The sequence below is a fragment of the Streptomyces sp. NPDC001750 genome (assembly GCF_042892615.1).
Classification (GTDB): domain Bacteria; phylum Actinomycetota; class Actinomycetes; order Streptomycetales; family Streptomycetaceae; genus Streptomyces.
Genome location: NZ_JBIAUE010000021.1, coordinates 1 through 52,786 on the forward strand (window position 1 = coordinate 1; position 52,786 = coordinate 52,786).

At 70.5% G+C, this 52,786-nt stretch carries 70 protein-coding genes and 3 tRNA genes (1 of these 73 cut by a window edge); 59 read left to right on the plus strand and 14 right to left on the minus strand.

The window, feature by feature from the left end; genetic code table 11:
* Window positions 1-731 precede the first annotated feature (731 nt).
* The 3 genes from ACFYY6_RS27660 (at window position 732) to ACFYY6_RS27670 (ending at window position 3,300) form a co-directional block, all read left to right on the plus strand.
* On the plus strand, window positions 732-1,706 hold the full coding sequence (locus ACFYY6_RS27660) for an ArsR/SmtB family transcription factor (protein ID WP_386607321.1): 975 nt from the start codon (window positions 732-734) through the stop codon (window positions 1,704-1,706).
* 196 nt (window positions 1,707-1,902) lie between these two features.
* Window positions 1,903-2,316 (plus strand): VOC family protein, encoded by a 414-nt coding sequence (locus tag ACFYY6_RS27665; RefSeq protein WP_351525014.1) that lies wholly within the window; start codon window positions 1,903-1,905, stop codon window positions 2,314-2,316.
* Window positions 2,317-2,508: 192 nt separating this feature from the next.
* Complete coding sequence (locus tag ACFYY6_RS27670) at window positions 2,509-3,300, plus strand: TSUP family transporter (RefSeq protein ID WP_351525013.1); 792 nt, start codon at window positions 2,509-2,511, stop codon at window positions 3,298-3,300.
* 78 nt (window positions 3,301-3,378) lie between these two features.
* Here the strand turns inward: ACFYY6_RS27670 and ACFYY6_RS27675 are convergent, their stop codons facing one another.
* The 3 genes from ACFYY6_RS27675 to ACFYY6_RS27685 all read right to left on the minus strand — a co-directional run bounded on the left by ACFYY6_RS27675 (window position 3,379) and on the right by ACFYY6_RS27685 (window position 6,349).
* The gene (locus ACFYY6_RS27675; protein ID WP_388650925.1) at window positions 3,379-4,002 is read right to left on the minus strand and encodes a class F sortase; all 624 of its coding nucleotides are present in this window, start codon (window positions 4,000-4,002) and stop codon (window positions 3,379-3,381) included.
* A gap of 284 nt (window positions 4,003-4,286) precedes the next feature.
* Entirely contained in the window at window positions 4,287-4,991 is a 705-nt protein-coding gene (locus tag ACFYY6_RS27680) for a hypothetical protein (RefSeq protein ID WP_389195951.1), read from the minus strand.
* Window positions 4,992-5,512: 521 nt separating this feature from the next.
* Entirely contained in the window at window positions 5,513-6,349 is an 837-nt protein-coding gene (locus ACFYY6_RS27685; protein WP_389195954.1) for an aminotransferase class IV family protein, read from the minus strand.
* A 189-nt stretch (window positions 6,350-6,538) separates the two neighbouring features.
* On the opposite strand from ACFYY6_RS27685, the gene ACFYY6_RS27690 reads away from it, so the two are divergent.
* Window positions 6,539-7,165 (plus strand): NADPH-dependent FMN reductase, encoded by a 627-nt coding sequence (locus ACFYY6_RS27690; protein WP_389195958.1) that lies wholly within the window; start codon window positions 6,539-6,541, stop codon window positions 7,163-7,165.
* A gap of 4 nt (window positions 7,166-7,169) precedes the next feature.
* On the opposite strand, the gene ACFYY6_RS27695 is transcribed toward ACFYY6_RS27690, so the two are convergent.
* Window positions 7,170-7,928, minus strand: a complete 759-nt coding sequence (locus tag ACFYY6_RS27695) for a vancomycin high temperature exclusion protein (RefSeq protein WP_386607318.1) — start codon at window positions 7,926-7,928, stop codon at window positions 7,170-7,172.
* Between the two features lie 144 nt (window positions 7,929-8,072).
* On the opposite strand from ACFYY6_RS27695, the gene ACFYY6_RS27700 reads away from it, so the two are divergent.
* The 4 genes from ACFYY6_RS27700 (at window position 8,073) to ACFYY6_RS27715 (ending at window position 14,509) form a co-directional block, all read left to right on the plus strand.
* Entirely contained in the window at window positions 8,073-9,608 is a 1,536-nt protein-coding gene (locus ACFYY6_RS27700) for a deoxyguanosinetriphosphate triphosphohydrolase (protein WP_386607317.1), read from the plus strand.
* A 144-nt stretch (window positions 9,609-9,752) separates the two neighbouring features.
* A complete protein-coding gene (locus tag ACFYY6_RS27705; protein ID WP_351525006.1) occupies window positions 9,753-11,012 on the plus strand; it encodes an FAD-dependent oxidoreductase in 1,260 nt (419 codons plus the stop codon).
* A 150-nt stretch (window positions 11,013-11,162) separates the two neighbouring features.
* On the plus strand, window positions 11,163-13,088 hold the full coding sequence (dnaG, locus tag ACFYY6_RS27710) for a DNA primase (protein ID WP_351525005.1): 1,926 nt from the start codon (window positions 11,163-11,165) through the stop codon (window positions 13,086-13,088).
* Window positions 13,089-13,339: 251 nt separating this feature from the next.
* Window positions 13,340-14,509 (plus strand): sigma-70 family RNA polymerase sigma factor, encoded by a 1,170-nt coding sequence (locus ACFYY6_RS27715; protein WP_389195963.1) that lies wholly within the window; start codon window positions 13,340-13,342, stop codon window positions 14,507-14,509.
* A gap of 160 nt (window positions 14,510-14,669) precedes the next feature.
* Here the strand turns inward: ACFYY6_RS27715 and ACFYY6_RS27720 are convergent, their stop codons facing one another.
* The 4 genes from ACFYY6_RS27720 to ACFYY6_RS27735 form a co-directional block, all read right to left on the minus strand.
* Entirely contained in the window at window positions 14,670-16,601 is a 1,932-nt protein-coding gene (locus tag ACFYY6_RS27720) for an ABC transporter ATP-binding protein (RefSeq protein WP_351524054.1), read from the minus strand.
* Window positions 16,601-18,334, minus strand: a complete 1,734-nt coding sequence (locus ACFYY6_RS27725; RefSeq protein ID WP_351634687.1) for an ABC transporter ATP-binding protein — start codon at window positions 18,332-18,334, stop codon at window positions 16,601-16,603. The genes ACFYY6_RS27720 and ACFYY6_RS27725 overlap by 1 nt, the downstream gene beginning before the upstream one ends.
* Window positions 18,335-18,598: 264 nt before the next feature.
* The gene (locus ACFYY6_RS27730; RefSeq protein WP_351634685.1) at window positions 18,599-20,044 is read right to left on the minus strand and encodes an FGGY family carbohydrate kinase; all 1,446 of its coding nucleotides are present in this window, start codon (window positions 20,042-20,044) and stop codon (window positions 18,599-18,601) included.
* A 214-nt stretch (window positions 20,045-20,258) separates the two neighbouring features.
* Window positions 20,259-20,564: a YtxH domain-containing protein gene (locus tag ACFYY6_RS27735; RefSeq protein ID WP_351524049.1), complete on the minus strand. Its 306-nt coding sequence runs from the start codon at window positions 20,562-20,564 to the stop codon at window positions 20,259-20,261.
* A 193-nt stretch (window positions 20,565-20,757) separates the two neighbouring features.
* Here ACFYY6_RS27735 and ACFYY6_RS27740 point away from each other — a divergent pair.
* The 3 genes from ACFYY6_RS27740 (at window position 20,758) to ACFYY6_RS27750 (ending at window position 21,339) form a co-directional block, all read left to right on the plus strand.
* Window positions 20,758-20,830 (plus strand) — tRNA-Asn (locus ACFYY6_RS27740).
* Window positions 20,831-20,835: 5 nt separating this feature from the next.
* Window positions 20,836-20,908 (plus strand) — tRNA-Asn (locus tag ACFYY6_RS27745).
* Between the two features lie 357 nt (window positions 20,909-21,265).
* A tRNA-Ile gene (locus ACFYY6_RS27750) sits at window positions 21,266-21,339 on the plus strand.
* Between the two features lie 132 nt (window positions 21,340-21,471).
* Here the strand turns inward: ACFYY6_RS27750 and ACFYY6_RS27755 are convergent.
* From ACFYY6_RS27755 to ACFYY6_RS27765, 3 genes are all read right to left on the minus strand, one after another.
* Complete coding sequence (locus ACFYY6_RS27755) at window positions 21,472-21,969, minus strand: hypothetical protein (RefSeq protein ID WP_389195968.1); 498 nt, start codon at window positions 21,967-21,969, stop codon at window positions 21,472-21,474.
* A gap of 341 nt (window positions 21,970-22,310) precedes the next feature.
* Entirely contained in the window at window positions 22,311-23,393 is a 1,083-nt protein-coding gene (locus ACFYY6_RS27760) for a hypothetical protein (protein WP_389195971.1), read from the minus strand.
* A 118-nt stretch (window positions 23,394-23,511) separates the two neighbouring features.
* Window positions 23,512-23,988 (minus strand): helix-turn-helix domain-containing protein, encoded by a 477-nt coding sequence (locus ACFYY6_RS27765; RefSeq protein ID WP_389195974.1) that lies wholly within the window; start codon window positions 23,986-23,988, stop codon window positions 23,512-23,514.
* A gap of 149 nt (window positions 23,989-24,137) precedes the next feature.
* On the opposite strand from ACFYY6_RS27765, the gene ACFYY6_RS27770 reads away from it, so the two are divergent.
* The 26 genes from ACFYY6_RS27770 to ACFYY6_RS27895 all read left to right on the plus strand — a co-directional run bounded on the left by ACFYY6_RS27770 (window position 24,138) and on the right by ACFYY6_RS27895 (window position 38,408).
* On the plus strand, window positions 24,138-24,431 hold the full coding sequence (locus ACFYY6_RS27770; RefSeq protein WP_389195977.1) for a helix-turn-helix transcriptional regulator: 294 nt from the start codon (window positions 24,138-24,140) through the stop codon (window positions 24,429-24,431).
* A 97-nt stretch (window positions 24,432-24,528) separates the two neighbouring features.
* On the plus strand, window positions 24,529-25,620 hold the full coding sequence (locus tag ACFYY6_RS27775) for a YqaJ viral recombinase family protein (RefSeq protein WP_389195980.1): 1,092 nt from the start codon (window positions 24,529-24,531) through the stop codon (window positions 25,618-25,620).
* Window positions 25,621-25,623: 3 nt separating this feature from the next.
* The gene (locus tag ACFYY6_RS27780; protein ID WP_389195983.1) at window positions 25,624-26,595 is read left to right on the plus strand and encodes a recombinase RecT; all 972 of its coding nucleotides are present in this window, start codon (window positions 25,624-25,626) and stop codon (window positions 26,593-26,595) included.
* A gap of 6 nt (window positions 26,596-26,601) precedes the next feature.
* On the plus strand, window positions 26,602-27,522 hold the full coding sequence (locus ACFYY6_RS27785) for a hypothetical protein (RefSeq protein ID WP_389195986.1): 921 nt from the start codon (window positions 26,602-26,604) through the stop codon (window positions 27,520-27,522).
* A complete protein-coding gene (locus ACFYY6_RS27790) occupies window positions 27,519-28,058 on the plus strand; it encodes a Holliday junction endonuclease (protein ID WP_389195989.1) in 540 nt (179 codons plus the stop codon). The genes ACFYY6_RS27785 and ACFYY6_RS27790 overlap by 4 nt, the downstream gene beginning before the upstream one ends.
* Window positions 28,055-28,498 carry a hypothetical protein gene (locus ACFYY6_RS27795; RefSeq protein WP_389195991.1) on the plus strand — a complete coding sequence of 148 codons (444 nt, stop codon included), beginning with the start codon at window positions 28,055-28,057 and terminating at the stop codon, window positions 28,496-28,498. The genes ACFYY6_RS27790 and ACFYY6_RS27795 overlap by 4 nt, the downstream gene beginning before the upstream one ends.
* Window positions 28,492-28,698 carry a hypothetical protein gene (locus tag ACFYY6_RS27800; protein ID WP_389195994.1) on the plus strand — a complete coding sequence of 69 codons (207 nt, stop codon included), beginning with the start codon at window positions 28,492-28,494 and terminating at the stop codon, window positions 28,696-28,698. The genes ACFYY6_RS27795 and ACFYY6_RS27800 overlap by 7 nt, the downstream gene beginning before the upstream one ends.
* Window positions 28,695-28,961, plus strand: a complete 267-nt coding sequence (locus ACFYY6_RS27805; RefSeq protein ID WP_389195997.1) for a hypothetical protein — start codon at window positions 28,695-28,697, stop codon at window positions 28,959-28,961. Before ACFYY6_RS27800 ends, ACFYY6_RS27805 begins: the two co-directional genes overlap by 4 nt.
* The gene (locus ACFYY6_RS27810; protein WP_389196000.1) at window positions 28,961-29,320 is read left to right on the plus strand and encodes a WhiB family transcriptional regulator; all 360 of its coding nucleotides are present in this window, start codon (window positions 28,961-28,963) and stop codon (window positions 29,318-29,320) included. The genes ACFYY6_RS27805 and ACFYY6_RS27810 overlap by 1 nt, the downstream gene beginning before the upstream one ends.
* A gap of 331 nt (window positions 29,321-29,651) precedes the next feature.
* The gene (locus ACFYY6_RS27815; RefSeq protein WP_389196003.1) at window positions 29,652-29,783 is read left to right on the plus strand and encodes a hypothetical protein; all 132 of its coding nucleotides are present in this window, start codon (window positions 29,652-29,654) and stop codon (window positions 29,781-29,783) included.
* A 36-nt stretch (window positions 29,784-29,819) separates the two neighbouring features.
* Entirely contained in the window at window positions 29,820-30,137 is a 318-nt protein-coding gene (locus ACFYY6_RS27820) for a helix-turn-helix domain-containing protein (RefSeq protein WP_389196007.1), read from the plus strand.
* 168 nt (window positions 30,138-30,305) lie between these two features.
* Entirely contained in the window at window positions 30,306-31,352 is a 1,047-nt protein-coding gene (locus ACFYY6_RS27825) for a hypothetical protein (RefSeq protein ID WP_389196010.1), read from the plus strand.
* The gene (locus tag ACFYY6_RS27830) at window positions 31,349-31,756 is read left to right on the plus strand and encodes a hypothetical protein (protein ID WP_389196013.1); all 408 of its coding nucleotides are present in this window, start codon (window positions 31,349-31,351) and stop codon (window positions 31,754-31,756) included. The genes ACFYY6_RS27825 and ACFYY6_RS27830 overlap by 4 nt, the downstream gene beginning before the upstream one ends.
* Window positions 31,753-31,971 carry a hypothetical protein gene (locus ACFYY6_RS27835; protein WP_389196016.1) on the plus strand — a complete coding sequence of 73 codons (219 nt, stop codon included), beginning with the start codon at window positions 31,753-31,755 and terminating at the stop codon, window positions 31,969-31,971. The genes ACFYY6_RS27830 and ACFYY6_RS27835 overlap by 4 nt, the downstream gene beginning before the upstream one ends.
* A 35-nt stretch (window positions 31,972-32,006) precedes the next feature.
* Window positions 32,007-32,873, plus strand: a complete 867-nt coding sequence (locus ACFYY6_RS27840) for a hypothetical protein (RefSeq protein WP_389196019.1) — start codon at window positions 32,007-32,009, stop codon at window positions 32,871-32,873.
* 88 nt (window positions 32,874-32,961) lie between these two features.
* A complete protein-coding gene (locus ACFYY6_RS27845) occupies window positions 32,962-33,324 on the plus strand; it encodes a hypothetical protein (RefSeq protein WP_389196022.1) in 363 nt (120 codons plus the stop codon).
* 13 nt (window positions 33,325-33,337) lie between these two features.
* Window positions 33,338-33,544, plus strand: a complete 207-nt coding sequence (locus tag ACFYY6_RS27850; RefSeq protein ID WP_389196025.1) for a hypothetical protein — start codon at window positions 33,338-33,340, stop codon at window positions 33,542-33,544.
* 65 nt (window positions 33,545-33,609) lie between these two features.
* Entirely contained in the window at window positions 33,610-33,939 is a 330-nt protein-coding gene (locus tag ACFYY6_RS27855; RefSeq protein WP_389196028.1) for a hypothetical protein, read from the plus strand.
* Window positions 33,936-34,292: a hypothetical protein gene (locus ACFYY6_RS27860; protein WP_389196031.1), complete on the plus strand. Its 357-nt coding sequence runs from the start codon at window positions 33,936-33,938 to the stop codon at window positions 34,290-34,292. The genes ACFYY6_RS27855 and ACFYY6_RS27860 overlap by 4 nt, the downstream gene beginning before the upstream one ends.
* Window positions 34,289-34,828: a histone-like nucleoid-structuring protein Lsr2 gene (locus ACFYY6_RS27865; protein ID WP_389196034.1), complete on the plus strand. Its 540-nt coding sequence runs from the start codon at window positions 34,289-34,291 to the stop codon at window positions 34,826-34,828. The genes ACFYY6_RS27860 and ACFYY6_RS27865 overlap by 4 nt, the downstream gene beginning before the upstream one ends.
* Window positions 34,829-35,186: 358 nt before the next feature.
* Window positions 35,187-36,404, plus strand: coding sequence for a hypothetical protein (locus tag ACFYY6_RS27870; protein WP_389196037.1), 1,218 nt, complete (start codon window positions 35,187-35,189; stop codon window positions 36,402-36,404).
* A complete protein-coding gene (locus ACFYY6_RS27875) occupies window positions 36,401-36,946 on the plus strand; it encodes a hypothetical protein (protein ID WP_389196040.1) in 546 nt (181 codons plus the stop codon). The genes ACFYY6_RS27870 and ACFYY6_RS27875 overlap by 4 nt, the downstream gene beginning before the upstream one ends.
* Before the next feature lie 76 nt (window positions 36,947-37,022).
* Window positions 37,023-37,223, plus strand: coding sequence for a hypothetical protein (locus tag ACFYY6_RS27880; protein WP_389196043.1), 201 nt, complete (start codon window positions 37,023-37,025; stop codon window positions 37,221-37,223).
* The gene (locus ACFYY6_RS27885) at window positions 37,220-37,510 is read left to right on the plus strand and encodes a hypothetical protein (protein WP_389196046.1); all 291 of its coding nucleotides are present in this window, start codon (window positions 37,220-37,222) and stop codon (window positions 37,508-37,510) included. The genes ACFYY6_RS27880 and ACFYY6_RS27885 overlap by 4 nt, the downstream gene beginning before the upstream one ends.
* On the plus strand, window positions 37,507-37,788 hold the full coding sequence (locus tag ACFYY6_RS27890) for a hypothetical protein (RefSeq protein ID WP_389196048.1): 282 nt from the start codon (window positions 37,507-37,509) through the stop codon (window positions 37,786-37,788). The genes ACFYY6_RS27885 and ACFYY6_RS27890 overlap by 4 nt, the downstream gene beginning before the upstream one ends.
* A 26-nt stretch (window positions 37,789-37,814) precedes the next feature.
* Window positions 37,815-38,408, plus strand: a complete 594-nt coding sequence (locus ACFYY6_RS27895) for a hypothetical protein (RefSeq protein WP_389196050.1) — start codon at window positions 37,815-37,817, stop codon at window positions 38,406-38,408.
* Between the two features lie 143 nt (window positions 38,409-38,551).
* Here the strand turns inward: ACFYY6_RS27895 and ACFYY6_RS27900 are convergent, their stop codons facing one another.
* A complete protein-coding gene (locus ACFYY6_RS27900) occupies window positions 38,552-39,025 on the minus strand; it encodes a hypothetical protein (protein ID WP_389196052.1) in 474 nt (157 codons plus the stop codon).
* A gap of 172 nt (window positions 39,026-39,197) precedes the next feature.
* Between ACFYY6_RS27900 and ACFYY6_RS27905 the strand changes: the two genes are divergently transcribed.
* Window positions 39,198-39,539 (plus strand): hypothetical protein, encoded by a 342-nt coding sequence (locus ACFYY6_RS27905; protein WP_389196055.1) that lies wholly within the window; start codon window positions 39,198-39,200, stop codon window positions 39,537-39,539.
* A gap of 28 nt (window positions 39,540-39,567) precedes the next feature.
* Here ACFYY6_RS27905 and ACFYY6_RS27910 read toward each other — a convergent pair whose 3' ends face one another.
* A complete protein-coding gene (locus tag ACFYY6_RS27910) occupies window positions 39,568-39,918 on the minus strand; it encodes a hypothetical protein (protein WP_389196057.1) in 351 nt (116 codons plus the stop codon).
* A gap of 157 nt (window positions 39,919-40,075) precedes the next feature.
* Here ACFYY6_RS27910 and ACFYY6_RS27915 point away from each other — a divergent pair, with 157 nt between their 5' ends.
* The 8 genes from ACFYY6_RS27915 (at window position 40,076) to ACFYY6_RS27950 (ending at window position 44,843) form a co-directional block, all read left to right on the plus strand.
* Complete coding sequence (locus tag ACFYY6_RS27915) at window positions 40,076-40,489, plus strand: hypothetical protein (protein ID WP_389196059.1); 414 nt, start codon at window positions 40,076-40,078, stop codon at window positions 40,487-40,489.
* A complete protein-coding gene (locus ACFYY6_RS27920; RefSeq protein ID WP_389196062.1) occupies window positions 40,486-40,674 on the plus strand; it encodes a hypothetical protein in 189 nt (62 codons plus the stop codon). The genes ACFYY6_RS27915 and ACFYY6_RS27920 overlap by 4 nt, the downstream gene beginning before the upstream one ends.
* A 257-nt stretch (window positions 40,675-40,931) precedes the next feature.
* A complete protein-coding gene (locus ACFYY6_RS27925) occupies window positions 40,932-42,344 on the plus strand; it encodes a hypothetical protein (RefSeq protein ID WP_389196065.1) in 1,413 nt (470 codons plus the stop codon).
* Window positions 42,341-42,586 carry a hypothetical protein gene (locus tag ACFYY6_RS27930; protein WP_389196068.1) on the plus strand — a complete coding sequence of 82 codons (246 nt, stop codon included), beginning with the start codon at window positions 42,341-42,343 and terminating at the stop codon, window positions 42,584-42,586. Before ACFYY6_RS27925 ends, ACFYY6_RS27930 begins: the two co-directional genes overlap by 4 nt.
* On the plus strand, window positions 42,583-43,188 hold the full coding sequence (locus tag ACFYY6_RS27935) for a hypothetical protein (RefSeq protein WP_389196071.1): 606 nt from the start codon (window positions 42,583-42,585) through the stop codon (window positions 43,186-43,188). Before ACFYY6_RS27930 ends, ACFYY6_RS27935 begins: the two co-directional genes overlap by 4 nt.
* Complete coding sequence (locus ACFYY6_RS27940; protein ID WP_389196074.1) at window positions 43,185-43,694, plus strand: hypothetical protein; 510 nt, start codon at window positions 43,185-43,187, stop codon at window positions 43,692-43,694. Before ACFYY6_RS27935 ends, ACFYY6_RS27940 begins: the two co-directional genes overlap by 4 nt.
* On the plus strand, window positions 43,691-44,656 hold the full coding sequence (locus ACFYY6_RS27945; RefSeq protein WP_389196077.1) for a hypothetical protein: 966 nt from the start codon (window positions 43,691-43,693) through the stop codon (window positions 44,654-44,656). Before ACFYY6_RS27940 ends, ACFYY6_RS27945 begins: the two co-directional genes overlap by 4 nt.
* 13 nt (window positions 44,657-44,669) lie before the next feature.
* On the plus strand, window positions 44,670-44,843 hold the full coding sequence (locus tag ACFYY6_RS27950) for a hypothetical protein (protein WP_389196080.1): 174 nt from the start codon (window positions 44,670-44,672) through the stop codon (window positions 44,841-44,843).
* A 92-nt stretch (window positions 44,844-44,935) separates the two neighbouring features.
* Here ACFYY6_RS27950 and ACFYY6_RS27955 read toward each other — a convergent pair whose 3' ends face one another.
* Window positions 44,936-45,217: a hypothetical protein gene (locus ACFYY6_RS27955; protein ID WP_389196083.1), complete on the minus strand. Its 282-nt coding sequence runs from the start codon at window positions 45,215-45,217 to the stop codon at window positions 44,936-44,938.
* A gap of 186 nt (window positions 45,218-45,403) precedes the next feature.
* On the opposite strand from ACFYY6_RS27955, the gene ACFYY6_RS27960 reads away from it, so the two are divergent.
* The 13 genes from ACFYY6_RS27960 to ACFYY6_RS28020 form a co-directional block, all read left to right on the plus strand.
* Window positions 45,404-45,715: a hypothetical protein gene (locus tag ACFYY6_RS27960; protein WP_389196085.1), complete on the plus strand. Its 312-nt coding sequence runs from the start codon at window positions 45,404-45,406 to the stop codon at window positions 45,713-45,715.
* Window positions 45,716-45,752: 37 nt separating this feature from the next.
* Complete coding sequence (locus tag ACFYY6_RS27965; RefSeq protein WP_389196088.1) at window positions 45,753-45,935, plus strand: hypothetical protein; 183 nt, start codon at window positions 45,753-45,755, stop codon at window positions 45,933-45,935.
* Between the two features lie 19 nt (window positions 45,936-45,954).
* Window positions 45,955-46,152, plus strand: a complete 198-nt coding sequence (locus ACFYY6_RS27970) for a hypothetical protein (RefSeq protein ID WP_389196090.1) — start codon at window positions 45,955-45,957, stop codon at window positions 46,150-46,152.
* Window positions 46,153-46,308: 156 nt separating this feature from the next.
* Window positions 46,309-46,575, plus strand: a complete 267-nt coding sequence (locus ACFYY6_RS27975; protein WP_389196093.1) for a hypothetical protein — start codon at window positions 46,309-46,311, stop codon at window positions 46,573-46,575.
* A gap of 107 nt (window positions 46,576-46,682) precedes the next feature.
* Window positions 46,683-47,021, plus strand: a complete 339-nt coding sequence (locus tag ACFYY6_RS27980; RefSeq protein ID WP_389196096.1) for a hypothetical protein — start codon at window positions 46,683-46,685, stop codon at window positions 47,019-47,021.
* Window positions 47,022-47,039: 18 nt separating this feature from the next.
* Window positions 47,040-47,567 (plus strand): hypothetical protein, encoded by a 528-nt coding sequence (locus tag ACFYY6_RS27985; protein ID WP_389196099.1) that lies wholly within the window; start codon window positions 47,040-47,042, stop codon window positions 47,565-47,567.
* 66 nt (window positions 47,568-47,633) lie between these two features.
* Window positions 47,634-48,014, plus strand: a complete 381-nt coding sequence (locus ACFYY6_RS27990; protein WP_389196102.1) for a hypothetical protein — start codon at window positions 47,634-47,636, stop codon at window positions 48,012-48,014.
* A gap of 32 nt (window positions 48,015-48,046) precedes the next feature.
* Window positions 48,047-48,934, plus strand: coding sequence for a hypothetical protein (locus tag ACFYY6_RS27995; RefSeq protein WP_389196105.1), 888 nt, complete (start codon window positions 48,047-48,049; stop codon window positions 48,932-48,934).
* 29 nt (window positions 48,935-48,963) lie between these two features.
* Window positions 48,964-49,416, plus strand: coding sequence for a hypothetical protein (locus ACFYY6_RS28000; RefSeq protein ID WP_389196108.1), 453 nt, complete (start codon window positions 48,964-48,966; stop codon window positions 49,414-49,416).
* Between the two features lie 231 nt (window positions 49,417-49,647).
* Window positions 49,648-49,839: a hypothetical protein gene (locus ACFYY6_RS28005; protein ID WP_389196111.1), complete on the plus strand. Its 192-nt coding sequence runs from the start codon at window positions 49,648-49,650 to the stop codon at window positions 49,837-49,839.
* A gap of 128 nt (window positions 49,840-49,967) precedes the next feature.
* Window positions 49,968-50,405 (plus strand): hypothetical protein, encoded by a 438-nt coding sequence (locus ACFYY6_RS28010; RefSeq protein ID WP_389196114.1) that lies wholly within the window; start codon window positions 49,968-49,970, stop codon window positions 50,403-50,405.
* A 93-nt stretch (window positions 50,406-50,498) separates the two neighbouring features.
* Window positions 50,499-51,536, plus strand: a complete 1,038-nt coding sequence (locus ACFYY6_RS28015) for an N-6 DNA methylase (RefSeq protein WP_389196117.1) — start codon at window positions 50,499-50,501, stop codon at window positions 51,534-51,536.
* Window positions 51,537-51,656: 120 nt separating this feature from the next.
* Window positions 51,657-52,786, plus strand: the 5' portion of a protein-coding gene (locus ACFYY6_RS28020) for a ParB/RepB/Spo0J family partition protein (protein ID WP_389196121.1). Its footprint extends 46 nt past the window's final position; only the first 1,130 of its 1,176 coding nucleotides appear in the window; the start codon lies at window positions 51,657-51,659; the stop codon falls past the right edge of the window.

Genomic DNA, 52,786 nt, shown 5'->3' on the forward strand with positions numbered 1-52,786 from the left:
CGCTCCCGGCCCCCCGGTTGTTTAACCTCGGGTTCGGGTTATTCCCGCCCCCGCACCCCCACCCCGGGCCGCGCCCGGGGGGTTTAACCCCGGGGGGGGGGCCCGGGGGGGGGGCCCCCCGCCTCGATCTGCCTCGGCCGCGTGCTGCCTTCCGGCTGTGCGCGGCCGTTCCGGCTGCTTCCATCCGGGTGCCGGCGTGGCCGTGCCCCAGCCCGCCTGCGTGTCTGCCTGCCTTGGTGCTCGCGCGCCTGTGCGGCCGTTCCGGCTGGGGCGGCGAAATGGCTGTGCGATTCTGTGCCATTTCTTTGTTCTTCAATGCAAGAAGTTTGTTCAGATCAGAAAGATAGGGGCCGGTAACGGATCGGGATCCCGTAACCGATGCGGTAAACGCGGTGGTAGGGCCGAAAGGGCCACGGTGCCGCGGCGAGCGGGGCACCCGTAACGGACCGGGACACGGCCCGTGGATCCCCACCCACGGGCCGCACCCCGGCTTACCCCCGTCGGGTGCGGAGCCGCACCGTCGCCGACCGCCGCCGAACGAGCAAAACCCCCCACGGCCTTCACTCGCTCTTCCGGTGGCTCCGGATACGCACCCGACGCCGTACAGCTTTCCGGTGGCGACGTGCGGAGGCGAGACGTTTCACCTCTGGCCGAAACCCCGTGGTGACGTGCTGTTATGGGTCGCATACCCTTGAGTGGGGGTAATTGCACGTGCAACAGGTGGGGGCCCGGTGCTGCGTATCCACATGTCCGGAGTGGACCTGTCCAAGGTTCGGATGGCCACTCGGCCGGACGCACTGTGGGAAACCATTTTGAGTTTCCACCGGCTGCGGGACCGGCGCGGTTCGACGGTGTTCGGGGAATGGCGTAAAGAAACCCGGCCACGGTTGAACAATGAAGTACGCCTGTTGGCCGCCGTGATTCCACCGCGTGGCTATTTCCCGGACTTCCTGACACCTTCTCAGGAAAGCGGCGATCCGTACACCATCGACACCGGAATAGAGGCGTTACGCGACACCCCGCCCGGCCGGATACGCGACGAACTGGCTCTGCTGGACGCCGGACGCCGCATGCCGGGCCGGGTCCCGGACGGGCGGGTCGAGCCGCTCGGCCGACTCGCCGACGCCCTGCGCGCCTATCACCGCGCCGCGATCGAACCCTACTGGCCGCACATCCGATCCAGCGTCGAGGCCGACCGCGCCGTCCGTGGCCGCGCCCTCCTGGACGGCGGGACCGAGGAATTGCTCGCCTCCCTCCCGCCCATGATCCGCTGGCGCCCGCCCGTGCTGGAGGCCGACTATCCCTTCGACCGCGAGATCCGTCTGAACGACAGGGGACTGCTGCTCCAGCCGTCCTATTTCTGCCGGGTCACCCCGGTCGTCTACCGGGACCAGCGACTCCCGCCCGTCCTCGTCTACCCGGTCACGCACTCCCGCGCCCCGGTCTTCGCCGAACCGGGCCCCTGGCTCGGCCGGCTCCTCGGGAACACCCGCTCGACCGTGCTGCGGGCCATCGGCAACGGCTGCACGACCAGCGAACTCGCCCTCCGCGCGGGCATATCGCTTGCCTCCGCGAGCCAGCACGCCTGTGTGCTGCGCGAGGCCGGTCTGATCCACACACTGCGGCACGGCAGCTCGGTCCTGCACACGCTGACCCCGCTGGGCGGGTCGCTGCTCCGGGGCGGCGCGCCGCTCGCCATGTCCTGACCGCCGCCTCGCCCCCTCACCCGCCTGCCCAGCCGCGCCACGGCTCCGGTGGCGGCTCGCCGAGCCTTGCGGGGGGAACCGTTCATCGGGCCTCGCGACGGGGAAAGAACTTTTTTCGCGGACACCGATGAGTTCCGCGCGGGCGCACGGTCTACCTGTCGTAAAGCGTTCGAACATCAGATGGAGCGGAACGAACATGTCTCAGATGATCTTCGTGAACCTGCCGGTCAAGAACCTCGAAGCGGCCAAGACGTTCTTCGGTGAGCTCGGCTACTCCTGCAACCCGCAGTTCAGCGACGAGAACGCCGCCTGCCTCGTCATCAGCGACACCATTTTCGCCATGCTCCTTACGGAGTCCCGGTTCAAGGACTTCACCAAGAAGGAGATCGCGGACACCTCCAGGACCACCGAGGTGATCCTCGCGCTGAGCGCGGAGAGCCGTGAGAAGGTCGACGAGATGGCCGACACCGCTCTCGCCTCCGGCGGATCGCCCGCCGGCGAGACGATGGACTTCGGCCACATGTACGGACGTTCCTTCCAGGACCCGGACGGTCACATCTGGGAGGTCATCTGGATGGACCCGGCCGCCGTCGCCGAGCAGCAGGGCTGAGCCCCGGCCGCCCGCGGGGAAGCCGGGGCCCGGGACCGGAGACCGGAGACCGGGAAGTCCGCGGGGAAGCCCCCGGGCCGGGAGCCGCGGCCCGGGGCCCGGGGGCGGGGAAGCTCAGATCCTGCTCAGCTTTTCCGCGAACCGGCCCCAGCGGTTGGACGGGTGCGTGATCACGTCCTTAGTGTCGTGGCCATGCCCGACATAGCACTCACCACACTGGTCGTCCTCTGTCTCGCCGCAGCCGCTGCGGGCTGGATCGACGCGGTGGTCGGCGGCGGCGGACTGCTCCTGCTGCCCGCCCTGTTGCTGGGGCTCCCGCAGGTCCCCGCCGCGCAGGTCCTCGGCACCAACAAGGCGGTCGCGATCGTCGGTACGACGGGTGCCGCCGTGACCTACCTGCGCAAGGCGCCGGTCAGGCTCTGGACGGCCCTGCGGATCGGGCTCGCGGCCCTGGCCGGATCGATGGCCGGCGCGTTCTTCGCCGCGGGCATCAGCAGCGATGTGCTGCGCCCCGTGATCATGGTGGTGCTGCTGGCGGTCGCGGCGTTCGTGATGCTGCGGCCCTCGTTCGGAAGGGCGGCGGAGGACGACGGCGCGCGGCCGGACGTCACCCGCGCCCGTATAGTCGCCGCGATCCTGCTGGTCGGCGGTGGTATCGGCTTCTACGACGGACTGTTCGGTCCCGGCACCGGAACGTTTCTGGTGCTGGCCCTGACCGCGGTGCTCCACCTCGACCTCGTGACGGCGTCCGCCAACGCCAAGATCGTCAACGTCTGCACCAACGGCGGGGCACTGGCGATGTTCGCGTACCAGGGCAACGTCCTGTGGCAACTGGGTGCGCTGATGGCGGTGTTCAACCTGGTGGGCGGCCTCGTCGGCGCGCGGATGGCGCTCAGCAGGGGCAGCGGCTTCGTCCGCGGAGTGCTGCTGGTCGTCGTGTTCTCGCTGGTCGCGAAGCTGGCGTTCGACCAGTGGGTGGCGTGAGCGCTCGATCATGGGCGGTCGTTCCCGGGCGACCGGACGTGAACGACCGTTGGCGGGCGGCCTTTCGTGAGAGTGCTCTCAGCGCACCTCGGTGAGGTGCGCGTACGCCACCACGTTGCCCTGATAGCCGGTCTTCTTCGAGAACCCGCCGCCGCAGGTGATCAGCCGGAGCGAGGCGTAGGGCGAGTCGCCGTACACCCTTTCGTCGGGGAAGTCGTCACTGCCGTAGACCTCGATCGCGTCGAGCGAGAAGACGGCGGTGCGGCCGTCCCGGCGGACCACCTCCACCGTGCTTCCCCTCTGCAGGGCTCCCAGGTCGTAGAAGACCGAGCGGCCCTGCGCGTTGTCGACATGACCGGCGACGATCGCGCTGCCCTTGGAGCCCGGGGGAGTGCCGTCCCGGTACCAGCCCACGACGTTGCGGTCCTCGGCCGGTGGTACGTCGAGACTTCCGTCGGCGCCGAGCCCGAGCCGCATCATCGGGGCGTCGACGCGGATGCTCGGGATCCGGATGCGTACGGGGGGCGACGGCTTCAACGGTTCGGCGACGGGTGATCCGGGCAGCGGCGCCGGGGCGTCGGCGAATGCCTGCGCGGTGGTCGGCTGGGGTGGCATCAGCTGTGCGTCGGCGCCATGGCGGATCAGCCAGACACCTGCCAGCGCGGCGATGGCCAGCAGCCAGCCCTTGCCCTTCTGGGACACGGTCGTCCTCCGGGTGACGGAACGAAGACGGGTACGGGGACGGGGGAGGGGCGCCGGTACGGATACGGGTATCGGCACGGATACGGAGACCGGCGCGGATACGGACTCCGGCACGAACATGGGCTCCGGTACGGATGCGGGACCCGTACGGATCCGGGCCCGGCGCGGACACCGGTTCCGGCGTGTCCAGGGGACGGGCGCGGAAACAGGTACGGTCCCGTCCCGGTGGCGCGCGACCACCGGGACGGGAACCAGGCGGGTACGGAGACGTGAATCCGTCTCCGTCAGCCGGCTCCCTGCGTGCCGCTCGCCCGACGACGCAGGAGCCAGGCTCCGCCGGCGGCGGCTCCGGCGAGTACGCCGGCTCCCGCCGCGATCTGGGTGGTGTCGGAACGGACACTGCCGCCGACACCAGTCCTGACGCGTCCGCGCGGAGAATCGGACTCCGACGAGTCACCGCGTCCGGACCCGTTGTCGCGCCCCGAGGAGTCGTCGTGACCGGACGACGAGCCGTCGCGTCCGGACGAGTCCTCGCGGCGGGACGAGCCGCCGCCCTCGGAAGAGTCCCGGTTGCCGCCCTCGTTCGAGCCCTCGTTCTTCCTGGCGGTCCCGAGCCCGGAGACGGCGTTGCGCCCGCCGACGGAGTCGAGCAGCGAGGGGACGTTGAGGCCCCCGAAGGGGGTGTCGCGTCCGGTCCCCGTCGATCCGTCCCCGCCGCCCTGTTCCCGGGGGACGCCGCCTTCCTGGAGGACGCCGCCCTCTCGAGGCGTGCCGCCTTCCAGGAGGACACCGTGCCCTTGGGGGATCCCGCGTTCCAGGAGGACCCCGCGCTCCCGCAGGGCACCGTCGACGGGCGCCGTGGCGGCCGAGCCGGTCCGTGCCGTACCGGTGGCACCCGCGTACGCGGGCTGTGCTGTGGCGAAGAGGGCGAGCGCGGCTATGGGAATGGTGACGGTGGCGGCAGCGGTCACTGGGCGAGCAGGACGCATGGGGGTTCCTCCGGCGATGTGCGCGAGCGGCCGTCCCGCGAACGGCCGAACAGCCGGGCGGCTGAGCAGCTGTTTCGCGAGCAGCTGTGTTCCGACTCCGAGCTAACGAGTGGCACGGCTCCCATGCCTGCTGACACCAAGTCAGCTTCCACCCGAACGGCACGGCGTGGCCCTCTTGCCAAACCGCATCCGCGCAGGTCGCGAGGGTGATCGGGCAGGGTGGCGGCGGTTTCGCGGGAATCGGTGCCGAATGGGTGACGCCGCAGTCGGGAAAGTGGCGCACATCACACGCATGACCTCGTGGGTGCCGGGCACACGTCAGTCACCCCCCACGGGACGGCGCATACGACCGCCCCCCGCCCCGCCGGTCCACCGGGCTCGTCCTTCCGGGCAGGCGGGGCGGTTCCGTGTCCGCGCCGAGCCGGGAACGGGGCCGGGGCCCCGCGCCAGACCCCCGGCCCGGGACCGGGCCGGCGCAGCGGGCCGGGCCCGTACCCGTCCGGTCTCAGACGTCTCGGATCTCAGGCGCCTCGGATCTCGGACGTCTCGGAATCTCGGACGTCTCGGACGCTGTCCCAGGGCACGGCGTCGTACACCCGCCCGATCCGTTCCATCAGGTCCTCGTCCACCGTGAACTCGATGTCGTCGATGCGCCGGACCGGTGCGATGCCCTGCGAGTTGGTGAGGAACGCGGACCGGAACGCGCCCAGCCCGCCCAGCGTCACCGGACGTCGTACGGACTCCAGCCCCGCGCCGGGCAGGTCCCGTTCCAGCAGGGCCATGGTGATGCCGAGCAGGGCGGGGGCGTCGGGCCAGACGACCGAAGTCCCGTCCCAGAAGCCGATGTTGTGTATCGCCGCCTCCGTCACCGTGCCGTCCGGCGTGGTCAGCAGCGCCTCGTCGCAACCGGAGCGTGCGGCGAGCCTCGCGTAGTACATCTGGCCGAACTCGCCGGGCCGCTTGATGTGCGGCACGGTCCGGGCGTACGGAACGGACATCAGGCGGTGCGGTTCCGTCGGCTTCCGGGCCGGTCCGCGCACCGTGACCATGACGGTCGTCTCCTCGCCCTCCGTCGGCAGGAAGCCCTGCACCCGGACCGAAGCGTCCCGTACCCCGGCGCCGTCCAGCGCGTGCCGGATCAGCCCGCGGACCCGGTCCCCGTTCAGCGGGCGCTCGAACAGCTCCCGGTTGGCGGAGTCCAGCCTGGCCAGGTGCAGCGCGAGACCGCGTACCTTCCCGTCCCTCACCTGCATGGCCGTGAAGTGCCCGTAGTTCAGGAAAGCCGGAATCCGCAGATCCGCCTCGGTCGCCGGATGCCCGTCGAACTCGGCGTAGGGGAAGGGAGCGGGAGTCGTCATGCGTTCACCGTATGCCGAGGGGGGTGACGAAGAGCCGCCGGGAAGTCGCCGAATGACCACCGAAAGGTCGCCGAAAGACCGCTGAAAAGCGTCGAGAATCCGTCGAAGAAGAACCACTGTCGAGCCGCCGAGGACCGACGAGGTCGCGCGGCTTGACCTCAACCTTGGTTGATCTACGAGCCTCGTCGCATGGATCTCACCACAGCTCCCTCGCCCACGGCGTCCGCGACCACCGCCACCGAGCAGCTCAAGGCCGCAGTCCTGCTCGCAAGCAACCGGGAGGGACGGTTCGCCCCCGTCGTCGCCGACTGGTTCCTCTCACGCGCCGCCGGGCATCCGGACATCGGGACGGACCTGATCGACGTCGCGGAACTCGACCTCCCCATCGCCCTCTCGTACCGGCCCGACGCCGATGCGCAGGCCCGTCTGGCGGCCGTTTCCGCCAGGCTCGCGGCGGCCGACGCCTTCGTCGTCATCACCCCCGAGTACAACCACTCGTACCCGGCTCCGCTGAAGAACCTCATCGACTGGTACCGCGACGAGTGGCAGGCCAAGCCCGTCGGATTCGTCTCGTACGGCGGGGTGTCCGGCGGACTGCGGGCCGTCGAGCACCTGCGGCAGGTCTTCGCGGAGCTGCACGCCGTCGGCATCCGCGAGACGGTGTCGTTGGCCTACGCGGGCGCCCAGTTCGACGACGAGGGCAGGCACCGGGACCCCGCCGGCGTCGACGCCGCGGCCACGGCGCTGCTCGATCAGCTCGTCTGGTGGGGGCGCGCCCTGCGCGACGCCAGGACCGTTCGCCCGTACGGGACCTGACGTCCTACCAGTCGTCCGCCGCCAGCGCCCGCGCGACCCCGGGCTCCTGCGGGCCCAGGAAGCGCGGGTGCGGCTTGAAGGTGGCTTCCAGCGCCGCCTTCCCCGCCGCGAACACCTCTCGTGCGCCGCCGTAGTACCAGGTCGCGTCGTGCACGGCGTCGACGCCGACCCCGTACGCGTCGATGCCGGCGCTCCGGCACAGCGTGATCGCCCGGCGGATGTGGAACCCCTGGGTCACCAGCACCGCACGGTCGACCCCGAAGATCTTCTTGGCCCGTACGCACGAGTCCCAGGTGTCGAAACCGGCGAAGTCGCTCACGATCCGCCCGTCCGGCACCCCGTGCGCGCGGAGGTACGTGCGCATGGCGTCCGGCTCGTCGTACTCCTCGCGGCTGTTGTCGCCGGTCACGAGCACGACCTTCACCTTCCCGGCCCGGTACAGCTCGACGGCGGCGTCCAGCCGGTGCGCCAGGTACGGCGTCGGTCTGCCCTCCCACAGCCCGGCCCCGAAGACCACGGCGACCTGCCGCGCGGGCACGTCCGCGGTGGTCCTCACCCGGTCGTCGGCGGCGGTGTGCATCCAGGTCGCGGGGGCCAGCGCGGCCACGCACGTGAGCATCGCCGCCTGGACGAGGCGCCGCTGCCCCCGCCGGGTGCGCGGCCACGGCCGCCCGAGCCGCCCGCGCCGCCCGCGCCGCCCGAGCCGGACGGGGCGCACGCGCCCGAGCCACCGTGCCGGCCGTCCCGGTCGTCGTTCCCCCATCGGTGTCTCCTCAAGTCCGTGCCCCGTCGTTGATGTCTCGCATGATCGGACGAGAGACGAGGGGAAACGGTTCAGCGCTGCCCGGTTCAGCCGACTTCGTCACTGTTTCCGAACGTGTCGGCCCGGCCGTCTACTGTCGGACACATGGACGGCATGGACGGCATGGACCGTACGGAGAGCACGCCCGGCACGGACGGCACGGACCGTGAAGACGGCCCGGACCGCGCGGACGCCCCGGACCGTACGGACGCGGACCAGACGGACGCCTCGGACCGTGCGGACGCCTCGGACCGTGCGGACGCCGAGAACCGTGCGGAGCGCGAGGCCGGCGCGGACTGCCCCGACTGCCCGGAAAGCACGTGGGAGTCCCCGGGCACCGGCACGGGCGCACACGGCCGGAGCCCGACCCCGTACCGCGCGGCCGACGCCGAGCGCTGGGACGCCGAGTCGGACAAACGTCCCGGCCGCACCGCCTTCCAGCGCGACCGTGCTCGGGTGCTGCACTCCGCCGCACTGCGCAGGCTCGCCGGGAAGACGCAGGTCGTCACCCCCGGCACCCGCAGCCGGGCCTGGGACGCCAGCCCCCGGACCCGGCTCACGCACTCCCTGGAATGCGCCCAGGTCGGCCGCGAGCTCGGGGCAGCCCTCGGCTGCGACCCCGATCTGGTCGAGACGGCCTGTCTCGCCCATGACCTCGGCCACCCGCCGTTCGGCCACAACGGCGAGCAGGCGCTCAACGACTTCGCCTCGGACTGCGGCGGCTTCGAGGGCAACGCCCAGTCGCTGCGCCTGCTCACCAGGCTGGAACCGAAGCGGTTCGTGCCCGACACCCGGACCGGGGCGCTGGTCAGCGTCGGACTCAATCTGACCCGTGCCTCCCTGGACGCCGCCACCAAGTACCCGTGGCCGCGCGGCGGCCGGCCCGGCGACCCCGACACGCCGAAGTTCGGGGTGTACGCGGACGACCTGCCGGTCTTCGAGTGGGTGCGCCGTGACGCCCCGGCGAACCGCACCTGCTTCGAGGCCCAGGTCATGGACTGGTCCGACGACGTCGCGTACTCGGTGCACGACTTCGAGGACGGGCTGCACGCCGGGCACATCGACCCCAACTGCCTGTACGCCGAGCCCGAGCGCGACGAGATCTGGGCGGTCGCCATCGGCCGCTACGTCCCGGCGGACACCCCTCCGGACGAACTGGCCGAGGCTCTGGACCGGCTCATCGCCCAGGACTGGTGGCCGCACGGCTACGACGGGTCCGCCGTCGCCCAGGCCCGGCTGAAGGACGCGACGAGCCAGCTGATCGGCCGGTTCTGCCTGGCCGCCGAGAGCGCCACCCGGCGGGCGTACGGCACCGGCCGGCTCGGCCGGTACGCGGCCGCGCTCGTCGTCCCCCGCGAGGCGCGCAACGAGTGCGCCGTGCTCAAGGCGGTCGCGGACCGTTACGTCATGCAGCGCGCCGAGCAGGAGGCGATCCGCGCCGACCAGCGCATCGTCATCGCCGAACTGGCCGCCGCGCTCACCGCGCGCGCCCCCGAGGGGCTGGAGCCGCAGTTCCGGGCCCTGTTCGACGCCGCACCCGACGACCGGGCCCGCAAGCGGGTCCTCGTCGACCAGATCGCCGCCCTGACCGACGCCTCGGCGCGCTCCCTGCACGCGGCGCTCACCGCACCGGGCCGCTGACCGGCCCCGCCCGCGCGCCCCGTCCGTATGCGCCCTGGTCCGACAGGGGCATTACCTGATCGGGGTACACCCCCTTTCGCCATCACGCTGCGTGCGGGACGCTCGCAGTCGGGCCCCGCGCAGCGAGCATCGAGGAGGCAACAAGTGGTCGACGCACATCAGACCTTCGTCATCGTCGGCGGAGGACTGGCAGGAGCGAAGGCGGCCGAGACGCTCCGGGCGGAGGGTTTCAGCGGCCGGGTGATCCTTCTCGGCGACGAACGCGACCATCCCTACGAACGGCCTCCGCTGTCCAAGGGCTATCTGTCCGGCAAGGAGGAGCGGGACAGCGTCTTCGTCCATGAGACCGCCTGGTACGCGGGTGCCGAGATCGAACTCCACCTGGGCCAGCCCGTCACCGCCCTCGACCGGGTGGACCGCTCCGTACGGCTCGGCGACGGCACCGTCGTGCACTACGACCAGCTGCTGCTCGCCACCGGGGCCGAGCCGCGCCGCCTGCCCGTCCCGGGCACGGACCTGGCCGGCGTCCACCACCTGCGCCGCCTCGCCCACGCCGACCGGCTGCGCAAGGTGCTGACCTCCCTCGGCCGCGAGAACGGCCATCTGGTGATCGCCGGGGCCGGCTGGATCGGTCTGGAGGTCGCGGCGGCGGCACGCGGATACGGGGCCGAGGTCACCATCATCGAGCCGGAACCGACGCCGTTGCACCATGTGGTCGGCCCCGAGCTCGGGCAGATCTTCACCCAGCTGCACCAGGACCACGGGGTGCGTTTTCACTTCGGCGTCCGTCTCACCGAGATCGTCGGCCAGGACGGCGTCGTCCTCGCCGTGCGCACCGACGACGGCGAGGAGCACCCCGCCCACGACGTGCTCGCCGCGATCGGCGCCGCCCCCCGCACCGCCCTCGCCGAGACCGCCGGGCTCGCCATGGCCGCGCGCAAGGACGGCGGCGGCATCGCCGTCGACGCCTCCCTGCGCACCAGCGACCCGCACATCTTCGCGGCGGGGGACGTGGCCAACGTGGCCCATCCGCTGCTCGGCGCCCGGCTGCGCGTGGAGCACTGGGCGAACGCGCTGAACAGCGGCCCGGCCGCGGCCCGGGCCATGCTCGGCCAGGACGTGAGCTACGACCGGGTGCCGTACTTCTTCTCCGACCAGTACGACCTCGGCCTCGAATACTCGGGGTGGGCGCCCCCTGGCAGCTACGACCAGGTGGTCATCCGGGGCGACGCCGGCAAACGCGAGTTCATCTCCTTCTGGTTGAAGGACCAGCGGGTGCTGGCCGGGATGAACGTCAACGTGTGGGACGTCACCGAGAGTGTGCAGGAGCTGGTCCGGTCCGGCCGGCAGATCGACCCGGACGCACTGGCCGATCCGTCGGTGCCGCTGACCTCGCTGAGCTGAGGCGGGGACGCCCCCGAGCCGCGCGAGCGCCTTTTCGGGCCGGGACGGCCGGGGTGTCCGGCCGGGGGCACGAGCGGGGCACGGCCCGGGTACCCGGGATCACAGTGGCGGGTCGACAGGGGTGTCGTACCCCGCCCGTAGAATTCACCCGTGGCAGGCAGGATCAATGACGAGGACGTGAAGGCGGTACGGGACGCGGTCCCGATCGACGCCGTCGTTTCCGAGTATCTCCAGCTGCGCAACGCGGGCGGCGGCAACCTCAAGGGTCTCTGCCCGTTCCACGACGAGAAGTCCCCCTCCTTCCAGGTCAGCCCGAGCAAGGGCCTGTTCCACTGCTTCGGCTGCCAGGAGGGCGGCGACACGATCGCCTTCGTGATGAAGATCGACCATCTCTCGTTCTCCGAGACGGTCGAACGGCTCGCCGCCAAGGCGGGCATCACCCTGCGGTACGAGGAGGGCGGGTACAACCCCTCCCACCAGCGCGGTGAGCGCATCCGGCTGGTCGAGGCGCACAAGGTGGCCGCCGACTTCTACCGCGAGCAGTTGAACGGCCCCGAGGCCGAGATCGGCCGCAAGTTCCTCGCCGAGCGCGGCTTCGACCAGGACGCCGCCGTCCACTTCGGCATCGGTTACAGCCCGGCGGGCTGGGACCACCTCACCCGCTATCTGCGCGGCAAGGGCTTCAGCGACAGGGAGCTGATCGCCTCCGGCCTCTCCCAGGACGGCAGGCGCGGCCCCATCGACCGCTTCCGCGGCCGGCTCATGTGGCCGATCAGCGACACCTCCGGCGACGTCGTCGGCTTCGGCGCCCGCAAGCTGCGCGACGACGACAACGGACCGAAGTACCTCAACACCCCCGAGACCGCGATCTACAAGAAGTCCCAGGTGCTCTACGGCATCGACCTGGCGAAGAAGGAGATCGCGAAGAGCAGCCGCGCCGTCGTCGTCGAGGGCTACACCGACGTCATGGCCTGCCATCTCGCCGGTGTCACCACCGCCATCGCCACCTGCGGCACGGCCTTCGGCGGGGACCACATCAAGATCCTGCGCCGCCTGCTGATGGACAACGGCAGCGCCCGGGTGATCTTCACCTTCGACGGCGACGCCGCCGGGCAGAAGGCCGCGCTGCGCGCCTTCGAGGACGACCAGAAGTTCGCCGCCGAGACGTACATCGCGATCGCGCCGGACAACATGGACCCCTGCGATCTGCGCCTGGCCAAGGGCGACGAGGCCGTCCGCGACCTGGTCGACCCGCGCACCCCGCTCTTCGAGTTCGCGCTGCGCCAGATCGTGGGGCGGTACGACCTGGAGACCCCGGCGGGGCGCGGCGCCGCGCTCGACGAGGCGGCCCCCGTCGTCGCCCGGATCAAGAACAGCTCCTCGCAGCACGAGGTCGCCGTCCAGCTGGCCGGGATGCTCGGCATCCTGGACACCCAGTTCGTGGTCAAGCGGGTCGCCCAGCTCGCCCGCTGGGCCCGCGAGCGGGGTGACCGGCGCGGTCCCGCCCCGGCCTCCTCCCGCGGCGGCCCCGGTGCTCCCGGCGGCTCCCGGCACGAGCAGGTCCGGGCACCCGCCGCCCCCTCGGGCCCCGCCCTCCACCTGCGCAGCCCCGCCCACCGCACCGAACGCGAACTGCTGAAGCTCGCCCTCCAGAAGCCCGCCCTGGTCTCACCGGCCTTCGACGCCTACGGGGTCGACGAGTTCACCGCCCCGCCGTACGCCGCGGTCCGGCAGTGCGTCGCGGACGCGGGCGGTGCCGAGACGGGCCTCCCGGAGCCTCGCGACTACCTGGCCCGGGTGCTGGACGCGGCCCCCGACGACACGGTGCGCAACCTCGTGACCGAGCTGGCGGTGGAGGTCTTCCACGGCAAGACCATCGACGAGACCTATGCCGGGGTGCAGCTCGTCCAGGTCCGGCTGCGCGCCGTCGACCGCCGGATCGGCGAGGTCCAGGGCAGCCTGGCCCGCCTCGGCAGCCATGTCCCCCCGGAGCAGCTGGCGGCGGCGCAGAACGAGGTCTGGGTCCTCCAGCAGTACGCCGAGTCCCTGCGCAACCACGGCGCCGACGCGCTCTGACTCGGGCCGGCCGCTCCCGCGGCGGCGCCGGGGCGCGCGCGGTTCACGCGGGCGCGCATCCGCTCGGACTCGTCCATCCGCGTAACCGGCCGGTCACGGAACGGACTCAGAAAGTCCTCGCACGCCCCTCGTGGCAGTGATGTGTCTTCCCCCACACTGGGGGCGGTGCCTGAGTCATCGGAGCGCGGCCGGTCCACCCTGTGGTGGTTCCGTCCCCGCGGTCCGGCAGCGATCACCTGGAGGTCGCCCCCGTGCAGACCCGGACCGTGACCCAACCCGAGCCCGTCTCGGCCATTCCCGCGCAGAACCGGGCCGTGCGCCACCCCGAGGGTGCGGTGGAGCCGCAGATTCCGCCCGAGGCGCCCGGCTCGCGCGAACCCCCCGGCACGGCCGGGCCACCTGAGGGGCCCGGGGCGGCCGAGGCAGCCAGCCTGTCCGAGGGGACCGTGGAGGAGCTGTCGCGGGCGGCTCCCGAGACCCCGGAGCCGCGCGGCCGTCCGGAGGCCGGCGGACCGTCCGCCGACCTCTTCCGCCAGTACCTGCGGGAGATCGGCCGCATCCCGCTGCTCACCGCCGCCGACGAGGTGGAGCTGGCCCGCCGGATCGAGGCCGGGCTCTTCGCGGAGGAACGGCTCGCGAGCACCCCGGATCCGGACACCCGGCTGGCCGTCGACCTCGACCGGCTGGTGGTCATGGGGCGGATGGCGAAGCGCCGCCTCATCGAGGCCAACCTCCGCCTCGTCGTCTCCGTCGCCAAGCGCTACATCGGTCGCGGGCTGACCATGCTCGACCTGGTCCAGGAGGGGAACCTCGGACTGATCAGGGCGGTCGAGAAGTTCGACTACACCCGGGGCTACAAGTTCTCCACGTACGCCACCTGGTGGATCCGCCAGGCCATGTCCCGCGCCCTCGCCGACCAGGCGCGGACCATCCGGGTCCCGGTCCACGTCGTCGAACTGATCAACCGGGTCGTACGCGTCCAGCGGCGGATGCTCCAGGAGCACGGTCAGGAGCCGACGCCCGAGGAGGTCGCCGACCAGCTCGACCTCACCCCGGAACGGGTCGGCGAGATCCTGCGGCTGGCCCAGGAACCCGTCTCGCTGCACGCCCCCGTCGGCGAGGAGGAGGACCTAGCCCTCGGCGACCTGATCGAGGACGGGGACGCCGCGTCCCCCGTCGAGTCCGCCGCCTTCCTGCTGCTGCGTGAGCACCTGGAGGCGGTGCTGTCCACGCTCGGGGAGCGCGAGCGGAAAGTGGTCCAGCTGCGCTACGGGCTGGTCGACGGGCGGCCCCGCACGCTCGAGGAGATCGGCAGGATCTTCGGCGTGACGCGCGAACGCATCCGGCAGATCGAGTCCAAGACCCTCGGCAAACTGCGCGACCACACCTTCGCCGACCAGCTCCGCGGCTATCTCGACTGACCGACGGCACCGGCGAGGAACGGCGGAGCCGGTCGGTCCCCCCGCGGACCGACCGGCTCCATCACCTGCCCAGGGCGTGTTGCGAAAGTGGCGCCGTCCGCCCTAAGGGCGGAGCGCCGTGCCAGACGCCGCGGGCCGGACGGGACTTTCGCAACACGCTCTAGTCGACCTCGGCCACCGCCTGCGCGAACTGCGCCGAGTACAGCCGGGCGTACGCTCCACCGGCCGCCAACAGCTCCTCGTGCGTGCCCTGTTCGACGATCGAGCCGTTCTCCATCACCAGGATGACGTCGGCGTCCCGGATGGTGGAGAGCCGGTGCGCGATCACGAAGCTGGTGCGCCCGTGCGCCAGGCGGGCCATCGCCTTCTGGATCAGCACCTCGGTACGGGTGTCGACGGAGCTCGTCGCCTCGTCGAGCACCAGGATCACCGGGTCGGACAGGAACGCCCGCGCGATGGTGATCAGCTGCTTCTCGCCCGCGCTGACGCCGGAGCCCTCGTCGTCGATCACCGTGTCGTAACCATCCGGCAGGGTACGGATGAAGCGGTCGGCGTGGGCCGCCCGGGCCGCCTCCTCGATCTCCTCCCGGGTGACCTCGCGCGAAGCGCCGTACGCGATGTTGTCCGCGATCGTGCCGCCGAACAGCCAGGTGTCCTGGAGAACCATGCCGATGCCCGCGCGCAGCTGGTCGCGCGACATCTTCGCCACGTCGACGCCGTCGAGAGTGATCCGTCCGCCGGTCACCTCGTAGAACCGCATCAGCAGATTGACGAGGGTGGTCTTGCCGGCGCCGGTGGGGCCGACGATGGCGACCGTGTGCCCCGGCTCGACGTTCAGCGACAGTTCCTCGATGAGCGGCTTGTCCGGGTCGTAGCGGAACGACACCTTCTCCAGCGCGACGCTGCCCCGCAGCTCCTCGGGCCGCTCGGCCTCGCCGGGCGCCGGATCGGCGCTCTGTTCCTCGGCGTCCAGCAGCTCGAAGATCCGCTCGGCCGACGCGACGCCCGACTGCACCAGGTTCGCCATCGAGGCGACCTGGGTCAGCGGCATCGAGAACTGCCGCGAGTACTGGATGAACGCCTGCACGTCACCGATCGACAGCGAACCCGAGGCGACCCGCAGACCGCCGACGACGGCGATCAGCACGTAGTTCAGGTTCGACACGAACATCATCAGCGGCTGCATGATCCCGCTGTTGAACTGCGCCTTGAACCCCGCCTCGTACAGGGCCTCGTTCTGCTCGGCGAAGTCCTTCGCGGACTCCTCCTGCCGCCCGAAGACCTTCACCAGGGTGTGCCCGGTGTACATCTCCTCGATGTGCGCGTTGAGCTTGCCGGTCACCTTCCACTGCTGGACGAACTGCGGTTGCGAGCGCTTGCCGACCTTCGTCGCCACGACCACCGAGAGCGGCACCGTCACCAGCGCGACCAGTGCCAGCAGCGGCGAGATCCAGAACATCATGATCAGTACGCCGACGATGGTGAGCAGGGAGTTGACGAGCTGGCCCATCGTCTGCTGCATCGTCTGCGAGATGTTGTCGATGTCGTTCGTCGCCCGGCTGAGCACTTCGCCACGCTTGGCCTGGTCGAAGTACGACAACGGCAGCCGGGACAGCTTCGCCTGGATGTCCTCGCGCAGCCGGAACACGACTCGGTTGATGATCCGGATCGACAGCCGGGACGACACGAGCATCAGCAGTCCGGCCGCGACATAGACCGCCAGCGCGAGCAGCAGTACGTCGCCGACGGCGCCGAAGTCGATGCCGCGACCGGGGACGAAGTCCACCCCGGACAGCATGTCGGCCAGCCCGCTGTCGGACTTGTGCAGGTTCTCGACGACCTGCTCCTTCGTGGCGCCCTCGGGCATCCGCCGGCCGACGACCCCGGCGAACACCAGGTCCGTCGCGCGGCCGAGGATCTTCGGTCCGACCACCGACAGGCCGACGCTCAGCGCCCCGGCCGCCAGCATCGCGTACAGCGAGGACTTCTCCGTCCCGAAGCGCTTCAGCAGTCGCTTCGACGACCCCTTGAAGTCCATGGACCGGTCGGTCGGCGCGCCGCCCGCCATCATCCGTCCGCCAGGCCCGGCCATTACGCGGCCTCCGCTTCCGTCAGCTGGGAGAGCACGATCTCCCGGTACGTCTCATTGCCGTCCATCAGTTCGTGGTGGGTGCCGCGGCCCACGACCCGGCCCTCGTCGAGCACCAGGATCCGGTCCGCGTCGCGGATGGTGGACACCCGCTGCGCCACGATCACCACGGTCGCCCCGGCCGTCTCCCGCGTCAGCGCCGCGCGCAGGGCGGCGTCGGTGGCGTAGTCGAGAGCCGAGAACGAGTCGTCGAACAGGTAGATCTCCGGCTGTCGCACCAGCGTCCTGGCGATCGCCAGCCGCTGCCGCTGCCCGCCCGAGACATTGGTGCCGCCCTGCGCGATCGGGGCCTCCAGGCCGTGCTCCAGCGCCTCGACGAACTCCTTGGCCTGCGCGACCTCCAGCGCGTGCCAGAGCTCCTCGTCCGTCGCGTCCGGGTTCCCGTACCTCAGGTTGCTCGCGACCGTCCCGGAGAACAGGTACGGCTTCTGCGGGACCAGACTCACGGTCCTCGCCAGCAGCTCGGGGTCCAGTGTCCGCACGTCCGTGCCGTCGACCAGCACCTGGCCGTCCGTCACGTCGAACAGGCGCGGTACGAGTCCGAGCAGCGTCGACTTCCCGCTGCCCGTCGACCCGATGATCGCGGTGGTTTCGCCGGGGCGGGCCACCAGGTCCACCGACCGCAGCACCGGTTCCTCGGCGCCCGGGTAGCGGAAGTCCGCGCCCCGGATCTCCAGATGGCCTTGGGTGCGCAGCTCCCGGACCGGGGCTACGGGCGGGACCACGCTGGACTCGGTCTCCAGGACCTCCTGGATGCGCTCGGCGCACACCTCGGCGCGCGGCACCATCATGAACATGAAGGTGGCCATCATCACCGACATGACGATCTGCATGAGGTAGGCGAGGAACGCGGTCAGCGCACCGATCTCCATGCCGCCGCTGTCGATGCGGTGGGCACCGAACCAGACCACGGCGATCGACGACACGTTCACCACCGTCATCACGGTCGGGAACATCAGCGCCATCAGTCGCCCGGTGGACAGCGAGACGTCGGTCAGCTCGTCGTTGGCGACGCCGAAGCGTTTCGTCTCGTAGCCGTCGCGGACGAACGCGCGGATGACCCGGTTGCCGGTGATCTGCTCCCGCAGCACCCGGTTCACGGTGTCGACCCGCTCCTGCATGGTGCGGAACAGCGGGCGCATCCGCTTCACGATCAGGCCCACCGCGATGCCGAGGACCGGCACCACCGCGAGCAGCACCGACGACAGCGGGACGTCCTGGCCGAGCGCCAGGACGATGCCGCCGACGCACATGATCGGCGCCGACACCATCAGCGTGAACGTCATCAGCACCAGCATCTGGATCTGCTGGACGTCATTGGTCGTGCGCGTGATCAGCGAGGGCGCGCCGAACCGCCCGACCTCCCGCGCGGAGAACGACTGGACCCGGTCGAAGACCGCCGCCCGGACGTCGCGGCCGAGCGCGGACGCGGTGCGTGAACCGTGATGGACGGCACCGATGTTGCAGGCGACCTGGGCGATGCTGACGGCGATCATGATGCCGCCGAACTCCAGGATGTAGCCCGTGTCCCCCTTCACCACACCTTTGTCGATGATGTCGGCGTTCAGGGTCGGCAGATAGAGGGTGGCGCAGGTCTGCAGGAACTGGAGCAGGACCAGCAGCAGGATGGGTTTCTTGTACGGACCGAGATGGGCCCGCAGGAGTTTTATGAGCACGCGTGTCTCTCGGAGTCGGCGGAGGTCGGGAGGCGACCCATTTTCCGGTACCCCGTGCGAGGGCCGCGAACGTTTTTATTCAAGACCGGGTAAAAAAACAGACCGAGTACATGTGGCGGAGGGTTGTCCTCCGTCGCATGTACTCGGCCGCGCCGTTCCGTCCCCGACCGCGCGCCGTAGTGCGCCGCGTGGACCGGCAGAGCGCCGTATGCCGCACGGACCGGGTCGGAGGGCGGCGTGCTGTTGTGCGCGGCGCGGACCGGATCAGGGCGCCGGGGTGAACGCCCCCGGGTGGATCTGGTCCCGCGTCGCCACGTACTGCTGGCGGATCGCCTGACCCACCGCCAGCTCCTCGCCGGGCTCCAGCACCTGCGCCGCCGCGCCCTGCCAGGCCGGAGGAGTGTGCGGATCGGCCGTCCCCTGCGAGACGCCGAGCGCCCAGGCCGCCTGCCGGGCCGCGCCCAGGGCCGCGTACTCGGCCGGCTGCGGGACGACCACCTGCGTGCCGAACAGCGCGGGCGCGATCGCCTGCACGGCCGGCAGCTCGGCCGCCGCACCCAGCAGGAACACCCGGCGCACCTCGACGCCCCGGCCGCGCAGCACGTCGAGCGCGTCGGCCAGCGAGCACAGCATCCCCTCGAACGCGGCCCGTGCCAGGTGCTCCGGCTTCATCGACTCGCGCCGCAGCCCGCACAGCGTCCCCGCCGTGTGCGGCAGGTGCGGGGTGCGCTCGCCCTCCAGGTACGGCAGGAGCACCAGCCCGGAGGCGCCCGGCGTCGACTTCAGCGCCAGTGCGGACAGCTCCTCCAGGTTCTCCGCGGCCAGCATCTCGGCGGTCCCGCGCAAGGCCCGCACCGCGTTCGACGTGTACACCACCGGCAGATGCATGCCGGTCGCGTCCGCGAGCGACGTGATCGTCCCGCTCGGGTCGGACAGCGCCTCGTGGTGCACCGCCATCACCGAACCCGAGGCGCCCAGCGACACCACCGCGTCACCGGCGCCGAGCCCGAGCCCGAACGCCGCAGCCATCGTCTCGCCCGTCCCCGCGGAGATCAGCAGCCCCTCGGGCGTCGCCCCGGCAGTGTCGCAGGGGCCGAGCACCTCGGGCAGCGCCACCGGATGCCCCAGCGCGAGCTCCACCAGATCGGGCCGGTACGCACCGGTGCCCGCCGACCAGTAGCCGGTGCCGGACGCGGCGCCCCGGTCGGTGGTCCGTCGGGCCGGCCGGCCCAGCAGCTGCCACACCAGCCAGTCGTGCGGCTGGAGCACCTCGGCCACCCGCTGGGCCGCCTCCGGCTCGTTGCGGGCCAGCCAGCGCAGCTTCGCCACCGGCTGCGCGGCCTGCGGGACCGCCCCGACCGCCTCGGCCCATGCCTGGCGCCCGCCCAGCCCGTCGATCAGGTCGGCCGCGGCGGCCTGCGCCCGCTTGTCGTTGCCGAGCAGCGCCGGGCGTACGACGCCGCCCTGGTGGTCCAGCGGTACCAGCCCGTGCTGCTGCGCGGAGACGCCGATGGCCTGTACGCCTTCGAGCAGGCCCCCGCCGGCCGCCTCGCCCAGCGAGAGCAGCCATGCCTGCGGGTCGACCTCGGTGGCCTTCGGTTCGACGGGGTGAGCGGCGTAACCCCGGCGCAGCACGGCGCCCGTGTCCGTGTCGCAGACGACGATGTGAGTGAAGGCGGAAGAGCTGTCCAAGCCGGCGACTATCCCCATGCCCAAGATTCTGCCGCACCGCCGGAGCGTTTCCGTACCGTACGGCGCGGCGGCACACGGGCGGCCCGGCCGCGCGGAGCGGGCCGGGTTACGGGGTGCCGGGCAGGCGCGCGAGGGGCGCCGGGCGGGCCCGGCCGCGCGCCGCCGACGGCGGTCACGTGTCGACGGGCCCGATCACGTGTCGACGGGCCCGATCACGTGTCGACGGGCCCGATCACGTGTTGGAGGTGCCCCAGTCGTCCTCGCCGTTCCGTTCCCCGTTCCGGCCCCGCAGCGAGCGGACCCGGGCGGTCACCGAGGCGGGTACCTTCTCGCCGACCTTGTCGCTCACCGAGTGGTAGGCCCGGCCCGCCAGATCGCGGCCGGTCTGGGCCGCGGACTCGGCGGTATTGCGTACGGCGGGGTTCTGGGCGAACTGGCGTGCGGACTTCTTCATCTGCTCGTAACGCTCGCGCCCGGCCCGTGTCCCGATCACGTATCCGATGGCGAGTCCGGCGATGAACGTGAGCCGGTACCGCATGGCTGCCACCCTTCCTGGCTCAGTGCGCCGCTCGGCGCGACGTGTGCTGCCCGCCTACCCGTAGGCACCCGAGATCACCCCGGGCGATACCGATTGGCAAAGCACCCCCCTGCTTGCGCTAATGTATGTGTCGCAGCGAGCACGCGCCGCCCGGCAGCAGCCAGGCGGGCAGGGCTCGGTGCAGACGCAGCAATCCCCTGTAGCTCAATTGGCAGAGCAGCCGGCTGTTAACCGGCAGGTTACTGGTTCGAGTCCAGTCGGGGGAGCGCGATCCCCTGTAGCTCAATTGGCAGAGCATTCGGCTGTTAACCGGAGGGTTACTGGTTCGAGTCCAGTCGGGGGAGCAGATCGGAGGAGGACCCTGCGGGGTCCTTTTTCGTGTTTCCGTGGTCGCGTCACGCGACCGCACGTCCCGGGCCGCGCGCCCGTCCGCGTCGGCGGCTGCTCGTGCGCGTCGGCGACCCGTTCGTGCCGGCGGCCGTTCGTGTCGGTGGCCGCCCGGGTCCGGGCGTGTCGCTGGTTCCGGTGATGCGGCTGGGACGCGCGTGACTCTTTCGCCTGTACTTCGTGCCATCCGGAACCGGGCGGGGAGGTGGAGGAGTCTTCCTGGTCACGCGAAGCCGACCATCCGGAGCGAGAGATCGTATGACCGGCTATGCTGCGGCAGACGGCGCGCACACTTGTACGCGCCACGCCGAGGAGGGGCGGTAGCTCAGCCGGTTAGAGCAGCGGACTCATAATCCGTCGGCCGTGGGTTCGAGTCCCACCCGCCCCACCGCGACACGCCGCAGGTTCACTCAGTTGACCTGCACATATGGCAAGGCCCCCGCCTCGGCGGGGGCCTTTTTTCGCCTCTCAAGATCGTTTGCTCGCCCGCTGCTCGCCCGAAGTGTTGACGGACCGGACGTCAGTCGCCGAGCCCCCGAGCCCAGAAGTCGGTGGCACCCTGGATGATCTGATCGCTGATGCGTTCGATCTCGGCCTCGTCGCCGAGGCCGACCGCGTCCCACAGAGGCCCGAAGCCTCTACCACCGCGACGGTAGACGACGACCGGCGCGGCGTTGTCGACGGTCAGCGGCCAGGCCGGGAGCGTGGCGAGGCAGAGGCTACGAAGGTAGTCATGAGGATCCATTGAGGGGCGCTCGGCGAGCGCGGCCCGGACCTCTCCGGCGGTACGTGCGACGGCCAAGTTGCCAACGGCGCGCATCAGGTCGATGGCGAGGACGCCACTGTTGGGCCGGCGGTCCTGGAGGGTACGCCAAGTGGTGCTGCTGTGGCGGGCGAGCACTCGCCCGAGGTCGATGAGTCTCTGGGGGTCGGAGGGCTCGCCACCGACGATCGCGCGGATGAGGAGCACGCTCTCGTCGATGTAGTCAGCGATGGTCGGGGTGGGCTTCGAGGTCATTCAGATCCTCCGATGACGTGGCGGGGGATGGGCCTCGCACCAGTGCTGCCGTGCGAGGTGCATCTCTCGACGTACATCCAATTCGTCAAGGGGGGAAGCGGTGCATTTCGGGTGCCATGCACGGTAGTTGGCGCAATACTGCCCAGCATTGTCTGGAAAGGGCAGCGGCCCAGCCGTTCGGCCTTGGCGCGGCGGGCGCGCTCGGCGGGGAGCCGCCCGGCGGGGTGGTTACTGGTGGAACGCAAAGACCCCCGCGGCGGACGGGGGTCTTTTCTGCGTTTCAAGATCACCGGCTCGGCCGAAGTGTCGGCGCAACCTTCGGCACGAGGGGGTTTCGAGGACTAGCTCTGTGTGATCTTGACGTCAAGGGTGTCGATGTACCACCCCTTCGGCACGCGCCAGGAGTTCACGCAGAGGGTCCAGCGGCCCTCTACGTGGCCACCGGCCGGGACGGGTGCAGGCAGCTCGCGCGTCTGCGTGATCGTGACCCAGTCGCCGCCGAAGGGGTCGAAGATGTGCGTGCCGAAGCGCAGCGTTCCCGACGTCGCCGTGGTGCCGCCGGTGTTGTGGATGTCCACGGTCACGTTCTCGCACCAGCGCTTGTCCGCGTCTGCGAGCTGCGGCGTCCCGACCGTGAGGACGGCGGGCCGGACCGGCTTGATGGGCTCAGGGGTGATGGTGGGCTCCGGGCTGCCCGGCGCCTCCGGTGTCCCCGTGGAAGGCTCTCCCGGGCCTGGACTGCTCGGCTGCTCGGTGGCTGGCGTTGAAGGCCGGCCGGTTCCCGCCTCGGTGCTGTTCCCCCCGCTGCTGCTTCGCTCGCTCGGAGGAGGGTGGCCGCTGGCGCTCGGCACCGGCGTGTCCTCGGAGCTGAGGGGCCTTTGTTGACCGTCGGTCATGAGATTGATGCTGTCTGCGGACGAAGCGTTGCCGGTTCCCGTGTCGCGACTGGAGTGTCTCCGGGAGCCGCGGGTGCTTCGATCTGGGGCGCTGGAAGCGCTGGCCTCGGCGCGGTCCGGGGCGGAGGCGGCCGGGTGGTGGCCGCGGTCCTCAGTGGTGCCGTCGCCGTAGGCGGTCATGGCGAGGGCGGCGGTGCTCACGGTGGCGACGGTGGCCGCAGCGGTGATGGTGAGCGCGCGGTGGCCCTGCCAGAGGGAGCGGAGGCGGTCTCGGACGATGGTGCAGGCGGCGAGTGCTCCGCTGCCGATGTAGAGCGCCAAGTGCCGTTTGCGGCGCGCCGGTTCCGATGGTTCCTCTGCCATCGGCGGGGTCACGGTGGCTGGTTGTGTGAGACGTGCGATCTTCTCGGCAACGAACTCGGACTCTAATTGCGCCAGACGAGCCGCTTGTCTCGTCTGGCTCTTGTAGAGCAGGACGATCGCCAGGACCGCCGCGCCGAGCGCGAAGGCCAGGAGAACATCGGCCACATATGCCCCCTCGGTAACTGATCTTGTTATTCGGGGGTCATGATCGTTCTGTCTTGAAACGGTCGCTACAAGCAATCAAAAGTCGTGACCATTACGTTACGTAGCGTAATTTCCGTGGTTAACCGGCCCTTCGATGCCGAATGTCCGAGGTGTCCGCCGGGCTGGCAGCGCCCGGCATTCCGTCCTGGAAGCGCCTCAAGACGTGCTCCCGACCCTCCGGCGACAGGCTGGCGAGCAGCGACGCGATCGCCTCGACCTGCACACCCTCGGCGCCTCCCAGGCTTGACGGGTTCGGCGTCCCGGCGAGTTCGGCGAGTTCGACAAGGGCGTCGGCGGCGTCCGGGCGGCCCGCACTCCGAAGCTGGTCGGCGGTGACCCCGGTCGCCTGCGCCATGCGGGCCACGGTCTCAGCCGGCGCGCGTACAGGTACATGGCTGCCGCTCACGGTCTGGTAGCCGCTGATGATCTGCCGCCAGCGCGTATTGCTGACGTCGGATCGCCTGGCTGCTTCACGTCCTGAGATTCGCGCCTTCTTCAGGGCTTCTTTGATGAGCACCGCCTCAGGTGGCGGTGTCGGCTTCTGCTGCGCATCCATAGGTAGCAGGTTCGCACAACTACGCACGACTGCGCTATATGACCGCGCAATACACCCCTTAAGTGTCTGTACTGCGCATAACTACCCGCTAGGCGCACTACTGCGCACACAAACTGGACAGTACGCCGTACTACGCATAGCTTGTGTGCATGAACACCGGCTCCATGCGGCGTCTCAAAGGCGCCCCTTTCCATCACCTGCCCCAGGCGGTGACGCGTGCTCGGGAGAACGCCGGGCTGACGCAGAAAGCCCTGGCTGAGAAGGCCGGATTCAGCATCCAGCTGATGTGCGACATCGAAGCGGGCCGCCGTAATGCGACTCCCGAAAAGCTCCGCGCGATGGCTGCGGTCCTGAAGTGCGCAGTAGCGGATCTGCAACCGGAAAGCGGCGTGACGCTGCTCGACAACAAGCCGCCCACGGCCCGGAAGCGGCGGGCGCGCTGAACCCCGCCCGTCGCGCCCCCTGACGCAACGAAGCCGCCGAGCTCTGCACAGCTCGACGGCCCTCGAACGAACGATCCAAGACGGAGAGGAACGAACGTTGCCTGAACAGGCTACCCACCCCTCGACCCCCACCACCCCGGCAGACCTCGCCTACGGCGCACCGGCCGCGCGCCTGCTGCTGCCCGCCGGCGACCTCAACGACCCCGAGTACTACCAGCTGTGGACCGAGACCCGGCGCGGCGGCATCGGCGGATCCGATGTCGCCGCCATCCTCGGCCTCGACAAGTACCGCGGCCCTCGGCACGTCTTCGAGGTCAAACACGGCCAGCATGTGCCGACCAGCGCCGCGCTCAGCGAGTACGCCGAAGTCGGGCAGGAGATCGAAGACTTCATTGCGCACATGTTCACGAAGCGCAGCGGCATTCCAGCCGTGCCGACCCCGGGCACGCTCGCGAACGTCGATCGTCCGTGGATGCGGTGCAACGTCGACCGGTACGCCCTTGACCCGGTGACCGGCGCCGTCGTCGCCCCGGTCGAGCTGAAGAACCGGTCCGAGTACCAGCTGGACGACTGGACCGACGGTGTTCCCGACGGGCCCGCGCTCCAGGTGCACTGGAACATGGCCGTCGGCGGCTGGCCGTACGGCTGGGCCGTTGCGCTCGTCGGCGGGAACAAGCTCCGCTTCCACCGCATCGAGCGGGACGAGGAGCTGATCAAGACGCTGATCGACGTGTGCGGGCGCTGGTACCAGCGGCACGTGGCCGAGGGCTTCCCGCCGCCCGCCGACGGGCTGGAGGCGACGAAGGACCTCCTCGGCCTCCTCTGGGAGGCGAAGCCGGACGAGATCGTCGAGGTGCCCCTCACCAAGGCGCAGAAGCTGCGCGAGCGGCGCGCGTCGCTGATCGAGCAGATCGAGGAGCTGGAGCACCAGCGGACCTTGGTCGAGAACGAGATGCGGCTGATCTCGGGGGAGTCCTCGGTCGCGAAGTGCGGCAAGAGCACCGCCTGGTCGTGGAAGGCGAACGGCAACTTCGCGGGGAAGCGGTTCAAGGACGAGAACCCGGACCTCGCCGCCGAGTACACGACGACTGTCCCGGCCCTCGACGTCGAGCGGCTGAAGGCCGACCACCCCAAGACCTACGAGAAGTACCGGGCCCGTGTCCTGCGTGTGCCCAAGAAGGAGCTGTGACCCATGGCCCTGACCTCTCTCAAGGAACGCGTCCAGGCCAAGGCCCAGCTGTCGGTGCCGCACGACGGCATCGAGCACTCCCGCGGTGAGGACGTCGAGGAGACGCCCGCCGGGCACGACGCCCAGTCGACGGTGGTCGCCCAGTGGCTTGACCGGTACCGGGCCGATGTCGCTGCCGCGCTGCCGCGGCACATCAGCGTCGACCTGTTCTTCGCCGCGCTCCGGCCCGTTCTGCCGAAGCTGCGCCGGTGCACCCCGGCCAGCGTCCTCCAGAGCGTCATCACGTGCGCGCGGTTCGGGCTGATCCCGGACGGCCAGCAGGCGGTCATCGCCGCCGATGACCGGATCGCGACGTTCGTCGCGACGTACCACGGCTACGTGGAGCTGATGTACCGGTCGGGCCTGGTCCGGAGCGTGGTGACCGGCCTGGTCTACGAGGGTGACGAATGGAGTTGGGAGCCGACCGCCCCCGCCCCGTTGGACTTCACGCACCGGCCGGACGTCCTCGCGCCGAAGAAGGACCGCGGCGAGCCGCTGTTCGCCTACGCGTTTGCGTGGCTCGACGGCGGTGCCCGCTCCGCGGTCGCGGTCGTCACCCGGGAGGACGCCGAGGAGATCCGCGACGAGTTCAGCAGCGCCTACCGGCGGGCCGAGGAGAACGGGCAGAAGAACTCGTTCTGGCACACGCGGTTCGCCGACATGCATCTCAAGACGGCGGTACGCCGCATGGCGAAGCTCGTGCCGAAGTCGGCCGAGCTGCGGGCCCTGGTCGAGGTCGAGCAGGCCGCCGAGGACGGCAAGCCGCAGATCCTCGCCGCGATCGACCCGGAGACGGCCGCGCTGGAAGTGGAGGCACGGCAGGCCGCGAAGGCGGCTGAGGCGTCGCAGGACCGGCCGGTGCCCTGCCTCGCGGTGAAGAAGGGGCGGGGCCGGGCGAAGCCGAGGCGCCGCAACCGCGACAGGAAGCGGCGGTAGAGCTCCGTGCTCGCCGCCCTGTACGGCCGGGTCCGCGAACTGTTCGCGGGCCCGGCCCCGGCCCCCGTCCCGAACGAAGCGGCACTGACCGCTCTGTGGCTGGACGGCCGCGCCGACCTTGCTGACTTCGACGACTGCCCGCGCGAGCACCGCCGGACGCCGCACTGCGGACGGCTCCCGTCGCTGCTTCTGCTGCGGGCACGAGACACCAGGACAGGACTCATGATCGAGACACACGAACCGTTCGGCGCTGAGTACGTGCGCCCGACCCAGGCTCCTTGCCCCACCTGCCCTTGCTGCTCAGCCCGGTTGTGCGAGACGGGCCGCACCAGCGTGATGCAGTGCCTCGGGCACGTTGCCGTCTCCGTGTACGCCGACGTGGCCGGGTGCCCCTGCTCGGCGGAGACGACCCGCGGGACGCACGCGTGGCGGGCCGCGCAGATCCAGGCGGTGAAGCACGCCACGGAGAGCCCGATGCCGATAGGCGCGGAGACGATTCTCCGCGTCCTCGCTGGCGGCCATGCGTTTGAGGACCCGGCCGGTCACCTGACGTGGCTGCACGCCCGCCGGTACGCCACCACGGACCGCGAGTCGTGGCGGATCACCATGCTCGGCCGCCGGTACCTGTCCGCACTGGACGAGCCCCGCTACACCAGCGCGGTCTACGTGAAGTCCGTCGACCTGGAGACGCGGACCGCGACGGTCGTCGTCATCGGCTGGCACATGGACATCGACGTGACCACGCTCGCCGACCCCATCAGCAACTCGGTGGGGCTGCCGCTCGATTCGCTGCCCGGCCGGTACCTGGACGCGAGGGTCAACCTCGGCGCGGCCGACCCCGACGACCTGGTCCTCACCCGCATCCAGCTCCCGGCCCAGATCACCGCGGACTACGTGTCCGTGCGCCCGATCGGGGTCGCCCGATGACCGACGAGCAGCGGAAGTTCACCGTGGTCGGCCTCGATCTGTCCCTGACGGGGTCGGGTATCGCCTACCGCGACGGGTCCACGGCCACGGTGAAGACCAAGCAGAAGGACGGCGACGGGCGCCTGGCCCAGATCGAACAGGCCGTGCAGATCGCCGTCGGCGGCAGCGAGGGGCTCGGCCCGGCCGTCGACCTGGTGGTGATGGAGGACATCCCGCAGAACAGCCACGCGGCGAAGCCCATCGCCATGGTGCACGGCGTCGTCCGAAACCTGCTGGTGAAGACGGGCATCCCGTACGCGCTCGTCACCCCGGCCACGCTCAAGTCCTACGCAACCGGCAAAGGCTCCGGGGACAAGGTGCCGATGGCCCTGGCCGCGTACAAGCGGGCGGGCCTGGAGTTCGAGGACGACAACCAGTGCGACGCCGCGTGGCTGCGCTGGGCCGGGCTCGAATGGCTCGGCAACCCCGAGTTCTCCATGCCCGCCGCTCAGCGGGATGCCTTGAAGAAGGCAGTGTGGCCGGGGGTGGCGCGATGACCAGCACCAGTGTCAGCGACGAGGAGATACTGAGCGCGCTCCTCGCCGAGGACGACGTCTCGGACCTGGCGGTCGCAAGGCAGTTGGGCTGCGGGTACCAGCGCGTCGCTGGGATCCGTAAGCGGGTCGGGCTGCCCGCGTACATCCGTGGCCGACGCCCTGCCTACGGATCGCTGGAGGAGGCATTCGGCGCGCAGACCGAACCTGTTGAGGGCGGTCACGTGCGGTGGACGGGTCCGAGGGAGAAGTGCGGCACGCCCGTTCTGCGGTGGCGGACCCTGCTGCAGACCGCGTACCGCGTCGCGTTCCGTCTCCAGTACGGGCGTGAGCCGGTCGGCAAGGTGTTCCGATCATGCGGGATTCCCGGCTGCGTCGCGGGCCTGCACCAGGAGGACCGGCTGATGCGTGAAGCGCGGAAGGCCGGTAAGCCACCGTGCTGAGCGAATTCGCCACGTGGCAGAGCGGCGTCGACATGGTCGCCGTCCAGCGAGTCCTGGACGGGTCGCTACCGCACTCGGACCTGCGGCCGGAAGAGCTGCGGTTCGCTGCGAGGCACGCGAAGGGGTCGGCGCGCAGTGTCGCGAGGATCCTCGGCGTCACGGAGAAGACCGTCGCGAACTGGCGGGAGGCCGAGACGTGATCACGTTCCTCTCCGTCCTGGTGTGGGTCGCCGAGGCCGTCGGGTGGGTGTTGTCGCTCGGCTGGTGGTTCGTGTCGGCTGCCGCGCTCGGCGTTGTCGTGGGGGCGTGGCTGTGGCTGCGGCCGACGGGGAAGCGGCGCCGTCCGTTTCCCCGCCGGGCCGCCTCGCCCGTAGCGGACATCGGCCAGGACGCGATCGTGTTCCAGGACGTCATCCACGCCGGCGTACCCATCCCGTCCAACGGCGGAGAGGCCGACCGCTGATGCCTCGTCCAAGCCGCTACGCACCCGACACCCGCCCGCGCCGTGACTACTGGGCCGACGAGGCCGCGTGCCGCGACGCGGAAGACGTCTCGGTCTTCTTCCCCGAGGACTACCCCGCGGACGAAGTGCAGTTCGTCACCAGGGAAGCCAAGGCGTTCTGCTGGAGGTGCCCGGTGATCGGCCCGTGCCTTGAATCGGCGCTGGCCCTGCCGGAGCGCCACGGGGTGTTCGGCGGCCTGGACAAGGACGAGCGGCAGGCCCTCAGACGGCGGGAGCAACGGTACGCACGGAAGCGCGCTGGCCGCCTTCGGAAGGAGATCGCGGATGCTCCCGCGGCAGCCGAAGCGGGCGGCCGGTGAGGCGGCGGTCGAGGCGCTGGGCGCTGCCTGACCTGCCGCCGAGCGGAGTCCTCGACTGGTCTGACGCGAAACGGCATTGGGGGCCCAGACGGCGGCCGTGCCGGTACTGCAAAGGGCCGACGAACCTCCGCGATGAGGAAGGCCGCCCGTCCCACAAGGTCTGCGCGGAGACGCGCCGGGCCCAACGGCAGGCGCACGCCGTGCAGGTGTACGCCGATCGGGCCCAGCTCCCCGTACACCGCGCGGACGACTGACCAGCCCCCTGAGAAACCTCCGGGCCGCGCACGGCCTCCCCGCCCCGCGGCCCCTCCACGCATTTGAAGGCGGTCCCGTGAAGTTCCGCAAGTTCATGGTCGGCCTGTCCAGCGGCGTCGTCGTCTGGGCCGGTATCGCGTTCATCCCGGTCATCGGCCCCTGGGCGCCCGTTCTTGGCCTGTCCGTCGCTCTCGTCCTGTGGATCTGAAAGCCCCCGAACCCCCCTGTAGAAAGGTTCTCGCTCGTGTCCGTGTTCGTGGACATCGCCGCTCTCTATGAGGAGCGTCAGAGCATCCGTGCTGTGGCCGAGCACATTGGCCAGCCGTACTCGCGCGTACGCCGCCAGCTTCCCCAGGCCGGGGTGAAGCTCCGCCCCAGCGGAGGTCGCCCGTTGGACCTGGAAGGCGATCCGGTCGCCGACTACCTGGCCGGCCTGTACCGGCGCGGCCTGAGCCTGCGGGCCATCACGGCGCGGACGGGCTACACGTACGGATTCATACGGCGGCGCGTCGGCGAACTCCGAGACCAGCAGGGACGGCCCCGGAAGGCAGTCGGCCTGTGAGCCGCGGCCGGGTGCGCGTACGCCGCGGCGGTGCGGCAATCGGCGTTGGCCGCACCGCCGCCCAGGCCCTTCACGACGTAGTGACGGTCGAACTGAAGCGCGCCCAACAGCAGCGCGCCGCCGCGTAATACCTCGTCCCCTCTCAGCACTACCCCTGAAAGAGGCATCGTGGACGCCCACGAGCGCAAACAGTCAGTCCGCAACGCATGGATCAACCGCCTCCGCGACGAGGCGCTGCGCATGCGTCGGACCGAGGTGTCGAAATGCGTTCACATCGGCATCCTGATCGGCACGTACTCGGATGCCGATGGGACGAACGCCTACCCCGGAGGCAAGACGCTCGCCGCGATCGCCGGGTCCACCGAGGAGACGGTCACGCGGTGCGTGAAGGTCCTGATGGCGGTGGGCCTGCTCAAGCGGAAGCGGCGCCCGAACCAGTCGTCGATCTACCTCTTGACGCTGCCGATGGGAGGGCCGGTCCCCTGGGAGGAACACCTCCACCTGTACACGGACACTCGGCAGGCCCGGCGGAAGAAGGCCGCCAAGGAGAAGGAGATAGCCAAGGTCACGGCCGAGCTGGAGGCGGCAGCCGCAGACGCAGATACCCGGAAACCGTTCCGCGACGGGTTCCGGAACCCGTTCCCGGGCGGGGTTCCGGAAACCGTTCCCGCCGGGGGTTCCGAAAATCCCGGAACCCGTTCCGGAACGGGTACGGACACCGTTGCGGAACGGGTTCCGGAACCCGTTCCCGCCGGGGGGGACCATTACCCCCCTACCTCCGGTAGGGACCCGGATACCGACCACTACCTAGCTGATGCCGGACCTCAGCCACAGGACGCGGGCGCGCGAGGCGACGAAGAGCAGATTTCCCCGGAGAAGGAGAAGCCGTGGGGCCGCTGCGCGAACGAGGCATGCGGAGTGCGGCTGCTGCGCGCGACCAGCGGCCTGTGCCACGGGTGCCAGCAGGCGGCTGACGGCGCCCAGCAGGCCCCCCAGGCGCCGGTGCAGGGCGTTTTCCTGACGCCGATGCCCACCGGTCTCACCGACGACGCCGCAGCCCCGCACACGGGTACGCAGCCGTTCAAGATCCCCGCCCAGGACCCGAGTGCCCCGTTGCGGGTGTGCGCGTGCGGACGAGAACACCACGCCCACAAGCCCACCGACCGGTGCCCTGACTGCCTGTGGGCCGAGCACGCCGAGGCGGTAGGCCGATGAACCGGACCCCGCTGCCAGCCCTCGTCACCGTGCTCAACACCCTCGGCACCTACGGCACCCGCCTCTCACCGGCCACCGCCACCCCGGAGCAACTGGCCATCGTGCACCAGGCCGTCGAGGAAGCACGCCGCCTGCTCGCCGCCGCGAAAGGCCCAGCCACCAGCGGCTGCGCCGACCACCCCAACGGGCCGGTCGACCCGACCGACGGCCTGTGCCTGCTGTGCCGCGGCCCGCGCCACCGAGCCCGCCTCCAGGCCGCGGCCGTCGACCCCGCACTCGGCGACGTCGCACGCACCCTCGCCGAGCACGGCGAGACCGAAGCCGTACGCCGCCACGGACCGCGCGCCGTCGCCCGCGCCCAAGCCGCCTCCGGGCGCAGCACCCAACGAAAGACCACGCCATGACCGAACTGCACCCCAGCCGGGTCGAGGACATCCACCGCCTGGTGGCGGAGCTCACCACCACCAAGCGCACGGACCTGACCGCGCAGGACACCAACCGTCTCCTGCGCGAGTGCGGGACCGCACTCACCGAACTCCTCGACGAACGCGACGCCCTGGTTCGCGCCAACGCGGAAGCAGGCGAGGAACTCGCCTGCTGGGCCGGGGCCCTGAGATGACCACCACGAACCGAGACAGAAAGAGAGATCACCCAGTGAACGACCAGCACACACCGCTCTGCGGCTCCGTTCCGGACGTACTGCCGTGCATCCTCACTGAGGACCACGACGGCATGTACCACGAGGACACCAACGGCTACCGGTGGCCGACCGCCGCCGCCATGCGCCAGGCCGCCGAGGACCTGCGCCCCGTCGGGCTCGACGCACTGCTCGAATACGTGGCCGCGAACCTCCCCGACGAGCCCGGCGAGAAGAACGCCGCCCACCCGGTCTCGGCAGGACGTGACACGAAGCCCGCCCCGGCCGAGGCCTCCGCCGGCTTCTACCAGCCCGGTCACACGTACACCAGCAGCACGCTCTCCCCGTCGACGACGGCGGTTCCCGGTGACACCGGGCCGCGGCCGGGAGCTCCCCGCCGACTGCCCGTGCCCACACGTCCGGCACCCCGACGGAAGCCCCTGGGTCCACCGGCCCAGCCCCGACTGCCGACACCACGGCTACATGTTCCGGCCGCTGCCGCCCGCCACCGTCACACCGATCCGAAGGACTTCCCACTCATGAGAGAGCCCATGCGCCCCGTACACGCGGCCGTCCTCGTCGCCACCGCCCTGTTGCTCGCCGGCTGCACCAGCCAGTCCGCCAGCTCCTCCAAGAGCGTCCCCCATTGCCCGGCCGCGACCCGGACCGCAGCTGGCGACCTCGTACCGCACGGTCCCCGGCCGTGCCTCCTCACCACCCCGGGCTCCTCGACCCGGCAGGACAGGCACACCAACACGCCACCGAAGACCAGCGACAAGGCTCCTGCCGCACCCATACGTCCCAAGCAGCCGGCTGCGCCCGCCAAGCCGAACACGCCCAAGCAACCCGCCGCCCCGGCCCCAGCCCTGAAGAAGCTCCGGTGAAGGAGCTGACCGCCGCGGCGGCCCGACCCCGTGAACTGCATGACCACATCGACCGCGAGCTGCCGCTCGCAGAACTGGAGATCACCTCATGACGTGGAACAGCCGCCTCGACGTCGCCGAAGCGCTGGAGTCTGCCGGATGGGCGGCAGACGAACGGAACCCGCTCGGCTTGCTCCGGCACCCCTCAGGCGCGGTCTGGGCCGTTACAAACGACGCCGGTGACTGCGGCCTGGGCTGCCCCGGGGGAGGCGTTGCCGACTTTCCCGGCGATGTCGCTGACGCCGTGGTGATCGCCGCGTGCCTGGCCGCGTCACGGCAACTCGACCCCAGCCAGGACCGCGTCGAGCTGGAGAAGCGAAGTAACTGGCTCGGCTGGATGGAAGCCGCCGGCGTCGACAACTGGTCCGGCATCGACACCGCGCGCCAGATGCGGGCCGAGCAGAACAACTGATCTGGAGAACCCCGTGAGCGACACCTACGCAGTCCCCGAACTCACCCGCGCCGAGGTCCAGTCCATCCGGGACCGCGACCCACGCCCGGCCAACTGCCCGCAGTGTCAGAACGGCACGCCCGTCGACCACTGGCCCAGCCTTTCCGGATGCCGCAGCAGCTTCCGCCAGAGCACCGGCCGACTGTTCCGCGTCCACTGCACCTGTGACCGCTGCTGGTGACAGCACGGCCGCCCGCCCCGCTGAACCCGGGGCGGGCACCCCACCACCACGCCGAGAGGATCCCCATGAGCGACCGCATCCTGCCGGACTGGACCCCCGCCGAACGCGTCGGTGACCCCCGCTGTGGCTCCCAGCCAGCACTCGGAGCCGAGACCTGCGGGAAGCCCGCTACCTGGCACGTCCTGTGGACAGCCACCCCGCCCGCACCGATGTCCCTGCTGTGCGACAGGCACATGGCCCAAGCGCGTGCAGAGCTGGTGTACACCGACCGGCACCGCGCCGCCGTCATCTGCGACATGCCCGGCACAGGGTGGTGGCTGGCGGAAACGCCCTCCCGGTGTGCCCTGACGACGACCACGCACATCACCTCCCAGACGCAAAGGTGCGAGCAATGAGCGACCGCGACCGTCTCCGGCTCGACAATCTCACCAGCGCCGATCTGGACCAGCTCGACGAAAACGACCACCCGGCCGGCGAGAAGTACCCGTGCAGGCTTGGCGTGTTCTGCGACACGTGCGTCACGACCTTCGAGGGCGACTTCATCGTCACGGACACCATGACCAAGGCCGAGCGCCTGGCCGTCGTCCGCGACCACGTGCGCGCCGAACTGGGCTGGCAGTGCGACCGGTCCGGCGACTACTGCCCCGAACACAAGGCACAGAACGACGCCTGCCCTGGCACCGGCGAGTACGGCCACGGCCTGACCGGCACCACCGTCCACGTCGGCTGCTGCCCCGCGAGCCGATGACCATCGCCGGCCTGCACCACCTGCTCGACGAGATCGACACCCAAGGCGGGCCCGAAGCCGCCCGCCAGTGGTGCCTCACCATCCCCGACACCGAGAAAGGACCTGACCCCATGGCCCATCCCTCGCCCGTCACCGAGCCGCCCTCCAGGAACACCGCCGCCACCGAACCGGCCATCTCTGTCGGTCAGCTCCTGAAGTGGGGCGAGGACCACGACGCCCCCGACGTCCGCGACCAGGCCGCCCGCGCCCGCATGGCCCTTACCGGCCTCCGCCGCCGGTACGCCGCCGACCAGGAACTGGCCGCCCTCACCAGCGAGCGAGAGCAACTGGAAAAGCGCCTGGCCGAACTCCTGGCCCGCGAAGCCGAGCTGACCGCAACGAGGCCGAAGAAGAAGCGCAGCAGCTACGTCCGCGACTACGACACCCGCAAGGTTCGCGCCTGGGCTGCGGAGAACGGCGTCGACTGCCCCCGCGTCGGTCAGATCCCGAAACGCGTCCTGGACGCCTGGCGTACATCGCTACCGCAGGCCAGGTAGCGCAGAACGGCCAATGCGAGCACCCCGCCGACGCCGTACACCAGAAGCGCCCGCCCAGGAGATAGCCGGGCGGGCGCCCACCCACCGTACCCACCACCACAGGAGCCTCTGATGTACCCGACTCTGTTCGCCACCCCCGGCGTGCGCCAGTTCGCCGAGGAGATCGACCGCGAGCGCCAGGCGCAGCTCGCCAAGTTCGGCGACCAGCATCACCCCGACGGCACCGGTCCCCGCATGCCCGCGATCGTCGGCCGTCTCTGCTACGCCGACGAGGCCGCCGACTACGCCCGCCTCGGCTGCCAGGCAGCCGCACGCCAAGGGCGAGACCACCTGGCGCCACGTGCTCGCGGAGGAGGTCTTGGAGGCCCTTGCCGAGGCCGACCCGGCCAAGCTCCGCGCCGAGCTGGTCCACGTTGCCGCCGTCTGCGCCGCGTGGGTGTCGGACATCGACACCCGCCCGACGGCCGCCCGGCAGCCCGCCGAGCGGGGACCGAAGGGACTCAAGACGGCCGAGGACGACAGCGCCTCCACCGCCGAGCAGACCGCCCAGGCCGCCGCCGAGTTCGACGCCGGTACCGCACTGCTGGTCGGCGAACAGGTCACCGCGTACGCCGCCGCTATTTACGCTGCCGCGCTGAACGCTGGGGCCGACGCCATCGCGGCCCTGCCTCAGGACTACGAGTGCGACCCGGGCCGCGGCGACGCCGTGAAGCTGCTGCGCCGTCTGGCCGCCGACAGCACGCCAGCCGCCGTGCAGGGACCGAAGGGACTCAAGACTGAGACCGAGGCGCGCCCTGCCGAGCTGACGCAGGCCGAGACCGACATCACCCACATGCGTACCGAACTGGATGCGGCGCGGCGGATGCTGGACCCAGGCGACTGCGCCCTCGTCGACGAGATGCTCTCCACCGTCGACCAGTACCGCACCCGCGCCAAACGAGCCGAGACCGCCCTTGAACGCGTGGAGCCCCTCGCCCCGATGTTTGAGGCCCTCCACGCACTCCTCGTCACCAGCAGCCGGGACTGGGGCGAGTACCGCGTAGACGCCTGGCTGTGGGCCGTCCTGGTCGGCTGGGGTTGCAACCGCCAGCACGAACACGACGAGACGTGCGACGCCGACGCAGCCATGACCGAGATGCAGCAGAGGCACGGCTGGAGCGACGAGGCCGTGGCCAAGGCCCGCCGATACCGCGCCGCCGTCCGTGCCGTCCTCGACGGTGGGCCCAATGTGGGCTCTGCGCCCGACCACTACAGGCAGCAAGCCCATCTCGATGCCGCCCTCAGCGTCATCGATCAGGTACGGCAGCTGCACCACCAGGACGGCAGCCTGTGCGGGGAGTGCACCGAGAGCCACGGCGTTCTCTGGCCCTGCACCACCATCCAGACACTCGACGCCCTCGACGCGCTGACCAACGACCGCGCCCTGTACGCGAAAAAGGTGGAGGCCGCCATCGGGCTCAATGCCGACTGCGGCGGTGCGTTGGGCGTGTACGCGGCCCGCGATGCCGTACTCGCCGTCCGCGACCAGGAACTGGAAGAACTCCGCGCCCGTGCGACCCACAAGGAAGCCCAGTGATCCCCGACCCGCACCGCATGAAGGGCGGCGCCGCCCAGCTCGGGGCCTGCCCCGGGCTCTCCGGCCCCTTCGGCACGTGGAGCGAAGAAGCGGACGACCTCGAACCGAGCCAGCCCGCCCCGGCACCGCAGGCGTCCCCGAAGCGCCGCGCCGAGATCGCCGAAGCCTTCGACCTGCCACCCGACCTCATGAAGAAGAACACCGATGCCGCGGCCCCGCTGGGAACGGCCCGCGCGGACGAGCCCGCGACCAGCGGCAGGAGAGCAGTGGTCGGCGTCACGATGATGGTGCAACCGCAACTCCCGCCCGAAGTAGAGGCGTTCTACGAGGGCGCGGCGGGCGAGCACCTGGCCCGCCAGGCCGACGCCGGAGGAAGCCGCCTCGTCACCGCCCCGGAACGCATCCACGACCAGCTCATGAAATGGGTGCTGGCGTGGGACGCCACCGGATCACCCCGGCACGTCATGGTCCCGTGCCCCCAGGGGGAAGCACCGGACACACGGGTCGTCGTCTGGGAAGCGCTCGCCGAACCGAGGCAGTGACCGCACCTACCGTGGGCCCCCGATAGCCGGGGGCCCGCTCCAGCCCAGCTCCGCACCCCTCCGGTACGAACCACCCATGACCGCACTCACCTGCCCCGGCTGCGGCAGCCCCCGCAAGCTCGGCCAACACCTGTGCTGGGACTGCTGGGACACCCTCCCCAACAAGGTCCGGAACAAGCTGGCCGTCCGCGACCACCTCGCGGTGGCCCGCGTCCAGCTCCTCCGTCGGCAGCTCGCCGAAAACGTCCCCCTGCACGAGATAGAGATCCACCTGTGAACCCCCACCGCCGCTACGCCCGCACCCTCACTGCGGGCGCCGTGTGCTTCGCCCTCGCCAGCATCGGCATCGCCACCTGGTCGACGCTGACCTTCGGCCTCGAGAACGGCGGCTACATGCTGCCTGTGATCTTCTTCCTGTTCGGCGCCGTGGTCCTCACCTGGACGTCGGACCGCGAACGCACCCTCGGCCACCGCACCGCCGAAGAGACCACCCGCCCCGACGCCGGCGAGACACCGCAGCCCCCCGCGCCCTGCTGCACCCACAGCGCCATGGAGCGGACGTGACCGAACAGGACCGGCTGCTGGTCTACTGCGCCCTCGCCTGCATGTGGATCGCCGGCTACGCCACCGGCCGGGGCCGCCTCATGAAGGCCCTCACCACCTGGGCCGACTGGCAACTCGCCTACGCCACACGCCGCTCACCCCGGTTCTGGGTGGCCCTCCCCATCGTCCTCACCGCGGCCGCCCTCCTCTGGCTCACCCGCCCCCGCCGGACCTGGACCAACTACCAGGCGTGGAAGGCCCGACAGACACGCAGCCCCGAAACGAACGGAGGGACCTGATGGCCCCGGAAGAACCGGAAACGAACGTGACCCGCCAAGCGGCCTACGACGCCGTGTACACGTACATCAGGGGCCTCGGGACGTATGTCCCGACGGGCAAAATCGGCCGCAACGCCCTGATCTGGGACGGGGTGAACCGCGCCCTGGAGGCCGCCGACGCACCCCCCCGAACCCCTGTTGTCGAGCAGTTGCTCGCCGGACTGGTCGATGACGCGCTCGCTGCCACCCTGGCCGATGGAACCGGAAGCTCCGGAGATGACGCCCGCGCCCAGTGCGCCCGGACCGCACTCCAGATGATGATCGACCAAGGCGAGCTCGCGTGGCGCGACATCGTCTGGGCCCAGCTCGCGACCGCGATCACCGAGACGGACCCGGTACAGCTGCGCGCCGCCCTGGCCCCGGTCGTCGGGACGATCACCCAGTGGATCAGCGCACTCAACCAGCGGATCGCAGCCGCTGACCGGCCCAGCCCGGCCGGGCTGGCGGCCGCCGACCTCGCCCAGGCCCTGGAGGACGCCCGGGAGAAAACCGGACACGAGGTCGACCCCGCCCCGGAATGCGCGGAGGCCATGGCCGAACATCTGCTGAAAACGCTGCACATCCACCGACGCCCCGCGTAACCCGCCGCTGAGGGCACTCTGCCCCGGAAACGGTGAAGCCCCCAGCATGGGCTGGGGGCTTCACCGTTTCTGGATGCGCTCCATGAGCTTACGCGCTGATCACCACGAGTCGCCACGCGACCTGCAGGCCGGCACCGGCCGCCTCACTGCGGGTCGGTGCGGTCCACCTTGGTCACCCGGGCAGACCGGATATCGGTCAGCTTGCCGTTGCGGATCTCCGCTTCGAGCGGCGCCGTGTCCCCCTCGGAGACCTTGCCCGGCCCGAGCTTGTCCACGGTGATGCCCGTCTGCCCCAGGTGGTCACCGTCCTTGTCCAGGAACTCGATCTCCGCGAAGTAATTTGCCGCAGCGGGACCGCTGTTCGTCACCTTGTAGTGGACGACGTACGCCTTGGGCCCCCACGTCTGGTGGTCCTCCACCCCGGTCTTCACGAGCCGGACATCCTGCGAAGCCGACTCCTCCGCCTTCGTCGGCTGCTCCTGCGCCTTCGGCTTGTCGGCGGCCTGCGACGCTGACCCCTTCTCGGCCGCGGCCTCCTCGCCGCCGGAGCAGCCGGTCAGCACGACCGCGCCGACGGCAACCGCGACCAAGACGTGACGGAGCTGGGCACACTTCATGGTGATCCTCGAATGGTGTGAACTGGTGAATTCCGCACGGTAGCAACGACCGTGAACGGGCAGGCCAGAACTCTCGATATGACTCCGCGTCATGGTCGCTTCCCGGACAACTTCCGCGCATCCCCCGCAAACGGCTCCCACGCGCGCGCGGGCGCCGATACTCTTCCCGGCTGTGCAATACGCCTACCGATGCCACAACTGCCGCCTCACCTGGGACCCCCGAGACGACCTCCGTACGGCCAAGGCCGACCAGAAAGCCCACAAGTACCTGGTCCACGCCGGCGTCCAGCCGGACGGCCAGATCATCGAAACCCCCGGCATCGTCGACCAGCTGGGCAGCGCCGTGTGGGCCGGAGCCGCAGCCGGGGCCCGGCTGATCGGCCGGGGCGTCGCCCGCGGCCTCCGCTCCAGGGGCTTCCGCGAAGCGATGGAGTCCGAACCGGTCAGGCAGGCCGGGATGCTCCTCGTCACCGGCATCCTGATCGTGGCGGTCATCAACTGGCTCATCCGCTGAGGTCCCGCAACGGTAGGCCGCAGCAGGTCTAGGTGCCTCCTCCGCCGGTGCCGCTTCCTTCACGCTCGCCCTTGGCGCGCTGCTCCTCCTGCCGTTTCTGCCGGGACGGGTTCGTGATCCCGCGGACGATGTGCCGGGCACGGCTCTCCGTGACGCCGATGAGTTCGCCGATCGCCTTGTAGTTCATGCCTTCGCCCCCGGCGTAGAGCTCACCGCCGACGTCCTGCCGCATGATGCGCACGGTCTTGTGGAGGTCCGGCCATCCGTCGAGCAGCGCCGACAGGCGCTTGAAGCGCTCGACCGGATCCTCGGTTTGGGCGAACAGGGCTTTGATCTGTTCCACGGCCAGCTGTACCTCCCGATCCGACTCAATTGACACGCGCTCACCTTTCCGGGCGCGCGGCACTGCCCGGCCGCTGTAGACTAGTCTACGGTTACGCCGGGTAGTGCATGACGCCCTGCCCGTAAAACACCAAACGCCCCTGGTCGGGGCCTGAGAAACGCCGACCGGGGGCCACGTCAGATGGAGCTGACGCATGTCACAGCGTACTAACGCGCGCTCGGGTAATCCCTCGGACACCGTGAATGAGCCACCGAGCGCGACGGTTCTTCGCCTTGCCGAGGAGCTGCGCTCGACCGCCCCGGAGCGAGGGATCACTGACGGGGACCTGGCGGCGATTGCCGTGCAGGTGTCCGCGGAGGACCTTGCGGCAGTTGCGGAGCAGGTGTCCGTCGAGGGCCTGGCGGCGATCGCCGACCTGGTGTCCGTGGAGGACCTGGAGGTGATCGGCGCCCAGGTCTCGGATGAGGAGCTGGCGCGGATTGCGGCTGCCGCACCCGATGTGGGCCGGTATGTGGCCGCAAGGGCACTGGGCGCCATGCCGAAGGCGCAGCCGGGGGAGACCCGCGGTTCCTACGGGGCCCGGCTGGCGGAAGGGGGTCGCCGGTGAGCAGGAAGATCAGCGCGACGACGCCGAACCAGGTCGTGGCGCAGCCCGCGACGGTGGAGGCATGCCAGCAGGACCGGGGTGCCCCGCAGGAGCGTGCCGGCCGGGCCGAGGAGGCTGTCGGGCAGCTGGAGTCGGCGCAGTTCCACGCCAAGGAGAGCGCGGAGTCTGCCGGGGGGTGCCGCTGATGGGTTTCCTCAACCGGCTCGTGGCCCGCGACCAGGAGCTCGCGGCCACGAAGTACGCAGGCCGTGAGTCGGCAACCGGCCGAGCCGAACGTCTGCGCCGGGAGAAGCGCCGCGCGCGCGTGGCCCGCGACGGGAACCAGTCCAGTCGCCCGTGTCGCCGCTTCTTCGGCTGATTCCCCAGTCCGGCCGGGCCGCACCCCTGCCGCGGCCCGGCCGCCGCAGGCCCGGCCGCCCCTCCCCGCTACCGGAGAAGAACTGTGTCCCGAGACCAGCTCACCACCTGGGCGGTCACCCACCCATGGCCAACCGCAGGCATCACCGCGGCCGCCATCGCCCTCGCCATCACGGCCGTATGGCTCACCGTCCGTTCCGTGCGGCAGCTCGCCCGCACCGTCCGGAACCTCAACCTCCCGCCCGGATCTGTCGTCGTCGCCGGGCTCGGAGCCGCCGTCTGCACCGCGTACAGCGCGGACACGAGCTGGAGGTTCGCCGAGCACCGCCTCGGCATGACCGATCTGCGCGAGCGCGCAGTCATGTTCGCCGCCGGGGAGCTCGCACTCCTCGCCTGCGCCGTCATGGCCCGCGCCACCAAGGCCGCGACCGCCACCGACGGCGCCGCCGGGACCACCGGCGTCCCCGGCGTCCTCGTCTGGTGCATCACCGGCGTGCAGATCGTCCCGGCCTACACCGAGTCGGGCATCGTCGGCGGAACCGTCCGCGCGTGCTTCGGGCCCGTGGCAGCTGGTCTGCTCTGGCATCTCGCCATGGGCCTGGAGATCCGCGTGGTGCGCCCCGGTGCCCTGTCCACCGGACTGCCCGCGGTCATCGGCCGCGAGCTGCGCGAGCGGCTGCTGTCCCGGCTCGGGCTCGCGACCCGGGACCGTACCGCGGAGCAGATCACCCGTGACCGGGCCACCGCCCGCGCCGTGCGCCTGGCCGCACTTCTCGAACTCCGCCCCGGCGGACCGCTCGGGCCGTATCGCCGTCGCCGCCTCGCAGCGGCCGTCGCCCGCTCCGGGGCCGGAGCCGACGGTGAGCAGCGCCACCGGCTGCTGCAGCAGCTCGCCGCGCGCCGTACCTCCGGACAGCTCGCGACCGTACCCGTCGCATCACCATGGACGAGTACCCCTGTACCCGATGCCCCGTACCCGAGTACCCACCTGGGTGTGACCGGAGTGCATCTGCGCCGCATGGACCCGCTTGCTGCCGTGCACCAGGTCAAGGCCGCGCGCCCTGATGCGACACCGGCCGAGGTCGCTGCCCTGTGCACCGAGTACGGGGTACCCGTCTCCGAGATGCAGGTACGGGTAGCTACCCGCGCGGGGAACCCGGCGCCGTCCCCCGTACCCGCGCCGCCCTCCGCCGTACCTCCCGGGACCCGGCTGCTCCCGGTCATCTGCCGCCGCAGCATCCGTCGGCCGACGCCCGTACCCGCCGCCGCGGGCCTCCGCACCCCGGGCGTTGTGCATGCCGAGGTATCCGACGAGGAGGTGCCCGAGGCTGACCAGGACGTACCCGACCCCGACCCCCTGATCGAGCGGGCCCGTACCGAGTACGGCACCCAGGTACCCGGAGTACGCGTACTGAAAGCCGCATACGGCATCGGCCAGGCACGTGCCCAGAGCATCCGCGACGCCCTCAAACCATCGACAGTCGGAGTACGTCCATGACGGTTACCTACTACGCGCCCCGGCCCCGGCCGATCGACCCGCGCACGCCCCGCCCCGCCAGCCGCCAGGCGGGCGACGGCGACGTTCGGAAGATCCTCGGGGCCAGCCTCCCCGCCGGCTACTCCTGGGCGAGCCGCCCCACCCTCGCCCTCATCCGCGGCGGCGACCCGACCGTCCTCGGCCGCGACGAGCGTGAGACCCGCGCCCGGATGCTCGACGCGATCGGGGGAGGGGCCATATGAATGCCGAGAAGGGTCCCGCCGAGGAGCGGCGCCTCGTCACCCCGAGCCGCATCATCCCGGCCGGCACACCGCTCCCGCCGCGGGCCCCGGAGCCCGGTGAGGTGCCGCCGTGGCGTGCCGCACCGGCCCCGCCGCCGGTTCCACCGCCCGCCGCGCCTCCGGCAGCACCGCCACCACCGCCACCACCGCCCGTGCAGCAGATCATCGTGCCCCCGGGCCCGATCGAGGTCCACGTCACTCTCCAGCCGGCGGAGCCCGATCCGACCTGGTGGGAGCGAGTCGCCGCGTGGGCCCGCAGATTCGGGAAGCCGTGGCAGGCGACCGGTGCGCTCGTCCTCGCCCTGTACCCGATCCCCGGCCTCGGGTACAGCGTCGCCACGATGTGGGCCTCCGCCGTATCCGAGGCCCGTGATGAATGGGGGCAGGACGCCGGATACGCCCTCGCTCTCACCCCGCTCGCCTGGGCGTTCCTCCGCCTCTACTACTGCGGCGGCACCATCCGGCGCCTCACCGTCCTCGCCGTATCCGTCGTCGGATTCGTCGGCGGCGCCATCCACCTCTACGACCCCGTCACCTGGATCACCGGAGTCCACCCCTCATGAGCACCGCCCAGACCGGCGTAAGCCTCGCCGGATGCACCCTCGCTTTCCTGATCCTCTTCGCCAACCTGCGGAAATGGTGGACCGGCGGCCGGGCGCTGAAAGACCTGATCCCGACCATCCAGGGCTTCATCACCGGGGCCTTCGGAACCGTATGCGGCGGCGGCCTCGCCGGATGGCTGGCCGGATGCACCCGGCAAGGCGCCAACGCAGGCACTGCCAAAGCAATCTCAGCCACGACCGGAACGACACCCGGGGGAGAGATCCCCGCAGGGGCGATGGGCAGCCTCACAGAAGAGGGCGCCGTCGTCGTATTCATCCTCTTCTGCGCCCTGGTCCTCGCGTACAAGGCCGCGAGCAAGGAAGACAAAGCGCGCATGACCGGCGCTCTGATCGCCGGATTCATCCTGTGCGCCACCGCCGGGGTCGCCGGAGCGCTCCAAGGGCTGCCCGACCTGGCCAACTCCATCGGCTTGTCAGGCCAGAACGCGCTGGGCGGTTCCCTGTGACCATCAACCTGTTCAAAAAGCGCAACACAACCACCAACGAGGCCCCGCCACCCGCACCAGAGCAGGACCAGGACCAGGAGGCAGGGGAGCAGCAGGAGCCTGCCGAGGAAACGGAACTACGGGAAGCGCTCCGGGACCTGGGAGAGGCGCTGCGGGAATTGGGCGCCCGACTCGGCCAGGGGAGCGTCTGGCTCTGCCAGCGCTGCGGCACGGGAGCAGCAGCCTGGTGCAGGGCCGGCCACCGCGACGACCTGGAGGGGATGGCCGCAGAGTACGGGGTATGGCTCAGAGGATCCGTCCTTCTCGCAGCTGCCTACGGAGCCTGGCGGGGCGTCGACGCGGCCCCGTGGGTGCTGGCCCCGGCCTCCGGGGTCTGGGTCCTCGCCTCGCTCTACGCCAAGGCCCCCGCCGAGGCCGAACCTGCCGAAGAAGAGGGCGCCGCGGCTGCCGACCAGCCGCACCCCTCCGAGACTCTCACCCGCGACGACGTCGCCCTGCTGCTCGACACCGTCTACACCGAGGGCTCCGGAGTGCACCTCGCCGCCCTCGCCAAGCACCTCACCGGGGCCCCGTTCATGGGCCACCCCGCGGCCCCCTGGGCCACCCGGGATGTGCGCGCGCTCCTGGCCCGGCACGAGGTGCGCGTACGGCCCGGCGTACGGGTGCCCCCGGTAGGCGGTCGTGAGGGCGTGCACCGGGACGACTTCCCGCCCCTCCCCTCACCCGGCCCTGACGCCCCCGTTGTTGGTGATGTTGTCGCAGGTCAGAGCAACAACAACAACATGGGCAACGCCTCCACGCCGTACCCCTTCGAGGTGATCGACGACCCCGACAACCCTGCCGCTCACCGCGTCCGCCACCTCCGGTCTCCCAGCTCGACGGCTGCCTGCATTGCTCGTCTCGTACGAGCGGATGGCCGGGCCACCCGAGCCAAGACGACCAAGACCCCCCGACAGCACTGACGAGAGGACCGCCATGGACAAGCAGACCGCCATCGAGACCGCCGCCCGCGAAGTGATCGGTCACGGAGGGCCCGACGCGCTCACCGACCCGCACATCGCCACAGAGGCCATGGGCCGCGCGCTGGACCTCGGCGCCACGCACGACGACATCCGCGCCGAAATGGCCCGCCAGCGCGGCGACCTCTGACATGGGGGCCCGGACCGCCTGGTTCGGCTGACGCGGACACGATGAAGGGCCGCACCGGACGATCCGGTGCGGCCCTTCGCCGTGTCTGTCGGCTACTCCTTCGGCTTCGCCTTGTTGGGCTGCCGCGGCGGGACGCCGTACTCCCGCCCGATGCCCCGGAGGGTCTCCTCCGTCCACGGCACCGAGTCGTGCGCGGCGACAGCTGCGTAGGGGAGATCGGGGTCGGCCTTCAGCTCGGCGGCGATGGCCGCGCGGGCTGCGTGGCGTGTCTCTTCCTCCAGCTTGAGGGCGTCCTCCCACCGCTTGATGGCGGTACGGACGGTGTCGCTGGGCTTGTACGGGGGGAGCGGCTTCTTGCCGAGTGGCCTGGGCATGCCTCCAGTGTTTCACAAACCGGCTTGGTCAAACAGGCTGGGTGTGCGGCTGGCTGCGGGTTGCGGCCCACTCGGCCATCCTTGGCGATTTCTTTACCAAATACACTTGTTAAAATTGGCTAGGGCAAGAAGATTTGGGAAGAATGTAGGTAGCACAACAAACCGTCCAAGAAGGAGAAGCCGAGCATGAGTAAGGACTACGCCGAACACCTCGCCAAGGGCGACCCGGACCGGCCGACACCCATCGAGATCCCGCGCCTGCTCGTCGACCCCGGCGACATCCTGTACGCCCTCGGGACCCGCCTGAAGGTCGTCGACACCGGCATCCGGCTCAACCCGGCCGCCACCGAGGCCCAGTGGTGGGCCGACGTCGAGGGCGCCACCGAGGCTGACCGCCGACGTACCTACCGCGGCCGGTGGACCATCGGCGTGCCCGTCGCCACCGCCGCGTGGGACGTGGTCACCGTCGAGCGCGTCCTCCCCGCCCCGACCCTCTGACTCACTGCCCACCCCCGATCCCGAACGGAGAGAGCCGATGAGTCCGGACCGCGAAGCCGCCATCGACCGAATGCTGCTCCTCGACGACCTCGAACTGGAACTGACCGGAGGCTGTGGACGCTGCGGCCTGGAAGCCGGCTGGATGTGCGTCGCCTGCGGGCGCTGCAACTGTGACCAGCACGACCGGTGCACCCGGCCCGCGCGGCCCACCCGCGCCTGACACCCCAGAAAGTGCAGACATGACCAGCGACCGCATCGACACCTACCCTTTCCCCGGCGTGACCCTCCGCGAGTACCCGGGCACCGCGGCATACGGGCCGACCTTCCACGTGTTCCGCGACGGCTGGCGCTACGGCCACAACTACAAGACCCGCGCTGGCGCCATGCGAGCCGCCGAACGCGCCAGCAACACCCGGAGTGTCACCCCCAAGCCCTGACCCCTGCCTGGCGGTAGGGGTCGACCGCGGGCTCGTTACTTGCGGTTTTCTTAGAAGTTTCTTTACCGAATTCATTTGCCAAAACTGGATAGGGCAAGTCGATTCGGGAAGAATGTAAGTAGCACAACAAACCATCCCAAAGAGAAGGAGCAGGGAATGGCACTCAATGAGCTGGAAATCGAGATCCTCCACGAGGTCCCCACGCCCCGCACGGACCAGCCGTACGCCTACGCCGCGTGGATCGGCCGGAACGGCGACATCGAGATGGGGCCCGTCCGGGCCTACCGGGTGCAGCCCGACGGCAGTCACTTGTACGAGTGCAGCCCCTTCCCTGGCGCCTGGGACTGCCACGTCCCGCAGGACCGTATCCAGCGCGTGCGCCACCTCCAGGCCATGACCCTCCTGGGCGCCGCCGTCAGGTAGTCCTCGCGGGCTCATGTGCACCACCCCGCACCCAATTTCCCCAACTCGATTTGAACAAATCGAGTTGGGGAGTACGGGTCATCACCAACCACGACAGGAGCGGACCCATGCGAGCAACCAAGGCAACCGAACCCGGCAGGTGCCTGAAGTGCCGCCGCCCGCTCCGCAACCCCAGCCCCGACGGATACGGCCCGAAGTGCCGCAGGAAGGTCCGCAGCGCCGCCCGCAAAGACACGACCCGCCCCACCTGGCAGGTCGCCAAGGCCACCGAGCTCCTGGAGCTCGGAGCCGTCGTCCCCCTCCGCCAGAACCGCATCTTCCTCGTCGTCTCCGACGACGGCACCGAGATCTACCGCACCGCCGCCACCGGCCAGTGCAACTGCCCGGCCGGCCTGCGCTCCGTCCGCTGCTACCACACCCTGGCCGCCGAATACGCCGCGGCCTGACCCCGAAGGAGAACGCTCATGTCCCCGTACGTCACCACCGCGCGCCGCCTCATGCACCTCGCCCGCGTCGTGCGCGGCCAGGCACACCACCCGAAGCGCTACATGATCGAAACGCTGGTCGGCGCCATCGAGGGCGCCGCTATGGCCATGGCATCCACCCCGGTCGACGAGCCCGGCCAGTTCCCCCAGCCCGTGCGGGACATGATCCGCGACGCCACCGACATGCTCACCCAGCACGACTTCAAGATCCCGGCCGCGATCATCGGCTACGCCACGGCCCCGGTGACCGGCGTCCTGCCGACGATGGGCCAGCTCGACCCGGTCAGCGTGCAGCTCGCCCGCCAGGACGCGGACCTCCGAGCCCGCCGAGCCACCGTCATCGAGCACGGCCACCTCAACTCCCGCGACGACGAAGTGCTGACCGCGGCCCTCAGCGGCCTGCTCGTCCTGCATCGCAAACACGAGCGCCTGGCCGCCGCCATCCGCGTCGACAACGACCGGCCCTTCAACCGCGGCAAGGCCCCCGCCGACCTCACCACCCAGTGACCACCCGGTCCGGCCCCCTCCGCGGGGGCTGGGCCCCACCCCGCACAGAACGAAACGGAGACCATCATGAGCACCACCCGCCTCGACCACGCCGCCGCCCACGGCACCGGCCGCATCCCCAGCAGCATCCGCCTCAACGACGGCAAGACGATCACCGTGCAGGCCGGGCCGGGAGCCAACTGCATGCCGTTCCCCGACGGTGGCACCGGTCCGCACAGCGTCCCCAGCGACTACGCGGGCCCGTACACGCACCTGGAGGTCTACCTCTCCGAGGGCGTCGACCCCGCCGACAGCGACGGGTGGGAGCTGGAGGACAGCGTTGAGCTGTGGCTCACCTCCGGCGACGACGGCCCCGACGAGGGCCGCCTGTTCTACGAGGTGCCCGTCGAGGATGTCCGCGCGCTCATCGAGGAGCACGGCGGCGAGCACCCCGAGCAGGACGACTGACCCCCGAGAACCACGAAGAGGAAGGAACGGTCATGCCGATCTACCTGCGCGAACCCGAAGCCGCGCCCGGCGGGCCCGACGGGAAGGGCTGGAACAGGCTGAGCCTCAGCGCCCACTTCGGCACCGGCGGCGGCCAGTGCGCCCTGCGGCCCCGGTCCTGGGGTGCACTGGTGGAGGCCCAGGACACCCGCCGGGCCCGCTGGGGCGGACACGGCCCATGCATCCGCAGCGGCCAGTGCGACGACTGCCCGGTGCTGGAGGCACTGCACACCCGGTGCACCGTCATACCGGTCAACGCCCCGCGGGTCCTGGTGCGCATCGAGCCGGTCTTCACGCCCGGCCTGGCGTTCACCGGGCCCGCTGGCTACCGCCTGTGGGTCACGACCGGCCCGGACGAACGGGACTACCGCAACCGGCAGCCCTGGACGTGGGACCACGCCGTACGGGTGCCCGGCTGGGACCTCGGGCCCGCGCACTTCGACGAGCACGGCGACGGCTTCTGGCTGGAGCGCACCACCCGCGTCCCCGCCCTCGGCTGCGTCATCACCACCCGCACTCGCACCTCCTCCACCCGGCACGCGTTCCGCGTGGCCCGCTGCGGGGTCGCGCTCCTCCACTGCTCCGGCAGGTGCACCCACGACACCGAGCTGCTGAACGCGATCTCGCACGCCTGCCCCGGACCGGAGGGCGCCAACGAGGAGCGCGTGCCCGTCCACTGGCGGCAGGCGCAGGAGATGACCCCGCGGCCCGCCGGGAGCATCCGCTTCGGCGTCGACGTGCGGTCCATGAGCGTGAAGATCGTCGTCGTCGACGGCCCGAGGTGCGAGCGGGCCCGGCTGACCCTGTCCGGGTCCGGCTGGACCGCGGACCGCGTCCGAGCCGCCGGTGAAGCGCTCCGCGCGCACCTTGCAGACCACTGAACCGCCCCACACAGAACAGGACAGAAATCATGAACGCGACGGACATCCAGACCCCCGAGCGGTTCGGCGGAGAGCCCCTATACGGCAACCTTCCGCTGGACTACCGGCAGCAGGAGCGGCCGTTCACCGTCACCATCGCGGACGGCGAGAGGCCGAGCACATACGTGGTCGACGCCCGCTCCACCGAGAAGGCGTGGGCGAAGGCCCTCGCCTGGCACATGGAAGCGGAGGAGAGCATCGACTGCTACGTGCTCGCCGACGAGTCGTTCGAGGGCCTGCCGGACGGCACCCCCGGAATCGAGTGGAGCGACCTGAGGCCCGAGCACAAGCGGCAGCGGGACCTCGACGACCTCGCGGACCAGGCCGCCGAACTGATCCGCCAGTACAAGGAGGACGGGGCAGGCCACGTTCTCGAGGGCGCAGCCTGGCCCATGGTCCGCCAGCTGGCGGACCTCGACGGGCGCACGGAGGAAGGCCGATGACTGCGGCGAACCCGGTCCCGGTCGACCGGATCCTGTATCGCGTGCGCTTGATCTGGCCGGACGCTGGGTGGGTGCTGCGCGGCGCGCCGGGCGTGAAGCCGTCCCTCACCTGGCAGGGCGGGCCGAGTGTCGAGGAGGTCGCCACAGAGCTGCGGTGGCCGGACATCGACATGACGCGCACTGCCTCCGGTACCTCGAACCGTTCGCAACGCACACGAAGGAGCGCAGCACATGTCGTCGAAGAAGATGGACGCCCTGGTGGCCAGGCTCCGCGCACAGGGCGCGGTCGTGACCAGGAGGGGATCGCGGTGGCATGTCACCCAGCCCGGCCGACCCCTGGTCTTCCTGCCCACCTCGGACCCGGTCGGCCGGGGCCTGGGTAACAAGCTCGCCGACCTGAAGAGGAAGGGCTACGGGGTGTAGGGGTCTGACCTGCTTTCTTTGTCATCCTTTTGCCAAAATGAATTTGTTCAAACTGGCTAGGGGAAGTCCATTTGGCCAGAATGAAAGTAGTTCAAAACGTACCAATCAAGACCGAAAGGACGATCGGCATGACCGCAGTCCCTGCCCGCGACTACGTCGACGCTCACACCGAGGAGGAGATCATCCCGGCCAACCTTCGAGAGGAGACGGCCGGTGACGTCCGCAACGAGAACGACGGGCGCACCGCGCACGGATGCGACACCGAGGAGTTCGGCGAGGCCATCGGCAAGATCGCTGCCCTCGCGGCCATATCCCTGCATGACTCCTTCCCCCACCTCGACTTGGAGGGCCTCGTCGAGACCTTCACCCAGCAGGGAGCCCTCGGCATGCTCGCCGTCCGCTACCTGTCCGGCATCGAGCGCGGCCTGACCCCCAGCGAGGCCGCTGCCGAGGCAGGCGTCGCCCTCATCCACGCCTGGGCCGACGCCCGCCACGCCGCCCGCGCTGAGCTCGACAAGCCCACCGACGGTGACCCGGTCCGCGACGACTGCCCGATCAGCAACTGAGCCAACCACCCCCAGCCGGCCCGGCACCCGGAGCGCCCAGCGCCCCGAGTGCCGGGCCGGACCCATCCCCGACAGCGGTCCATGGAGGAACCCGTGCAACTCGACCTGTTTGCCCAGCTCGACGACGACCCACAACCCCCCAAGCCTGAAACCGCGATCACGCTCCCCAGGCCGACGGCGGGCCAGTGGGCGCCCGCCCCGCCCAAGCGGCCGGCCAGCACCGCCGCCCGCCCCGAACGCCGCCGCGGCCCCGAGTTCGCAATGCGCCCCGCCGACGGGCCCACCTTCGGCGAGGCAGTCTCCTCCGCCTGGTACAGGGCCCAGGGCGGAACCCGCATGGAGATCCCCCTGGGCATCGTCGCCACCCTCGCACTCTGGCCCCAGAAGGGATACGCCCGCACCATCGCCGACTTCTTCCGCACCCTCGACGCCCCCAGCTTGCTCCAGTGCGTCCGCGAGGTCGCCGCCTACTGGTGGATGCGCCGCCCCGACCTCATCGACACCGCCTCGCCCCTCTTCAAGTGGGCGGAGGAAGAGCACACCGCCCACGAGCTCCACGCCATCCGCGCCACCTTCCGTGCGGCCCTGGACGCCAACGCCCTCGACCACACCGGCCACGCCGACCCCGAGGCGAACAGCTACATCGACCTCATGTCGTGGACCATCACCAACCTGCGCCACAACGCGGCCCGCCAAGGTCTCGGCGAGTACCACACCCCGCCGGAGATCTGCGACGTCATGGCCGCACAGATCATCGGCCAGGACCCGGGCGAGATCCCCGACGACTGCTCGCTCCTCGACCCGTGCGCCGGTACCGGCGGCATGTTCCGGTCCGCCGCCCAGCATGTGCGCGCCATGGGGCTGGACCCGGCCAAGTACACCTGGTTCGCCCAGGAGATCGACCCGCTCGCCGCGGCCGGGTGCGCCGTCAACATGATCGTCTGGGGTCTCGGGGTGAAGGCCATGGTCGCCTGCGGGGACACCCTCGGCGAAGGCGACCTCTGGCCCCGGGCCATCAAGCACCGCCGGGCCATGATCAAGCACCGAGACGACGTCGCGGCCGACATGGCCATCGCGTACGCGGTCGGCCGCACCCGGCAACTCCTGGACCTGGCAACCGAGGCCGCCTGACCTGCGGGTTTCTTAGAAGTTTCTTTGCCAAATCAGCTTGTTCAAACTGGCTAGGGCAAGCCGATTTGGAAAGAATGAAAGTAGTTCAAACCACCCCACAAGTCCGCGAAGGGACACGGCATGACCGCCACCGAGACCACCACCAAGGCCCCCGCGAAGAAGGCACCGGCCACCAAGGCGCGCCCCCGGAAGACCGCCGCGGCAGCCAAGGCGGCCCCCGCGAAGAAGACAGCGCCCAAGCCGACCGGCGACGACATGCGGACGCAGCTCCGGACGATCCCGACCAGCAAGATCGACCGCGACCCCGGCCAGCCCCGCGAGCACTTCGACGACGCCTCGCTCCAGGAGCTCGCCAAGTCCATGAGCAAGCTGGGCCAGCTCCAGCCGATCACCGTCCGGTACATCCAGGAGACGAAGCGGTTCACGCTCGTCATGGGTGAGCGGCGCTGGCGGGCCGCCCAGATCGCCAAACTCCCGCAGATGCAGGCGGTCGTTCTCCACGGCGTCAGCGAAGGGCGCGAGACGTTCGCCAAGGCCGTCGCCGAGAACGTCGGCCGCGCCGACATGACCGCCATCGAGGAGGCGAAGGCTTTCAGGAAGCTGGTCGACGGCCAGGTGGACGAGGACGGCAAGCAGACCGAGCCCGGATACACGGTGGACGAGGTCGCCGAACTCGTCGGCAAGAGCGCCGCCTACGTCCAGTGGCGCATCGACCTGCTGCGCCTGTGCCCGGAGGCACAGCAGGCCCTCGTAAAGAACCAACTGCCGGTCGGCCTCGCCTGGTACGTCGGCAAGCTCGCCGACGACAACCAGGTCCGGTTCCTCGCCCGGTGGGTCCGTGGCGACTTCAAGAGCGCCCGCGACGCCGAGTCCTTCGCACAGGCCCTCCACACCGAGGAGAAGCGCCAGGAGCAGCAAGGGTCGTTCTTCGTCCTGTCCGACGAGGTCGCCGCAGCCCGAAAGGACAACGGACAGGACGCCCTGCCCGGCACCCTCGACCTGCCCGAGGAAGAACGCGAGCGAATCACCGCCGACCGCGCCAAGCTCCTCGGGAAGATCGAAAAGCTCGGCACCGCGGGCGAGATCCTGTCGCTCCTCGCCGCCACCGACCCCGAGGAACTGGCACTGCTCCTCGCCGGCACCCCCGGCGGCATCGGCGGCCACCGCCTGCGCGTCAAGCACCTCCAGGACATCGCGACCAAGGCGATGGCGAACCTCCGCAAGGCGGAGATGGTCGCCGAGGTCCGCGC

Bases quoted from the DNA above. Each gene is read 5' to 3' on its own strand.
- ACFYY6_RS27755 (WP_389195968.1), bottom strand. From the start codon at position 21,969: ATGACCTCGAAGCCCACCCCGACCATCGCTGACTACATCGACGAGAGC.
- ACFYY6_RS27835 (WP_389196016.1), top strand. From the start codon at position 31,753: ATGACCGAACTGCACCCCAGCCGGGTCGAGGACATCCACCGCCTGGTG.
- ACFYY6_RS27810 (WP_389196000.1), top strand. From the start codon at position 28,961: ATGCCTCGTCCAAGCCGCTACGCACCCGACACCCGCCCGCGCCGTGAC.
- ACFYY6_RS27730 (WP_351634685.1), bottom strand. From the start codon at position 20,044: ATGGGGATAGTCGCCGGCTTGGACAGCTCTTCCGCCTTCACTCACATC.
- ACFYY6_RS27780 (WP_389195983.1), top strand. From the start codon at position 25,624: ATGGCCCTGACCTCTCTCAAGGAACGCGTCCAGGCCAAGGCCCAGCTG.
- ACFYY6_RS28000 (WP_389196108.1), top strand. From the start codon at position 48,964: ATGAACGCGACGGACATCCAGACCCCCGAGCGGTTCGGCGGAGAGCCC.
- ACFYY6_RS27670 (WP_351525013.1), top strand. From the start codon at position 2,509: ATGCCCGACATAGCACTCACCACACTGGTCGTCCTCTGTCTCGCCGCA.
- ACFYY6_RS27845 (WP_389196022.1), top strand. From the start codon at position 32,962: ATGACGTGGAACAGCCGCCTCGACGTCGCCGAAGCGCTGGAGTCTGCC.
- ACFYY6_RS27930 (WP_389196068.1), top strand. From the start codon at position 42,341: ATGACGGTTACCTACTACGCGCCCCGGCCCCGGCCGATCGACCCGCGC.
- ACFYY6_RS27970 (WP_389196090.1), top strand. From the start codon at position 45,955: ATGACCAGCGACCGCATCGACACCTACCCTTTCCCCGGCGTGACCCTC.
- ACFYY6_RS27955 (WP_389196083.1), bottom strand. From the start codon at position 45,217: ATGCCCAGGCCACTCGGCAAGAAGCCGCTCCCCCCGTACAAGCCCAGC.
- ACFYY6_RS27985 (WP_389196099.1), top strand. From the start codon at position 47,040: ATGTCCCCGTACGTCACCACCGCGCGCCGCCTCATGCACCTCGCCCGC.
- ACFYY6_RS28005 (WP_389196111.1), top strand. From the start codon at position 49,648: ATGTCGTCGAAGAAGATGGACGCCCTGGTGGCCAGGCTCCGCGCACAG.
- ACFYY6_RS27860 (WP_389196031.1), top strand. From the start codon at position 33,936: ATGAGCGACCGCGACCGTCTCCGGCTCGACAATCTCACCAGCGCCGAT.
- ACFYY6_RS27695 (WP_386607318.1), bottom strand. From the start codon at position 7,928: ATGGGGGAACGACGACCGGGACGGCCGGCACGGTGGCTCGGGCGCGTG.
- ACFYY6_RS27700 (WP_386607317.1), top strand. From the start codon at position 8,073: ATGGACGGCATGGACGGCATGGACCGTACGGAGAGCACGCCCGGCACG.
- ACFYY6_RS27665 (WP_351525014.1), top strand. From the start codon at position 1,903: ATGTCTCAGATGATCTTCGTGAACCTGCCGGTCAAGAACCTCGAAGCG.
- ACFYY6_RS27990 (WP_389196102.1), top strand. From the start codon at position 47,634: ATGAGCACCACCCGCCTCGACCACGCCGCCGCCCACGGCACCGGCCGC.
- ACFYY6_RS27940 (WP_389196074.1), top strand. From the start codon at position 43,185: ATGAGCACCGCCCAGACCGGCGTAAGCCTCGCCGGATGCACCCTCGCT.
- ACFYY6_RS27900 (WP_389196052.1), bottom strand. From the start codon at position 39,025: ATGAAGTGTGCCCAGCTCCGTCACGTCTTGGTCGCGGTTGCCGTCGGC.
- ACFYY6_RS27965 (WP_389196088.1), top strand. From the start codon at position 45,753: ATGAGTCCGGACCGCGAAGCCGCCATCGACCGAATGCTGCTCCTCGAC.
- ACFYY6_RS27770 (WP_389195977.1), top strand. From the start codon at position 24,138: ATGAACACCGGCTCCATGCGGCGTCTCAAAGGCGCCCCTTTCCATCAC.
- ACFYY6_RS27765 (WP_389195974.1), bottom strand. From the start codon at position 23,988: ATGGATGCGCAGCAGAAGCCGACACCGCCACCTGAGGCGGTGCTCATC.
- ACFYY6_RS27690 (WP_389195958.1), top strand. From the start codon at position 6,539: ATGGATCTCACCACAGCTCCCTCGCCCACGGCGTCCGCGACCACCGCC.
- ACFYY6_RS27790 (WP_389195989.1), top strand. From the start codon at position 27,519: ATGACCGACGAGCAGCGGAAGTTCACCGTGGTCGGCCTCGATCTGTCC.
- ACFYY6_RS27680 (WP_389195951.1), bottom strand. From the start codon at position 4,991: ATGCGTCCTGCTCGCCCAGTGACCGCTGCCGCCACCGTCACCATTCCC.
- ACFYY6_RS27975 (WP_389196093.1), top strand. From the start codon at position 46,309: ATGGCACTCAATGAGCTGGAAATCGAGATCCTCCACGAGGTCCCCACG.
- ACFYY6_RS27950 (WP_389196080.1), top strand. From the start codon at position 44,670: ATGGACAAGCAGACCGCCATCGAGACCGCCGCCCGCGAAGTGATCGGT.
- ACFYY6_RS27880 (WP_389196043.1), top strand. From the start codon at position 37,023: ATGACCGCACTCACCTGCCCCGGCTGCGGCAGCCCCCGCAAGCTCGGC.
- ACFYY6_RS27980 (WP_389196096.1), top strand. From the start codon at position 46,683: ATGCGAGCAACCAAGGCAACCGAACCCGGCAGGTGCCTGAAGTGCCGC.
- ACFYY6_RS27735 (WP_351524049.1), bottom strand. From the start codon at position 20,564: ATGCGGTACCGGCTCACGTTCATCGCCGGACTCGCCATCGGATACGTG.
- ACFYY6_RS27995 (WP_389196105.1), top strand. From the start codon at position 48,047: ATGCCGATCTACCTGCGCGAACCCGAAGCCGCGCCCGGCGGGCCCGAC.
- ACFYY6_RS27795 (WP_389195991.1), top strand. From the start codon at position 28,055: ATGACCAGCACCAGTGTCAGCGACGAGGAGATACTGAGCGCGCTCCTC.
- ACFYY6_RS27830 (WP_389196013.1), top strand. From the start codon at position 31,349: ATGAACCGGACCCCGCTGCCAGCCCTCGTCACCGTGCTCAACACCCTC.
- ACFYY6_RS27855 (WP_389196028.1), top strand. From the start codon at position 33,610: ATGAGCGACCGCATCCTGCCGGACTGGACCCCCGCCGAACGCGTCGGT.
- ACFYY6_RS27915 (WP_389196059.1), top strand. From the start codon at position 40,076: ATGTCACAGCGTACTAACGCGCGCTCGGGTAATCCCTCGGACACCGTG.
- ACFYY6_RS27720 (WP_351524054.1), bottom strand. From the start codon at position 16,601: ATGGCCGGGCCTGGCGGACGGATGATGGCGGGCGGCGCGCCGACCGAC.
- ACFYY6_RS27865 (WP_389196034.1), top strand. From the start codon at position 34,289: ATGACCATCGCCGGCCTGCACCACCTGCTCGACGAGATCGACACCCAA.
- ACFYY6_RS27960 (WP_389196085.1), top strand. From the start codon at position 45,404: ATGAGTAAGGACTACGCCGAACACCTCGCCAAGGGCGACCCGGACCGG.
- ACFYY6_RS27685 (WP_389195954.1), bottom strand. From the start codon at position 6,349: ATGACGACTCCCGCTCCCTTCCCCTACGCCGAGTTCGACGGGCATCCG.
- ACFYY6_RS27935 (WP_389196071.1), top strand. From the start codon at position 42,583: ATGAATGCCGAGAAGGGTCCCGCCGAGGAGCGGCGCCTCGTCACCCCG.
- ACFYY6_RS28010 (WP_389196114.1), top strand. From the start codon at position 49,968: ATGACCGCAGTCCCTGCCCGCGACTACGTCGACGCTCACACCGAGGAG.